The sequence below is a fragment of the uncultured Stenotrophomonas sp. genome (assembly GCF_963519925.1).
Taxonomy (GTDB): domain Bacteria; phylum Pseudomonadota; class Gammaproteobacteria; order Xanthomonadales; family Xanthomonadaceae; genus Stenotrophomonas; species Stenotrophomonas maltophilia_AE.
Window position 1 is genome coordinate 1 of sequence record NZ_CAUQPH010000014.1, and the last position, 53,128, is coordinate 53,128.

The 53,128-nt window shown below is 65.6% G+C and carries 49 protein-coding genes, 1 tRNA gene and 1 pseudogene; 18 read left to right on the forward strand and 33 right to left on the reverse strand.

The genetic code is table 11. The annotated features are described in order from the left end of the window. Nucleotides 1-52 precede the first annotated feature (52 nt). From RWO33_RS04670 to RWO33_RS04700, 7 genes are all read right to left on the reverse strand, one after another. Entirely contained in the window at nucleotides 53-259 is a 207-nt protein-coding gene (locus RWO33_RS04670) for a PspC domain-containing protein (protein ID WP_068852656.1), read from the reverse strand. A 31-nt stretch (nucleotides 260-290) separates the two neighbouring features. Further along, entirely contained in the window at nucleotides 291-1,388 is a 1,098-nt protein-coding gene (gene phaC, locus RWO33_RS04675) for a class III poly(R)-hydroxyalkanoic acid synthase subunit PhaC (RefSeq protein ID WP_314102602.1), read from the reverse strand. Continuing rightward, the gene (gene phaE / locus RWO33_RS04680; RefSeq protein WP_314102604.1) at nucleotides 1,385-2,377 is read right to left on the reverse strand and encodes a class III poly(R)-hydroxyalkanoic acid synthase subunit PhaE; all 993 of its coding nucleotides are present in this window, start codon (nucleotides 2,375-2,377) and stop codon (nucleotides 1,385-1,387) included. Before phaE ends, phaC begins: the two co-directional genes overlap by 4 nt. A 52-nt stretch (nucleotides 2,378-2,429) precedes the next feature. After that, nucleotides 2,430-3,044 carry a CDP-alcohol phosphatidyltransferase family protein gene (locus tag RWO33_RS04685; RefSeq protein ID WP_314102606.1) on the reverse strand — a complete coding sequence of 205 codons (615 nt, stop codon included), beginning with the start codon at nucleotides 3,042-3,044 and terminating at the stop codon, nucleotides 2,430-2,432. 222 nt (nucleotides 3,045-3,266) lie between these two features. Next, the gene (locus RWO33_RS04690) at nucleotides 3,267-3,755 is read right to left on the reverse strand and encodes an 8-oxo-dGTP diphosphatase (protein WP_145481746.1); all 489 of its coding nucleotides are present in this window, start codon (nucleotides 3,753-3,755) and stop codon (nucleotides 3,267-3,269) included. Between the two features lie 3 nt (nucleotides 3,756-3,758). After that, complete coding sequence (locus RWO33_RS04695; RefSeq protein WP_314102609.1) at nucleotides 3,759-4,271, reverse strand: DUF1249 domain-containing protein; 513 nt, start codon at nucleotides 4,269-4,271, stop codon at nucleotides 3,759-3,761. A gap of 87 nt (nucleotides 4,272-4,358) precedes the next feature. After that, nucleotides 4,359-5,180 carry a pyruvate, water dikinase regulatory protein gene (locus tag RWO33_RS04700; RefSeq protein ID WP_145481744.1) on the reverse strand — a complete coding sequence of 274 codons (822 nt, stop codon included), beginning with the start codon at nucleotides 5,178-5,180 and terminating at the stop codon, nucleotides 4,359-4,361. 143 nt (nucleotides 5,181-5,323) lie between these two features. Here RWO33_RS04700 and ppsA point away from each other — a divergent pair, with 143 nt between their 5' ends. Beyond that, the gene (ppsA, locus tag RWO33_RS04705) at nucleotides 5,324-7,702 is read left to right on the forward strand and encodes a phosphoenolpyruvate synthase (protein ID WP_314102611.1); all 2,379 of its coding nucleotides are present in this window, start codon (nucleotides 5,324-5,326) and stop codon (nucleotides 7,700-7,702) included. Between the two features lie 192 nt (nucleotides 7,703-7,894). On the opposite strand, the gene RWO33_RS04710 is transcribed toward ppsA, so the two are convergent. The 9 genes from RWO33_RS04710 to RWO33_RS04750 all read right to left on the reverse strand — a co-directional run bounded on the left by RWO33_RS04710 (nucleotide 7,895) and on the right by RWO33_RS04750 (nucleotide 17,408). Beyond that, nucleotides 7,895-9,007, reverse strand: coding sequence for an alkene reductase (locus RWO33_RS04710; RefSeq protein WP_314102612.1), 1,113 nt, complete (start codon nucleotides 9,005-9,007; stop codon nucleotides 7,895-7,897). 195 nt (nucleotides 9,008-9,202) lie between these two features. Further along, complete coding sequence (locus RWO33_RS04715; RefSeq protein ID WP_145481741.1) at nucleotides 9,203-10,072, reverse strand: EcsC family protein; 870 nt, start codon at nucleotides 10,070-10,072, stop codon at nucleotides 9,203-9,205. Nucleotides 10,073-10,164: 92 nt separating this feature from the next. After that, nucleotides 10,165-10,737: an oligoribonuclease gene (gene orn / locus RWO33_RS04720; RefSeq protein WP_145481740.1), complete on the reverse strand. Its 573-nt coding sequence runs from the start codon at nucleotides 10,735-10,737 to the stop codon at nucleotides 10,165-10,167. A gap of 54 nt (nucleotides 10,738-10,791) precedes the next feature. Further along, the gene (tadA, locus tag RWO33_RS04725) at nucleotides 10,792-11,316 is read right to left on the reverse strand and encodes a tRNA adenosine(34) deaminase TadA (protein ID WP_314102614.1); all 525 of its coding nucleotides are present in this window, start codon (nucleotides 11,314-11,316) and stop codon (nucleotides 10,792-10,794) included. Continuing rightward, a complete protein-coding gene (gene mntR / locus RWO33_RS04730; protein ID WP_314102616.1) occupies nucleotides 11,309-11,767 on the reverse strand; it encodes a manganese-binding transcriptional regulator MntR in 459 nt (152 codons plus the stop codon). The genes tadA and mntR overlap by 8 nt, the downstream gene beginning before the upstream one ends. Nucleotides 11,768-11,795: 28 nt before the next feature. Continuing rightward, nucleotides 11,796-12,911, reverse strand: coding sequence for a hybrid sensor histidine kinase/response regulator (locus tag RWO33_RS04735; protein ID WP_314102618.1), 1,116 nt, complete (start codon nucleotides 12,909-12,911; stop codon nucleotides 11,796-11,798). Next, nucleotides 12,908-13,492, reverse strand: coding sequence for a chemotaxis protein CheB (locus RWO33_RS04740; protein WP_314102620.1), 585 nt, complete (start codon nucleotides 13,490-13,492; stop codon nucleotides 12,908-12,910). The genes RWO33_RS04735 and RWO33_RS04740 overlap by 4 nt, the downstream gene beginning before the upstream one ends. Then, entirely contained in the window at nucleotides 13,492-14,340 is an 849-nt protein-coding gene (locus RWO33_RS04745; RefSeq protein WP_314102622.1) for a CheR family methyltransferase, read from the reverse strand. Before RWO33_RS04745 ends, RWO33_RS04740 begins: the two co-directional genes overlap by 1 nt. Further along, complete coding sequence (locus RWO33_RS04750; protein WP_314102624.1) at nucleotides 14,313-17,408, reverse strand: response regulator; 3,096 nt, start codon at nucleotides 17,406-17,408, stop codon at nucleotides 14,313-14,315. The genes RWO33_RS04745 and RWO33_RS04750 overlap by 28 nt, the downstream gene beginning before the upstream one ends. Nucleotides 17,409-17,567: 159 nt before the next feature. On the opposite strand from RWO33_RS04750, the gene RWO33_RS04755 reads away from it, so the two are divergent. The 6 genes from RWO33_RS04755 to RWO33_RS04780 all read left to right on the forward strand — a co-directional run bounded on the left by RWO33_RS04755 (nucleotide 17,568) and on the right by RWO33_RS04780 (nucleotide 23,424). Further along, the gene (locus RWO33_RS04755; RefSeq protein WP_314102626.1) at nucleotides 17,568-18,725 is read left to right on the forward strand and encodes an ATP-binding protein; all 1,158 of its coding nucleotides are present in this window, start codon (nucleotides 17,568-17,570) and stop codon (nucleotides 18,723-18,725) included. After that, nucleotides 18,718-19,086 carry a response regulator gene (locus RWO33_RS04760; RefSeq protein WP_145481732.1) on the forward strand — a complete coding sequence of 123 codons (369 nt, stop codon included), beginning with the start codon at nucleotides 18,718-18,720 and terminating at the stop codon, nucleotides 19,084-19,086. The genes RWO33_RS04755 and RWO33_RS04760 overlap by 8 nt, the downstream gene beginning before the upstream one ends. Before the next feature lie 121 nt (nucleotides 19,087-19,207). After that, entirely contained in the window at nucleotides 19,208-20,998 is a 1,791-nt protein-coding gene (locus RWO33_RS04765) for a sensor domain-containing phosphodiesterase (protein ID WP_314102629.1), read from the forward strand. Between the two features lie 191 nt (nucleotides 20,999-21,189). Beyond that, on the forward strand, nucleotides 21,190-21,804 hold the full coding sequence (locus tag RWO33_RS04770; protein WP_314102631.1) for a hypothetical protein: 615 nt from the start codon (nucleotides 21,190-21,192) through the stop codon (nucleotides 21,802-21,804). Next, nucleotides 21,801-23,126 carry an XVIPCD domain-containing protein gene (locus RWO33_RS04775; protein WP_314102633.1) on the forward strand — a complete coding sequence of 442 codons (1,326 nt, stop codon included), beginning with the start codon at nucleotides 21,801-21,803 and terminating at the stop codon, nucleotides 23,124-23,126. Before RWO33_RS04770 ends, RWO33_RS04775 begins: the two co-directional genes overlap by 4 nt. A 61-nt stretch (nucleotides 23,127-23,187) precedes the next feature. Beyond that, nucleotides 23,188-23,424, forward strand: coding sequence for a DUF1653 domain-containing protein (locus tag RWO33_RS04780; RefSeq protein WP_314102635.1), 237 nt, complete (start codon nucleotides 23,188-23,190; stop codon nucleotides 23,422-23,424). A 13-nt stretch (nucleotides 23,425-23,437) separates the two neighbouring features. Here RWO33_RS04780 and RWO33_RS04785 read toward each other — a convergent pair whose 3' ends face one another. Next, a complete protein-coding gene (locus tag RWO33_RS04785; protein ID WP_314102637.1) occupies nucleotides 23,438-24,229 on the reverse strand; it encodes a hypothetical protein in 792 nt (263 codons plus the stop codon). A gap of 261 nt (nucleotides 24,230-24,490) precedes the next feature. On the opposite strand from RWO33_RS04785, the gene RWO33_RS04790 reads away from it, so the two are divergent. The 3 genes from RWO33_RS04790 to RWO33_RS04800 all read left to right on the forward strand — a co-directional run bounded on the left by RWO33_RS04790 (nucleotide 24,491) and on the right by RWO33_RS04800 (nucleotide 27,136). Beyond that, a complete protein-coding gene (locus tag RWO33_RS04790) occupies nucleotides 24,491-24,961 on the forward strand; it encodes a DUF4189 domain-containing protein (RefSeq protein WP_145481724.1) in 471 nt (156 codons plus the stop codon). Further along, complete coding sequence (locus RWO33_RS04795) at nucleotides 24,945-26,042, forward strand: DUF4189 domain-containing protein (protein ID WP_314102639.1); 1,098 nt, start codon at nucleotides 24,945-24,947, stop codon at nucleotides 26,040-26,042. Before RWO33_RS04790 ends, RWO33_RS04795 begins: the two co-directional genes overlap by 17 nt. Nucleotides 26,043-26,716: 674 nt before the next feature. Continuing rightward, complete coding sequence (locus tag RWO33_RS04800) at nucleotides 26,717-27,136, forward strand: hypothetical protein (RefSeq protein ID WP_314102641.1); 420 nt, start codon at nucleotides 26,717-26,719, stop codon at nucleotides 27,134-27,136. Between the two features lie 626 nt (nucleotides 27,137-27,762). On the opposite strand, the gene RWO33_RS04805 is transcribed toward RWO33_RS04800, so the two are convergent. The 12 genes from RWO33_RS04805 to RWO33_RS04860 all read right to left on the reverse strand — a co-directional run bounded on the left by RWO33_RS04805 (nucleotide 27,763) and on the right by RWO33_RS04860 (nucleotide 40,736). Then, entirely contained in the window at nucleotides 27,763-28,920 is a 1,158-nt protein-coding gene (locus RWO33_RS04805; protein WP_314102643.1) for a type IV secretion system protein, read from the reverse strand. Between the two features lie 68 nt (nucleotides 28,921-28,988). Continuing rightward, a complete protein-coding gene (locus RWO33_RS04810; RefSeq protein ID WP_314102645.1) occupies nucleotides 28,989-29,768 on the reverse strand; it encodes a hypothetical protein in 780 nt (259 codons plus the stop codon). A 44-nt stretch (nucleotides 29,769-29,812) separates the two neighbouring features. Then, nucleotides 29,813-32,257 carry a VirB4 family type IV secretion/conjugal transfer ATPase gene (locus RWO33_RS04815; RefSeq protein WP_314102647.1) on the reverse strand — a complete coding sequence of 815 codons (2,445 nt, stop codon included), beginning with the start codon at nucleotides 32,255-32,257 and terminating at the stop codon, nucleotides 29,813-29,815. A gap of 62 nt (nucleotides 32,258-32,319) precedes the next feature. Then, nucleotides 32,320-32,628 (reverse strand): VirB3 family type IV secretion system protein, encoded by a 309-nt coding sequence (locus RWO33_RS04820; protein WP_314102649.1) that lies wholly within the window; start codon nucleotides 32,626-32,628, stop codon nucleotides 32,320-32,322. Further along, nucleotides 32,621-33,019, reverse strand: coding sequence for a TrbC/VirB2 family protein (locus tag RWO33_RS04825; protein WP_314102651.1), 399 nt, complete (start codon nucleotides 33,017-33,019; stop codon nucleotides 32,621-32,623). Before RWO33_RS04825 ends, RWO33_RS04820 begins: the two co-directional genes overlap by 8 nt. A 72-nt stretch (nucleotides 33,020-33,091) precedes the next feature. Then, nucleotides 33,092-34,003 carry a lytic transglycosylase domain-containing protein gene (locus RWO33_RS04830; protein WP_145481717.1) on the reverse strand — a complete coding sequence of 304 codons (912 nt, stop codon included), beginning with the start codon at nucleotides 34,001-34,003 and terminating at the stop codon, nucleotides 33,092-33,094. Between the two features lies 1 nt (nucleotide 34,004). After that, the gene (gene virB11, locus RWO33_RS04835) at nucleotides 34,005-35,048 is read right to left on the reverse strand and encodes a P-type DNA transfer ATPase VirB11 (RefSeq protein ID WP_314102653.1); all 1,044 of its coding nucleotides are present in this window, start codon (nucleotides 35,046-35,048) and stop codon (nucleotides 34,005-34,007) included. Nucleotides 35,049-35,063: 15 nt separating this feature from the next. Next, nucleotides 35,064-36,302 carry a TrbI/VirB10 family protein gene (locus RWO33_RS04840; RefSeq protein WP_314102654.1) on the reverse strand — a complete coding sequence of 413 codons (1,239 nt, stop codon included), beginning with the start codon at nucleotides 36,300-36,302 and terminating at the stop codon, nucleotides 35,064-35,066. Further along, nucleotides 36,299-37,078, reverse strand: coding sequence for a TrbG/VirB9 family P-type conjugative transfer protein (locus tag RWO33_RS04845; protein WP_314102655.1), 780 nt, complete (start codon nucleotides 37,076-37,078; stop codon nucleotides 36,299-36,301). The genes RWO33_RS04840 and RWO33_RS04845 overlap by 4 nt, the downstream gene beginning before the upstream one ends. Then, nucleotides 37,075-38,136: a VirB8/TrbF family protein gene (locus RWO33_RS04850; RefSeq protein ID WP_314102657.1), complete on the reverse strand. Its 1,062-nt coding sequence runs from the start codon at nucleotides 38,134-38,136 to the stop codon at nucleotides 37,075-37,077. Before RWO33_RS04850 ends, RWO33_RS04845 begins: the two co-directional genes overlap by 4 nt. A 70-nt stretch (nucleotides 38,137-38,206) precedes the next feature. Then, the gene (locus tag RWO33_RS04855) at nucleotides 38,207-38,659 is read right to left on the reverse strand and encodes a hypothetical protein (RefSeq protein WP_314102659.1); all 453 of its coding nucleotides are present in this window, start codon (nucleotides 38,657-38,659) and stop codon (nucleotides 38,207-38,209) included. A 403-nt stretch (nucleotides 38,660-39,062) separates the two neighbouring features. Next, nucleotides 39,063-40,736 carry a type IV secretory system conjugative DNA transfer family protein gene (locus tag RWO33_RS04860; RefSeq protein WP_314102661.1) on the reverse strand — a complete coding sequence of 558 codons (1,674 nt, stop codon included), beginning with the start codon at nucleotides 40,734-40,736 and terminating at the stop codon, nucleotides 39,063-39,065. Nucleotides 40,737-41,339: 603 nt separating this feature from the next. On the opposite strand from RWO33_RS04860, the gene RWO33_RS04865 reads away from it, so the two are divergent. Both RWO33_RS04865 and RWO33_RS04870 read left to right on the forward strand, forming a co-directional pair. Beyond that, complete coding sequence (locus tag RWO33_RS04865) at nucleotides 41,340-42,560, forward strand: MFS transporter (protein ID WP_314102663.1); 1,221 nt, start codon at nucleotides 41,340-41,342, stop codon at nucleotides 42,558-42,560. Between the two features lie 135 nt (nucleotides 42,561-42,695). Next, on the forward strand, nucleotides 42,696-45,386 hold the full coding sequence (locus RWO33_RS04870; RefSeq protein WP_314102664.1) for a UvrD-helicase domain-containing protein: 2,691 nt from the start codon (nucleotides 42,696-42,698) through the stop codon (nucleotides 45,384-45,386). Between the two features lie 33 nt (nucleotides 45,387-45,419). Here RWO33_RS04870 and RWO33_RS04875 read toward each other — a convergent pair whose 3' ends face one another. Continuing rightward, on the reverse strand, nucleotides 45,420-46,328 hold the full coding sequence (locus RWO33_RS04875; RefSeq protein ID WP_314102666.1) for an NAD(P)/FAD-dependent oxidoreductase: 909 nt from the start codon (nucleotides 46,326-46,328) through the stop codon (nucleotides 45,420-45,422). A 220-nt stretch (nucleotides 46,329-46,548) separates the two neighbouring features. On the opposite strand from RWO33_RS04875, the gene RWO33_RS04880 reads away from it, so the two are divergent. The 4 genes from RWO33_RS04880 to RWO33_RS04895 all read left to right on the forward strand — a co-directional run bounded on the left by RWO33_RS04880 (nucleotide 46,549) and on the right by RWO33_RS04895 (nucleotide 48,991). Continuing rightward, nucleotides 46,549-46,719, forward strand: coding sequence for a CsbD family protein (locus RWO33_RS04880; protein ID WP_145481708.1), 171 nt, complete (start codon nucleotides 46,549-46,551; stop codon nucleotides 46,717-46,719). A gap of 174 nt (nucleotides 46,720-46,893) precedes the next feature. Continuing rightward, complete coding sequence (locus RWO33_RS04885; protein ID WP_314102668.1) at nucleotides 46,894-48,066, forward strand: OmpA family protein; 1,173 nt, start codon at nucleotides 46,894-46,896, stop codon at nucleotides 48,064-48,066. A gap of 38 nt (nucleotides 48,067-48,104) precedes the next feature. Next, nucleotides 48,105-48,491 carry a DUF6180 family protein gene (locus tag RWO33_RS04890; protein WP_314102670.1) on the forward strand — a complete coding sequence of 129 codons (387 nt, stop codon included), beginning with the start codon at nucleotides 48,105-48,107 and terminating at the stop codon, nucleotides 48,489-48,491. A gap of 14 nt (nucleotides 48,492-48,505) precedes the next feature. Next, the gene (locus RWO33_RS04895; protein ID WP_314102672.1) at nucleotides 48,506-48,991 is read left to right on the forward strand and encodes a lysozyme inhibitor LprI family protein; all 486 of its coding nucleotides are present in this window, start codon (nucleotides 48,506-48,508) and stop codon (nucleotides 48,989-48,991) included. Nucleotides 48,992-49,258: 267 nt separating this feature from the next. On the opposite strand, the gene RWO33_RS04900 is transcribed toward RWO33_RS04895, so the two are convergent. Both RWO33_RS04900 and RWO33_RS04905 read right to left on the reverse strand, forming a co-directional pair. Continuing rightward, nucleotides 49,259-49,348 (reverse strand) — tRNA-Ser (locus tag RWO33_RS04900). Nucleotides 49,349-49,427: 79 nt separating this feature from the next. After that, nucleotides 49,428-50,420, reverse strand: coding sequence for a LysR family transcriptional regulator (locus RWO33_RS04905; protein ID WP_068854691.1), 993 nt, complete (start codon nucleotides 50,418-50,420; stop codon nucleotides 49,428-49,430). A 124-nt stretch (nucleotides 50,421-50,544) separates the two neighbouring features. On the opposite strand from RWO33_RS04905, the gene RWO33_RS04910 reads away from it, so the two are divergent. Beyond that, entirely contained in the window at nucleotides 50,545-51,132 is a 588-nt protein-coding gene (locus RWO33_RS04910) for an NAD(P)H-dependent oxidoreductase (RefSeq protein ID WP_314102675.1), read from the forward strand. 305 nt (nucleotides 51,133-51,437) lie between these two features. On the opposite strand, the gene serS is transcribed toward RWO33_RS04910, so the two are convergent. Further along, nucleotides 51,438-52,718: a serine--tRNA ligase gene (serS, locus tag RWO33_RS04915; RefSeq protein ID WP_314102678.1), complete on the reverse strand. Its 1,281-nt coding sequence runs from the start codon at nucleotides 52,716-52,718 to the stop codon at nucleotides 51,438-51,440. 115 nt (nucleotides 52,719-52,833) lie between these two features. Between serS and RWO33_RS04920 the strand changes: the two are divergent. Then, nucleotides 52,834-53,128 (forward strand): annotated as a pseudogene (locus RWO33_RS04920) (energy transducer TonB); the annotation flags it as partial.

Below are 53,128 nucleotides of genomic sequence, written 5' to 3' on the forward strand. Positions count from 1 at the left end.
GTCCACAGCGCGCCCAGCGCCTGCAGCGCGCGCAGTGCCGGTCGCGGCAGGCTCAATCGGCCTCGTTGGGGATCAGCAGCCACAGCACCAGGTACACCAGGATGCCCGGAAACGCCGCCGAGGCCAGCGAGACCAGCACGAACAGGACCCGCAGCAACGTCGGGCTCCAGCCGAAACGGTGGGCGATGCCGCCCATCACCCCGGCGATCATGCGGTCGTTGAGGGATCGCGACAGCGTGCGTGGGGCGGTGGTGTTCATGCGGGTGATCTCCTGCGGTTTTTGCGACAGGCTAGCGCACCGGCTGTGTAGCCGGTGCGTTGGCGTCGCGTCCGGCCAGCCAGCTGGAAATGGTGCCCGGCACTTCCCGCTGGGCGCGGCCGGAGACGTAGATGCCGATATGCCCGCCGCGGAAGCTGCTTTCAGTGTAGTCACGGCTGCCGAGCCGGCCTGCCATGGCGCGCGAGGCGTCCGGCGGCACCAGGTGGTCCTGCTCGGCGTAGATGTTCAGCACCGGCAGGGTGACCTGGCGCAGGTCCACCTGTTCCTCGCCGATGCGCACGCCGTCGTGCATCAGTCCATTGCCCTGGTAGAACTGCTTGATGAAGTCGCGGAAGGCTTCGCCGGCCAGGTCGGGCGAATCGAAGATCCACTTTTCCATGCGCAGGAAATCCTGCAGCGCGGCCTTGTCGTCGAGGATGTCCAGCAGCCCGACGTATTTCTGGATGTTGAGCCGGAACGGCTTGAGCATCAGGTAGCTGGCATTCATCAGGTCGGCCGGGATGTTGCCCAGCGTGTCGACCAGCAGATCCACGTCGACCTGCCGCGCCCAGTGCGAGAGCATGTTGTCCGGGGTGTGGAAGTCGACCGGGGTGACCATGGTGATCAGGTTGGCCAGCTTGTGCTGGCGCAGGGCCGCATAGCAGAGCGCGAAGACGCCGCCCTGGCAGATGCCGAGCATGTTGATCGGCGCGCCGTCATTGGCGGCCAGCAGGTGGTCCACCGCGCCGTCCACGAACCGCAGCAGGTAGTCCTCCAGGGTCTGGTACCGCTCGGAGCGGTCGGGGTAGCCCCAGTCCAGCACGTAGACGTCGTGGCCCAGCGCCAGCAGGCGCTGCACCAGCGAACGGTCGGCCTGCAGGTCGACCATGTAGGGCCGGTTGACCAGCGCGTAGACGATCAGCAGCGGGGTGCGCTGGACCGGCGCCTGCTCGCCGATGAAGCGGTACAGGGCGACCTTGCCGTCGCGCCACACTTCCTCGCGTTGGGTCGCGCCGTAGTCCACGTCCTCTACCGAGGGCAGCAGCTTCAACCCGTCCATCAGCTTGCGCTGCATCGACAGGGTTTCCTGCAGCAGGTCTTCGGCATTGAAGCCCAGCGGTCCCTTCATGGCGCCGCCTTGCCTGCGCGCGGCTTGGCTTCAGCCTTCCCCGCCGGCTTCTTCGCCACCTTCTTCGTGGCCTTTTTCGCCGGCCTGGCGGCCGCCGGTGCCGGCGCGGCGGCAGCGGCCATGCGTCGCACCAGCCGCTCCAGTTCGGTGATGCGCCGGTGCGCGGCATCCATTTCGGTGCGGGTCGGCAGGCCGACCGCCTCGCACAGCCGCTCGACCTCCTGCTGCGCGCCCGCGCGCAGGCGCATCTGCGCATTGCCCAGCGCCGCATACACCTGCTGGAAGGCCTCGGACAGCGCGACCTTGGCGTAGGCATCCTCGGCCGCTTCGATCCACAGGTCGAACAACGCGCGCGCACTGGTCAGCTGGTTGCCCGGCGCTTCGTGTTCGGCCAGGCGCTGCTCGAACAGGGCGAAGGCGTCGTCCAGCGCCTGCTTGATCTGGTCCACGTAGTCGCCCGCGTGTCCCTGGAATTCCTGCTGGGCGCGCAGCAGCGCCTGCCAGCGCGCCTGGTGTTCGCGGCCGGGGCCGAACGCCGGGCTCTGCAGCCATGGGCCCAGGTCCTGCTGCAGGCGCTCCAGCAGGGCCAGCAGGTCCGGCCCCCCGGGCTGGGTGTGGCCACGCGCGCCCTGCAGCATCCACTTCAGCAGGCCGTCGCCCTGCCCTTCAACCGCTTCGCGCCAGGCCTGGGCGATGTCAGCACTGCTGGCGTCCTGGCCGGCAAAGCGCGCGGCCACCTGCTGCATGGTGCCGTACCAGCCGCCGGCCTGTTCGCGGAAGCGGTGCACGGCGTCCGCGGACTGGCGGTTGCCCGGGCTGGACATCAGCTGCGCCCAGCCTTCGATGGTCTGCTGCCAGCTGCCCGGCGCGGCGGCGTCGCCGGCCCCCGGAGCGGCCGCGTGCCGCAATGCATCGCCCCAGGCGCTGAAGTACTGCCGCGCCAGCGTCTCGAAGTCGCCGGCGTCATGGCCGCTGCCGGCCGTGCTCACAGCAGCGCTCCACGGCGACGGGACAGGCGCGACGGCATGCTCGGGCTCCGGCTCACGGCTTGGGGATGCGCAGGGTCTTGCTGATCATCAGCGACCCGGACAGGGCGAACAGCAGCACCAGCGGGTGCAGCTGCCACGGCCCGAGCTGCCAGCGACCCAGCCACAGCTCGTGACCGATTGCACCCGTGCTCGCGGCAACCGCCAGCACCACCACCATCGCCAGGCTGGTCGGGATCGGCGTGCCCTCGAAGTACGGCACCTTGTCGCCCTCGCCGGCCAGCGCCTCGGCGGTGACGTTGTAGCGCGCCAGGCGGCTCACCCCGCAGCAGACGAAATAGCTCAGCACCAGCCAGTCCCAGCCGCCCTGCATGCCGCAGGCATAGGCCAGCGCGGCCGGGGCGACGCCGAAGGAGATCACGTCCGAAAGCGAGTCCAGCTCGCGGCCCAGGGTCGAACTGGACTTGCGCCAGCGCGCGATGCGCCCATCCAGCGCGTCGAAGATGAAGGCCAGCGGGATCAGCGCCATGCCGAACAGAAGGTAGCTGCGCTCGCCGTCCTGCAGGAAGCGCATCGCCGCGAACACCGCACCGGTACCGCAGAAAGCATTGGCCAGGGTGAACCAGTCGGCCAGCTGGAACTCGCGCAGCATCGTGAAGTGACGTTTCATGGAAGCTCGATTGGCGGCAATACCGAAAGAGTACCGCGAGCAGGCCAAACCGCGACAGCCTTCACGGTCCCGACGGCCTTCGCATGGCGCTCACGCGACCGCGACGTGCGGTGAATTTTTCGCCACCCATCTTGACAGCCATGGGGACTGGTCGATGCCGGGGCTTATCCACAAACTTACGCACCGGTCATCCACACCCCCTGTGGATAACGCGGGGGTTCCCTACAGACGGGTGAAGGACCAGCCCTGCATGGCGCCGTCCCGGTACGGCATCACGCCGTGGAACGGGCGCGGGTCGGCGTCGAACACCATCGGCAGGAACTGGCGGTCGCCCTCCCACAGCGGCAGGGTCTCGAGCTTGTCCACGTCCACCCATTCGAGGGTGCCCTCGGGGTTCGAGGCAAACGGCGTTCCGGTGAAGTCGTCGATGACGAACACGAACCCGAACCAGTCCTCGCCTGCCTTGCCGAACCCCGGCCAGCTGATCGTGCCGCGCATGCGCATGCGGCCGCATTCGATGCCGGCTTCTTCCAGGATCTCGCGGCGCATGCCGGCGGCCACGTCTTCGTCGCGCTCGACCTTGCCCCCCAGGCCGTTGTACTTGCCCAGGTGCTGGTCGCCGGGGCGGGCGTTGCGGTGGATCATCAGGGCCTGGCGGCCATCGGGCGACAGCACGTAGCCCAGCGTGGCTACGATCGGGGTATAGGGCATGGGTCAGCTGGCAAGTTGGGTGCGGCGGGTATCGGAAGGTGCCGGTGCGGCGTCCTGGTCGCGGCGCAGGGTGGCCACGCCGTGGCCGCGCTCGGCCAGGTATTCCAGCCATTTGCCCAGGAAGGTGTTCATGCGCATGCGATGGCTGATCAGCTCGGCCGGCGGCGGGTACATGCCCACCACGTCCTGCCAGCGGCGCCCCACGTAGCAATGGGTGGTCTCGGCCTGGCGGGCGTCGCGGTACAGGCGCACGTAGGCGGACGGGTCGGGCTGGCCGGTGACCGGGTCGGCGAAATCGTAGGTCAGGCGCAGCTCGACCGTGTACCGGTGGCACTCGATCACGTCCAGGCGCACGTCCAGGCCATCGCCCACCGAGGACACGTAACTGCCGGGGGCCAGCTCGGCCGGTCCGAACAGCCGCACCAGATGGCGGTAGTTCTCGGCGTACAGGCCCATCAGCCAGCTGAGGCGGCTGAGCCGGGGGATGCGTTCGATGCGGGGCGATGCCTGGGCCATGAATCCGATCCTACACGTTGGTAGCACCAACGTGGGGACGCACCCCGCGCGCCGGTAGGTCACGACCGTTGGTCGTGATCCCTTCCGTTAATACAGTTCGCGGCGCAGCCCCAGCGTGGTCAGCACCTTGCTCGAGATCTCCTCGATCGAGGTATGGGTGGTGCTCAGGGTGGGAATGCGCTCCATCCGGAACATGGTCTCGGCGGCGGCGACCTCGCGGCGGCAGGTGTCCAGGTTGGCGTACCGCGAGTTCGGGCGGCGCTCCTGGCGGATCTGCTGCAGGCGGTCCGGATCGATGGTCAGGCCGAACAGCTTGCTGCGGTACGGCCGCAGCCGTGCCGGCAGGCGGTCCTGCTCCAGGTCCTCTTCGGTCAACGGATAGTTGGCGGCGCGCACCCCGTAATGCAGGGCCAGGTAGATGCAGGTCGGGGTCTTGCCGGCCCGCGACACCGCCACCAGGATCACGTCGGCGTCGTCATAGTTGATGGCGATCCCGTCGTCGTGGGTCAGCGCGAAGTTCATCGCGTTGATGCGCCTGTGGTAGGTCTCGAAATCGACCATGCCGTGGGCCTGGCCGACCCGGGAATGGCGGTTGACCGCCAGTTCGCGCTCCAGCGGTTCGATGAAGGGGGCGAACACGTCGAGCATCAGCCCGCCGCTTTCGGCCAGGATCATGCTCAGCCGGCTGTCCACGCAGGAACTGACCACGATCGGCCGGACTTGGTAGCGCTCCCCGGCCGCCCGGATCCGTTCGCAGGCTTCGCGGGCCTTTTCCGGATCGTCGATGAACGACATGCGGTCGGTAATGAAGCTGAATCCGGAGAACTGGGTCAGCAGGCTATGTCCAATGGTTTCAGCGGTGATACCGGTTCCATCGGATACGTAGAACACCGGACGGATCGTCGACATACGGCTTTTAACCCCTCTGAAGCTTAAAAATGCCGTCGATACAAGCTTGTGCCGATGGCGGTATGCCCGGCATCATATCGGCTTCTTCCTACGGACGTGGCCATTAAGCCCGCCTCGGGCGATGGCCAAACGGAGCATCGCGCTTGAACGAGAATATCCTGTGGTTGCACGAACTGCGCCTGGCCGACCTGGCCCGCGTAGGCGGCAAGAATTCGTCGCTGGGCGAAATGATCGGCAATCTTGCCGGGCTGGGGGTGTCCGTTCCCGGCGGTTACGCAACCACCGCTGAAGCCTTCAAGGACTTCATCGCGCACAACGATCTGTCCAAGCGCATCTTCGACAAGCTGGCCACGCTGGACGTGGAAGATGTCGCCGCGCTCACTGCGGCGGGCAAGGAGATCCGGGGCTGGGTGATCGACGCTCCGCTGCAGCCGCAGCTGGACCAGGACATCCGCAGCGCCTACAAGCAGCTGTGCGACGAGAACGGCGGTGGCGACGTGGCCGTGGCGGTGCGCTCTTCGGCTACCGCCGAAGACCTGCCCGATGCCTCGTTCGCCGGCCAGCAGGAGACCTTCCTCAACGTGACCGGTGCCGACGATGTCGTGCACAAGGTCAAGGAAGTGTTCGCCTCGCTCTACAACGACCGTGCCATCGCCTACCGCGTGCACCACGGTTTCAAGCACGAAGACGTGTTCCTGTCCTCGGGCGTGCAGCTGATGGTGCGTTCGGGCGTGGGTTCGTCCGGCGTGCTGTTCACCCTGGACACCGAGTCGGGCTTCCGTGACGTGGTGTTCGTGACCTCCAGCTTCGGCCTCGGCGAGATGGTCGTGCAGGGCGCGGTCAACCCGGACGAGTTCTACGTCTACAAACCCACGCTCAACGCCGGCAAGCCGGCCATCCTGCGCCGTTCGCTGGGCAGCAAGGCGATCCGCATGGTGTATTCGGACGTGCCCGGCGAGCGTGTGCGCATCGAAGACACCCCGGTCGAGATCCGCAACACGTTCTCGATCAGCGATGAAGACGTGCAGGAGCTGTCGAAGCAGGCGCTGATCATCGAAAAGCATTACGGCCGCCCGATGGACATCGAGTGGGCCAAGGACGGGGTGAGCGGCAAGCTGTTCATCGTGCAGGCGCGTCCGGAGACGGTGAAGTCGCGCGGCCATGCCACGCAGATCGAGCGCTTCGCGCTGAACCAGAAGGACGGCAAGGTGCTGGCCGAAGGCCGCGCGGTGGGCGCCAAGATCGGTGCGGGCGTCGCCCGCGTGGTCAAGTCGCTGGACGACATGGCGCGCGTGCAGCCGGGCGACGTGCTGATCGCCGACATGACCGACCCCGATTGGGAGCCGGTGATGAAGCGGGCTTCGGCCATCGTCACCAATCGCGGTGGCCGTACCTGTCACGCGGCGATCATCGCGCGTGAGCTGGGCGTGCCGGCGGTGGTCGGTTCGGGCAATGCGACGCAGGTGCTGCAGGACGGCCAGGAAGTGACGGTCAGCTGCGCCGAGGGCGACACCGGCTTCATCTACGAGGGCAAGCTGGACTTCGAGCGCACCACCACGGACCTGGGCAACATGCCGCCGGCGCCCCTGAAGATCATGATGAACGTGGCCAACCCGGAACGTGCCTTCGACTTCGGCCAGCTGCCGAACGCGGGCATCGGCCTGGCCCGCCTGGAGATGATCATTGCCAGCCACATCGGCATCCATCCGAACGCGCTGCTGGAGTACGACCGCCAGGATGCGGCGACGAAGAAGAAGATCGACGAGAAGATCGCCGGTTACGCTGATCCGGTCAGCTTCTACGTGAACCGCCTGGCCGAAGGCATCGCCACGCTGACCGCGTCGGTGGCGCCGAACCCGGTGATCGTGCGCCTGTCGGACTTCAAGTCCAACGAGTACGCCAACCTGATCGGCGGCAGCAATTACGAGCCGCACGAAGAGAACCCGATGATCGGCTTCCGCGGCGCGAGCCGTTATGTCGATCCGAGTTTCTCGGCGGCGTTCGCGCTGGAATGCAAGGCCGTGCTGCGCGTGCGAAACGAAATGGGCCTGGACAACCTGTGGGTGATGATTCCGTTCGTGCGCACGCTGGAAGAAGGCCGCAAGGTCGTCGAGGTGCTGGAACAGAATGGCCTGAAGCAGGGCGAAAACGGGCTGAAGATCATCATGATGTGCGAGGTGCCGTCCAACGCGCTGCTCGCCGATGAGTTCCTGGATATCTTCGATGGCTTCTCGATCGGTTCCAACGACCTGACCCAGCTGACGCTGGGCCTGGACCGCGATTCGTCGATCGTGGCGCACCTGTTCGACGAGCGGAACCCGGCGGTGAAGAAGCTGCTGTCGATGGCGATCAAGGCGGCACGTGCCAAGGGCAAGTACGTCGGCATCTGTGGGCAGGGCCCGTCGGATCATCCGGACCTGGCCGAATGGCTGATGCAGGAAGGCATCGAGTCGGTGTCGCTGAATCCCGATACGGTGGTGGATACCTGGCTGCGGCTGGCCAAGCTCAAGGCCAAGGGCTGATAACGAAAAACCCCGCGTCGGCGGGGTTTTTTTTGTGTCGGACACCCCGGTTACCTGCACGTAGAGCCACGCCCTGCGTGGCTGCTCTCCGTTCCGGCACGGCGAAGCGTCTCCGTTCGGGCACACCGCAAAGCCACGCAGGGCGTGGCTCTACGCTTCGATCTGCTCCGCGAAGCCACGCAGGGCGTGGCTCTACGCTTCGATTGCCTGGGCGCTTGGGTAGTCGGTAAATCCGGCGTCGGCGCCGCCAAAGAAGGTGGCCTTGTCCGGGGCGTTCAATGCCAGGCCCTGCTGCAGGCGGGTCGGCAGGTCCGGGTTGGCGATGAACGGTCGGCCGAAACCGATCAGGTCGGCCCAGCCCCTGGCCAGCGCTTCTTCGGCGCGCTCCACGGTGTACTTGCCGGCGTAGATCAGGGTGCCGCGGTAGATCATGCGCAGCGCTTCCTTGAACGCCACCGGCATCACCGGGGCGTCTTCCCAGTCGGCTTCGGCGATGTGCAGGTAGGCCACGCCGATGCTGTCGAGGAGGTGTGCGGCGGCGAGGTAGGTGGCCTGCGGGGTGTCGTCCACGGCGCCCTGCAGGGTGGTCAGCGGGGCCAGGCGCACGCCGACGCGGTCGGCGCCCACTTCTGCGGCAACGGCTTCGGCGACTTCGCGCAGGAAGCGCAGGCGGTTCTGCAGCGACCCGCCGTAGGCGTCGGTGCGCTGGTTGGACCCGGAGTCGATGAACTGGTTGATCAGGTAGCCATTGGCCCCATGCAGTTCCACGCCGTCGAAACCGGCATCGAGGGCGCGTCGCGCCGCCAGGGCGTAGTCGCGCACGATCTGCGGGATCTCGGCAACCTCAAGTGCCCGGGGCATGGAGTGCTGGACCATCTCGCCCACCCCACCCTGCGGCCCGGTGCCGGCCACGTCGACGAACACCTTGACCCCGTCGGCCTGCAGCGCCGAGGCCGACACCGGCGCGGCGCCGTCGGGCTGCAGGGCAACGTGCGAGACCCGGCCCACGTGCCACAGCTGGGCGAAGATGCGGCCGCCTGCTGCGTGCACGGCGTCGGTGACACCGCGCCAGCCGGCGACCTGGGCGTCATCGTGGATGCCCGGGGTCCAGGCGTACCCCTGCCCCTGCGGGCTGATCTGGGTGCCTTCGCTGACGATCAGCCCGGCCGAGGCGCGCTGGGCGTAGTACGCGGCCATCATCGGGGTGGCGACGTTGCCGCTGGCGGCCCGGGAACGGGTCATCGGCGGCATGACGATGCGGTTGGGCAGCGTCAGCGCGCCCAGCCGGTATGGGGTGAACAGCATGGGGGAGATCCTTGGTAAACGACTGTGCCAAGGATGGGGACGGCCGGACGTGGCAAAAAGCGCCATGGCGGCAAAACTGTTGTGCCGTGGGTGCAATGATCAGATGCCGGGGACGCCCCCACCCCCCCGACGTAGAGCCACGCCCTGCGTGGCTGAGGCAGTTCCCGATCCAATGCAGCCACGCAGGGCGTGGCTCTACGCGCGACTGCCTGCGAGCTGGTTGTACGCCGCACGCACCGTTTCGTACCCGTACTGCTTTTCCAGCCGGCGCACGATGAAATGGCCACGCGCCATGTCCTGGTAGTAGTCGGTGAACATGGTGTTGAGGGTCGCGCCGGCGACCGCACCGATCACCGGCACGGCCTGCGCGGCGAACTTTTCGGTGACCACGACGCCGAAGCGTGCGGCGACCTTCTCCACGATCTTGGCCAGCCACTTGCCGGCCTCCTTCGGGGTCAGCCCGATCATCACGCCACCACCGCCCACCGCCGCGCCGGCCAGTTCGGCCGACAGGTGGCGCATGACCTCGGCAGTGAAGCCGCGGGTGATGTAGTAGCCGGTCTCGCTGGCATCGTCCTGGCCGGAATTGCCGCCCAGCGCGAACACTTCCAGGCAGGCGTGGCGGGTGCCCATCTCGCTCAGGTCGAAGCCTTCGCTGCGCGCCACGTCGGCGACCGAGCGCATCATGATGGTGGTGGACACCGGCAGTTCCAGGAACAGCGCGGTGAAGCCGAAGGCGCCGCCCAGCGCGCCGGTGGCCGCCGCAGCCGCCTTGTGCCAGCGCGTCGAAGCGGCCTTGCCGGGCGTGTTGTCCATGCTCCACAGCGCGGCCTGGGCCGATTTGAACAGCGCCGCCTCGACCGCGCCATGGATGCGCCGCGACACCACTCCCGGCAGCTTCCTGACCGCGAACTCCAGCGGCGAGCCGATCAGGTTGGCCATCTTGGCGGTCAGCGTCGGCGATTCGAGCAGCGCGACCGCACGCTCGAGGTCGGCCCAGTCCTTCGACGCGGGCGCGATCTTCGCTTCCAGCGGCGGCGGGAGGATACGGACGATATGGCTCATCAACCGATCATACCCCCGCCAACGCACCGCAACCTACCGGTAGCGCCGGCCGTTGGCCGGCCCTCATGAACGTCGTGCGCATGCGAGGACCTTCAGGCCCCCGGAAGCCCCGACAACGCCCCCATGAACTGCCGATAGTGGCGCAGCTCGGCGATCGAGTCGTGCACGTCGCTCAGCGCGGTGTGGCTGGAGGTCTTGCCCACCCCCGCGGCCACCGACGGCGCCCAGCGCCGCGCAAGTTCCTTGACCGTCGACACGTCAAGGTTGCGGTAATGGAAATACTTTTCAAGCCGCGGCATCTCGCGGTGCAGGAAGCGGCGGTCCTGGCAGATCGAGTTGCCGCACATCGGCGAGGCGCCGGCCTTGATCCACTGCGCCAGGAAATTCACGGTCTGCGCCTCGGCCTGGGCCAGGGTGACCTGGCTGTCGACCACGCGCTGCCACAACCCCGAACGGCGGTGCTGGTTGCGGTTCCATTCGTCCATCGCCTCCAGCCGCTCCAGCGGCTGGTGGATCGCCAGCTCCGGGCCTTCAGCCAGCACGTTCAACTGCGCGTCGGTGACCACGGTGGCGATCTCGATGATCGCGTCGTTGTCGGTATCCAGACCGGTCATTTCCAGGTCGATCCAGATCAGTCGTTCGCCTTCCGCGCCGATATCCGCCATGTGTCCACGCCTTGTCTACGAGGAGGCCATGATATCGCGTAGTTGCGGCCGGCGTTACGGCAGCAGCAGCGGCGGCTTGCCGCGCTTGGCGCGGAAATAGTTGGTCAGGCGGGTACTCGCATCCATGGCCAGCACGCCGCCATGCACGTCCACGCGGTGGTTGTGGCGCGGATCGCCGAGCAGGTCGAACACGCTGCCACAGGCGCCGGTCTTGGGGTCGCTGGCGGCATAGACCAGCCGCTCCACCCGCGCATGCACCACCGCCATCGCGCACATCGCGCACGGCTCCAGGGTCACGTACAGGGTGCTGCCGAGCAGGCGATGATTGCCGAGCGCCCTGCCCGCGCGCCGCATCGCCACGATCTCGGCATGGGCGCTCGGGTCGTGGTCGGCGATGTTGAGGTTCCAGCCTTCGCCCAGCACGTTGCCATCGGCAGCCACCAGCACCGCGCCGACCGGGATCTCGTTGAATTCGCGTTCCGCACGTTCGGCCAGCTGCAGCGCGTGCCGCATCCAGTATTCGTCCTGGTCGTGCACCGGCACGCCCAGCGGCGGCGGCGCGGGCAGGCGCTCAACCATGGCCGTCGGCCCTGCGCAGGAAGGCTTCGAACGCGGCCAGGGTGGCTTCGCTCACGTGATGCTCGATGCCTTCGGCGTCGCGCCGCGCCGAATCCGGGTCAACGCCCAACGCCAGCAGGAACCGCTCCACGGTCTGGTGGCGGGCGCGCATCTGGACCGCCAGCGCTTCGCCGGCCGGGGTCAGGAACACGCCGCGGTACGGGCGCTGGATCGCCCAGCCCTCCTTAACCAGGCGCTTGAGCGCCTTGGCCACGGTCGGCTGCGCAACGCCCAGCCGGGTGGCGATATCGACCTGCCGGGCCTCGCGGCCGTCCGCGATCAGGTCGGCGATGAGTTCCACGTAGTCTTCAACCAGTTCCGAGCGTCGCGCCTCACGCACCTGCACGAAGCCCTCGACGTGCACCTGGGCATCGATGAGTGGACTGGGCGTCTTGCGGGCGGGAGGCGACATGCCCCCAGTTTACCGCAGGCGCGGCCGCTCACTCCCCGCGACGCAACAGCCCGGTCTCGAACACCACTTCCCCGTCCAGGTTGCGCGCGGCCAGGTTGCCGCCGTGCGCGCGGGCGAACTCATGGGCAATGAACAACCCCAGGCCCAGCCCGCGGCTGTCATGGAAGCTGGCCTTGAACGGTTCGAACAGGCGCGGCAGCAGCGCCTCGGGAATCTGCCCCGCATTGCGCACCTGAAGCCGCAGGGAATCGCCGGGGAGCCCGCGCACCAGCACCTGCACCGGCGCGTTACCACCGTGCAGGACCGCGTTGCCGACCAGGTTGGAGAGCAGCTGGGCCAGCCGGTCCGGATCGCCCTGCAGGCAGGTCTCGCCCTCCACCTGCAGCTCGATGCGCGCCTGCGGGTAAGCACGGCCCATCTCGCTGACCACCGCCGCTGCTACTTCAGCCAGGTCACAGTCCACCTGCTGGATCCGCAACCCGCCGCTGCGGATGCGCGAGAAGTCCAGCAGCTGTTCCACCATCCGCGCCATGCGCACGGCGCTGTTTTCCAGGTGCACCAGGGTCTGCTGCACCGACGGGTCCGCAGGCAGGTCCAGCGCCAGCTTGTCCGCACACAACAGGATTGCCGACAGCGGCGTGCGCAGGTCGTGCGTGAGCACCGCCATCATCGTTTCGTTGAGCTTGAGCGCGTGCTCCAGCGCCTGGTTGCGCGCCTTCAGCAGCTGCTTCTGCTGGTAGAGCTCGATGAACACATTGACCTTGCTCATGATCACCTGCGGCTCGATCGGCTTGTGCAGGAAATCCACCGCACCGCTTTCGTAGCCCTTGAACGCGCGCACCGGGTCGTTCGGCGAGGCGGTCAGGAAGATGATCGGCACGTCGCGGCTGCGCTGCGAACCGCGCATCAGCTCGGCCAGCGAGAAGCCGTCGATCTCCGGCATGTGCACGTCCAGCAGCGCCAGCGCCACCTCGTGCTCGAGCAGCAGTTCCAGCGCTTCAGCGCCCGACGCCGCACACAGGATGTCCAGCCCGTCGCGGCGCAGCAGCGCTTCCATCGCCACCAGGTTCTGCGGCACGTCGTCGACGATCAGCAGGTTCACCCGTTCGGTGGAGGCCGAGGTGGTGGGCGCAATCAGGTTCATCGTGCAAGGCCTTTCATACGCGAACAAAGGGAAACAAGGGTCAATACCGCATCGGCGCCGGCGTGGGCCAGCGCCGCTGCCGGCATGATCGGGGAGAAGGCATCGTCCGGGCTCTGGATCCAGGCCTGGCCACCGGCCTCGCGCACCCGCGCCACGCCGGCGCTGCCATCGTTGCTGGCGCCGGTGAGCAGGATCGCCAGCACGCCGCTGCCGAACACCTCGGCCGCGCTTTCGAACAGCGGGTCGATCGCCGGCCGCGAGAACAGCACTGGCGGGTCGATCGACAACGCCACGCTGTCACGACCTTCGACCAGCAGATGGTAGTCCGGCGGCGCGAAGGTGACCGTGCCCGGCTCCAGCGGCTGCTTGTCTTCGGCCTCGCGCACCGGCAGCGCGCAGCCGCCGTCGAGCAGGCTGGCGATGCCGCTGGGGCGGTCGCGCGGCAGGTGCAGGACTACCAGCACCGGCATCGGCAACCCAGCCGGCAATGCGGCCAGCAGCTGCTGCAGCGCGCTCACGCCGCCGGCGGAAGCACCCACCACGATCAGTTCGATTCCGGAATGCGCGGACGCTGCGTTCATCAGGCCAGCTTCCGGTACAGGCGCTGCTCGCGCGCGCAGGCTTCGAATGCATCGGCATGGGCGCCGAACTGCAGCGACTCCTTGCTGCCCAGGCCGAGGAAGCCGCGGTGCACCAGCGCCTCGTGGAACAGGCCGATGGCGCGATCCTGCAGGGCGCGCTGGAAATAGATCAGCACGTTGCGGCACGACACCAGGTGGACCTCGGAGAACACCGTGTCGGTGGCCAGGCTGTGGTCGGCGAACACGATGTTGCGCTTGAGCCTGCGGTCGAACACCACGTTGCCGTAACCGCTGCTGTAGTAGTCCGACAACGAACTACTCCCGCCAGCCGCCAGGTAGTTGCGGCTGAACTGGGCCAGGCGCTCGATCGGGAAGGCGCCCGCTTCAGCCGCTTGCAGCGCTTCGGGGTTGATGTCGGTGGCATAGATGATGGCGCGGTCGAGCAGGCCTTCCTCGTGCAGCAGGATCGCCAGCGACCACACCTCTTCGCCGGTGCTGCAGCCGGCGATCCACAGCTTGATCGACGGGTACGTCCGCAGCACCGGGATGGCGTGTTCGCGCAGCATGCGGAAGTACGCCGGGTCGCGGAACATCTCCGACACCTGCACGGTGAAGTACTGCATGGCCAGCGCGAAGGTTTCCGGCTCGTGCAGCAGCCGGTGCTGCAGGGCGCCCATGCTGTCGCACTCGAACCGCGCCATCGCATGGCGCATGCGCCGCCGCAGCGAGGCCAGCGCGTAGTCGCGGAAATCGTAGTGGTAGCGCTGGTACACCGCCTCCAGCAGCAGGCGCAGCTCCAGGTCGAACAGCTCGGCCTCGTTCATCGGCGCGAGCACCACACGCGGCACAGCGAGACCAGCTTGTCCACGTCGATCGGCTTGGCGATGTAGTCGTTGGCGCCGGCCTGCAGGCAGTGCTCGCGGTCGTCGGGCATGGCCTTGGCGGTCAGCGCGATGATCGGCAGGTCACGCCAGCGGTTGTCGCTGCGGATCTCGCGCATCGCGGTCAGCCCGTCCATCTCCGGCATCATGATGTCCATCAGCACCAGGTCGATGTCCGGGCCCAGCCGATCCAGCGCCTCGCGGCCGTTACGGGCAATCTCCAGCTTCACCCCCAGCGGTTCGAGCACGCTGGACAGGGCAAAGATGTTGCGCACGTCGTCCTCGGCCAGCAGCACGGTGCGCCCGTCCAGCACCGCATCGCGGCGGCGTGCTTCGCGCAGCAGGCGCTGCTGGTCGCTCGGCAGCGACGCTTCCACGCTGTGCAGGAACAGGGTGACCTCATCCAGCAGGCGCTCGGGCGAGCGCGCGCCCTTGATGATGATGCTCTTGGAATAGCGGCGCAGGCGCTGCTCTTCGTCGCGGGTCAGCGCACGCCCGGTGTAGACGATCACCGGCGGGAAGCCCAGCGCTTCGTTGCCGGCCATGTGTTCGAGCAGGTCGTAGCCGGTGCCGTCGGGCAGCGCCAGGTCGGTCACCATGCAGTCGAAGGTGGAATTGGCCAGCTCGGCGATCGCCTCGGCCAGGGTGCCGACCGCGGTGATCTCCAGCTGGTCGCGCCCCAGCAGCAGCTGCAGGTTGGAGCGCAGCGCGCTGTCGTCCTCGACGATCAGCAGGCGGCGCACGTCACGCTCGCTGGTGGCTTCCAGCTGCTGGATCGCCTCGACCAGGCGCTCGCGCGTGGCCGGCTTGATCACGTAGCCGATCGCGCCCAGCTCCAGTGCCACCTGCGAACGTTCCAGGCCGGACACCACGTGCACCGGAATGTGGCGCGTGGCCGGGTCGCGCTTCAGACGTTCCAGCACGCTCAGCCCGGACACATCGGGCAGGCCGATGTCGAGCAGGATGCCGTTCGGCCGCAGCTCCGACGCCAGCGCCAGCGCTTCCTCCGCGCTCTGCGCGACCACGCAGTCGAAGTCCAGCTCATGCGCCATCCCCACCAATGCCTCGGCGAAGGTGACGTCGTCCTCGACCACCAGGATCATCCGCCCTGCCCGGCTGCGGCGACCGCGGTCGTCGGCAACGCGCGGCGCCTGCGCGGCCGGTGCGTCGTGGGACGAGCCGAACAGCGGCGCCGGCACCGACGGCTTTGCCACCGTTGCCGGGCGCACGTCCGGCGCGCTGGCCAGTGGCGCGGCGCTGGCGCTGGCCGCCAGCGGCAGCTCCAGGGTGAAGCAGCTGCCACGGCCGGGTTCGCTGGTCACGGCGATATCGCCGCCCATCCGCGAAGCGAGGTCGCGCGAGATCGACAGTCCCAGCCCGGTGCCGCCATAGCGGCGACGCGTACTGCCATCGGCCTGGCGGAAGGCCTCGAAGATCACCTCGGTCTGGGCCTGGGCAATGCCGATGCCGGTATCGCTCACCGCGAACTGGATGCGTCCGTTGCCGCTGCCGCGCACCACCAGCGAGACGCTGCCGTGCTCGGTGAACTTGACCGCATTGGCCAGCAGGTTCTTCAGTATCTGCTGCAGGCGCTGCCCGTCGGCCACCAGCTGCGTGGGCGCATCGGGCTCGGCGCGGATGTCCAGCGCCAGCCCCTTCTGCGCCGCCAGCGGTTCGAAGGTCTCCTTCAACCGCTGCAGCACGCTGGACACCGCCAGGTTCTCTTCGGCCAGCTCGACATGGCCGGCCTCGATCCGCGACAGGTCCAGGATGTCGTTGATCAGCGCCAGCAGGTCGTTATTGGACGAGTGGATGGCCTGCGCGTACTTGACCTGTTCGGCGGTGAGCGTGCCGTCCTTGTTGTCGGCCAGCAGCTTGGCCAGGATCAGCGCGCTGTTGAGCGGCGTGCGCAGCTCATGCGACATGTTGGCCAGGAATTCGGATTTGTAGCGAGAGCTCGCTTCGAGCTCGCGGCTGTTCTGCACCAGCTGGCCCTGCGCCACCAGCAGCGCCTGCTGCCGCGCTTCCAGCTCGTGGGTGCGCTCTTCCAGCTGGACGTTGGTCTGTTCCAGCTCGGCCTGCTGCTGTTCCAGGTTGGCCTGCGAATGCAGCAGGCTGCGGCTCTGCTCTTCCAGTTCCTCGTTGGCCACCCGCAGCTCTTCCTGCTGGGTCTGCAGTTCTTCGCTCTGGCGCTGGGTTTCTTCCAGCAGCTCTACCAGCTGCGCGCGCAGCAGCGCCGTGCGCAGCGCCATGCCGACCGGTTCGGCGCACACGCGCAGCAGGTCCAGCTCCAGCGAACGTGCCGGGGAGACCCCGGCACGCCCCAGTTCGACCATGCCCACGACCACGCCGTCGGCGGTGATCGGTCCCAGCAGCCGCTGGTGCACGCGGGCGCGGCCCAGCGCGGTCTCGATCTCCAGCGAACTTTCGTCTTCTTCCAACCGGCGCGGCTGGCCCTCCCGCAGCACCTCGCCCCACTGTCCCGCCTTCACCGGCAGCGACTCGGGAAGCCCGGTCGGCAGCGCCGCCCCGCCCACCAGCACCAGGCGCTCGCCGTGCAGGCGGTACAGCGCGCCCACGTCCGCATTCAGGCGGGCGCACAACGAGCGCATGGCCGCATCGGCCAGCGTGCGCGGCTCCGGATCGCCACGCAGGCTGACGGTCACATCGTTCTCGCCTTCCTGCAGCCACAGCGCGTCGGCGGCGGTGCGGCGGGCCTGGATCGCCTTGACCACGGTCAGCGCCATCAGCACGAACGCCACGCCGCCAATACTGCGGTTGACGAAGGAGAACGACGAATTGTTACTGGCCGGCGCAAGGTTGTAGCCCACTACCAGCAACACGCAGGAGCCCAGCGCCACCAGCACCGGCGCTTCCAGCCGACGCTGGAACAGGGTGATCGCCACCGCCATGAAATAGGTCAGCCACACCGCATACCCCAGCGGCACCACCAGTTCCAGGCCGATGGTCAGGCCCATCAGGCCGGCGGACGCCAGCCAGATCCAGCGGTCGCGAGCAGTCGGCGCAGCATTCATCCAGGCGGTTCCAACGCAAAAAAGGGGTTCGATGGTAACCGAACAGTGAATGCGTGCGTTATCCGCCAGTTGGCGACGTATCCAGCCACGTTCTTGACACTATCTTCACACCATCACTCCTAGGGTTCAGCCCCTTACAGGGGGAGTAGAGCCGTCGCCGTGGTCCAGGCAATCACCGACATCGCACCACATGCTGATGATCGCCTGCAGTTGCAGTTGTTGATCGATCACGTCTCCGACCATGCCATCTACATGCTCGACGCGCAGGGCTGCATCCGCAGCTGGAACCGCGGCTGCGAGCGGGTCAAGGGCTACACCGCCGAGGAAGCACTGGGCCAGCATGTCGGCCTGTTCTACGGCAGCGACGACCGCGGCCGCGACGTGCCCCGGCAGACCCTCGCCCAGGCCGAAGCCCAGGGCCGGTTCGTCGGCGAAGGCTGGCGCGTGCGCCGCAGCGGCGAGCGCTTCCGCGCCAGCGAGGTGATCGAAGCCGTTCGTCAGGACGGCGCCCTGCTCGGCTTCGTCAAGGTCACCCAGGACATCACCGAGCGCTACCAGGCCCAGCGCCTCCTGCAGGACGCACAGCGCGCACGCGAGCAGCTCCAGCAGTTCGAAGGCGTGGGTCGCCTCACCCGTGGCCTGGCGCACGAGTTCAACAACCTGCTGACCACCATCGGCACCGCGCTGGACCTGATTGCCCTGGGACCGGCGGCCGACGCGCGGACCCGTGAATTGGCCGAGCTGGCCCAGGCCGCCGCCGATCGTGGCTCGCTGCTGACCCGCCAGTTGCTGGCCTTCTCCGCCGACCAGACCCTGATCCGCGAGCCGTTGCAGGTTGCCCGCCTGCTCGAGGACGAGCTGCACTCGCTGCAGCGTGCCTGCCCCGCCAACATTCTGCTGCGTACGGAAGTGCCTTTCGACCTACCTCGGATCAGCACCGATGGCGTACAGTTGCATACCGCCGTGCTGAACCTGCTGCTGAACAGCTGCGAGGCGATGCCATCGGGCGGGACCATCACGCTCAGCGCCCAGGTCGAAGAACGCCTCGCCCCGGACCTGGCCACGCCAACCCAGCGCCGTTATGTGGCCATCACCGTCACCGACGCCGGCAGTGGCATGCCACCCGACGTGGCCGAGCGCGCCAGCGAGCCGTTCTTCACCACCAAGGAAGTGGGCAAGGGCAGCGGACTGGGCCTCAGCCAGGTGTTCGGCTTCGTGTCCCAGTGCGACGGCTTCGTCGATGTCCAGACCGCCCCCGGACGCGGCACCACGGTTCGTTTGTTGTTACCTGCCCTTGAGGAACCCACACATGTCTGATCCCCTCCGCGTGTTGATGGTCGAAGACCAGGCCGAGCTGCGCGAGATGATCGGCACGGCCCTGCGCGACTTCGGCATCGATGTCCACACTGCCAACGACGGCCCGGATGCATTGAGGGTGATTGATGAAACCGGCGATTTCCATGTCGTGTTCAGTGACATCAACATGCCCAACAACATGACCGGGCTGGAATTGAGCGAGCACGTGGCCGAACTGCTGCCCCATGCGCGGATGATCCTGTCTTCCGGGTACGCACGCTCCCAGCTTCCCAACCTGCCGGACAACGTGACCTTCATACCGAAGCCGTACCGTCTCCGTCAGCTCGTGGACCTGCTGCGCGGTACCACAACGGCGAGCTGACCCGCACGGGCAAGCCGTCTGCACGGGCGTGAACGCTTCATCCCTGAACGGAACACTTCACACCGGCTCTGCAACGGCGGCAGGATAGTACCTGTGTATTCCGTATGACAGGACGCACCGGATGCTCGACCGCAGCCAGGATCTTGAACGTGTCGCGCTGATCGAAGCGCTCAATGTGATGGATCCAGCCTTGGGCCGTTCGCTGGACCCGATCACCGAGCTGGCAGCGTTCACCTTCGGCACGCCGATCGCGCTGATATCGATCGTGGATGCCGACACCCAGCAGTTCATTTCGCGGGTCGGGCTGGCGCTGGAACGTACCGACCGCCACCATTCGATCTGCTCCTGCGCGCTGCAGTCCGCCGGCATCCTGCAGATCAGCGACCTGCGCAACGACCCGCGCTTCCGTGACAACCCGATTGTTTCAGGCCCCGAGCGCATGCGCTTCTATGCGGGGGCGCCGCTGGTGACCCGCAACGGCATCGCACTGGGCACGTTGTGCCTGATGGACCGCGAACCGAGGCTGCTGTCCAGCGACGAGCAGCGCCAGATGCAGACCCTGGCGCGGATCGTGATGAACCAGATGGAGCTGACCATGTCGGTGGGGCGCCGCGAGCCGATCAGCGGCCTGCCCAACCGCCAGCAGTTCCAGGCCGACCTCAGCGTGCTCAGCCGCCGCGATGGCGCCGCCCACTATACCGGCGTGCTGCTGGATGTATTCGACCTGCAGAGCGCCAACGATGCGGGCCAGGCACTGGGCCTGAAGCCTGTTGAATCCCTGCTTCGGCAAGCCGCGTTGCGCGTGCAGGAGGTCCTGCGCGACGACGTGCAGATCTACCACGTCGCCTCGACCCGGTTTGCCTTCGTACTGCGCGACCACGCGCGCGACCAGGCCGAGACCTTGATGGGTCGGCTGCGCGAGCGCATGCGGCGCCCCCTGATGGTCGGCAGCATTCCGATGTCACCGCAGTTCCACGCCGGCCTGTGCGACTTCCATGCCGACCCCGATGAGGCCAGCGACCTGCTGCGCAAGTGCATGGTGGCGCTGAACCACGCGCTGCACACCGACGCGTGCCTGTGCTGGTACTCGGCCGACCGCGATGCACACCTGCGCCGTCGCTACCGGCTGGCATCGGACGCGGCCCGCGGCTTGGCGCAGGACCAGTTCAGCCTGGTCTACCAGCCACGTTACGATCTGGACAGCGGCGAGCCGGTGTCGGCCGAAGCGCTGCTGCGCTGGACCCACCCGATGCTGGGGCCGGTCACCCCGGGCGAGTTCATTCCCGTTCTGGAATGCACCGCGCTGATGCCCGCGCTGAGCCAATGGGTCATCGAACACGCCTTCGCCCAAGCGGCGCGCTGGCAGCAGGCGCTGCCGGACTTCGCGCTGTCGCTCAACCTGTCCCCGCGCGACTTCGACAACGAGCACCTGTGGACCGGCATGGCCGAGCGGCTGCGCATGCACGGCTTGGTACCGACGCAGATCGAAGTGGAAATCACCGAGGGCCAATGGCTGCACAGCCACCCGGCCGCCCTGCCGCAACTGCGTGCGATGGCAGCCGCCGGGGTGCGCGTGGCCATCGATGATTTCGGCAGCGGCTACAGCAACTTCGGCTACCTGAGCGAAGTACCGATCAGCCACATCAAGGTCGACCAGAGCCTGGTCACCGGGCTGGCGCGCTCGCGCACCGCGCGCTTGAAAGTGGAGGCGATCATCCGGCTGGCGCACCAACTGGGCTATCGCACGGTCGCCGAAGGCGTCGAGCATGAGGCGGAACTGTCGCTGCTGCGCCTGTGGAACTGCGACGAGGCGCAGGGTTACTACCTGGCGCGCCCGATGAGCGCGGAGGCGGTGACCCAGCTGGTTCTGGCGCACCGCGCCGGGCCACCGGACGATGTGGAAGGCGCGTAGTCCCCTGCCAGATCCGTGACCGCCGACCCGCCGCGGCAGCGATGCCACTGCTAGGATGATGGCGCTGCGAACACCCTGCTCAAGGCGACGTTCGCGCGACCATGCCTGGCTGGAGTGCCGCATTGAATCGACTGACCCTCTTCTGTCTTTCCGCCGTACTGATGACGGCCTGCAATCGTTCGGAGCCTGCCATGAGCCGCGATCTGTCGACCGCTGAAGCCGATGTCGCCGCCGGCGGCCGTGGGCTGGCCGCCCTCAACCCCGCACCGGTGAAGGCGTATCAAGTCACCCTGCGCATCCACGGTGCCCCGGGCACCTTCCAGCACGTCCGTGGAAGTGCCCAGTACGACGTCATCAATGAAGAACAGTGCGGGCATATCGAACCGGCCACCGGAACGCCCTCGCGCATCACCAGCCAGGAGCCGCTGGAGCTGACCCGGATCTCCGACGAAGAGTACCAGGGCACCCTCTACCTGGACCGGATGCAGGACCAGGACTACTACGGGCGCGGCCTCTGCCGCTGGGAATTCACTGGGGCCAGCGCCCTGCTCAAGGCCACCGGCGCGCACGAAGAGACGCGCTTCCTGACGTTCATGGATGCGCCGGAGCTGGTAGCCGGGAAGACGTATACGCGGTATTACCCTCAGCACGATTATCCCCGCGCAGGACCCGTCAAGGGACGTCCGGAGCTGCCTTGGCGAGATGACTACCCCTCCCGAGGCCGAGAGGATCTGAACGAGTTCGTTCCGGAGCTTCAAGATGCCCTTTTCTCAATAAGCATGACGGCGGTTGAGATCAAGTCGTGACCATAACCAGTCAAGACTATGCAGCGCTGGCTGACGACGCCTATCAGGATCGAGCGGTAGGCCGGAGGGAGCCCGGCCAAGAGGAGAAGGTTTACCTCAACGGCCAGCAGTACAAGGTGCTCGAGCACGTTGATGATCGTCGAACCGGCTACCAGGGAACGGTGTATCAACGGGTCAATACACAAGAGATCATCGTTTCGCACCGGGGTACAGAGGAGCTCATCAAGGATGGCGCTGTCACCGACGCCAGCATGGTTCTGGCACGAAGCAATCCTCAGACATTGCAAGCATTGGCTCTTTCGGGCCGTGCCGTAGCAGATGCGGAACGACTGGGAATTGAAACGGGCCGAGCACCTGAGGTCACTGTCACAGGCCATTCGCTGGGCGGTTCACTCGCGCAGATCACCGCCCACCATTACGGGCTGAAGGGCGAAACCTTCAACGCCTATGGCGCGGTCAGCCTCTCCGGGAGCCGCATTCCGCAAGGCGGGCACAGCGTGATCAATCACGTGATGGCCGCCGATGCAGTCAGCGCGGCCTCGCCGCATTTTGGCGAAGTGCGGGTGTATGCCAGGCAGCACGAGATCGACACGTTGTCCCAGGCGCACTACAGCAACAGCGCGCTCAACGTCCTGATCCCGGATTACCCCATCACCGCCGCAGCCGCGTCTGTGGATTCCCACAAGATGGGCCAGTTCATCGGCGATGAATCCGTCCTGCTGATGGGCGGCGCCCAGCAGCTGGCCGCCGCCAACGCAAGGATGATCCAGGAGTACCGCAGCGATATCGACGGCCTGCGCACGGGCGCTACCGTCATCTCGCGCGGCGTTCCCGGCGGCGTGATCGATGCCTACGACAAACTGCGGGGCCCGCTTGAGCCGGGCGAACCAGCCCGTCGCCATACCGGCCAGGGCAACCCTGACCGCGAAGACGCGCGCATGGATCAACCGGGCCACAGCGGCCACTCGCTGTTCAAGGACGCCCAGCGCGGCGTGCACGCGCAGGACGCCCGGGTGGGCCGGACCCCGGACCACGCCAGCGACCAGCTGGCCGGCAGCCTGGCCACCCGGATGCATGCCGCCGGCGGCAATCGCATAGATGCCGTCCTGATGAGCGAAGACGCAGCACGTACGTTCGCGGTGCAGGGCCGGGTCGACGACCCTGCCCACCTGCGCGTCGCTGTCGAGACGGTCCCGGCGATGAACACGCCACTGGACCAGAGCAGTCGTGCGTTGCAGGCAGCTGCCGAAGCCCGGCAGGCCGAGCAGCAGGACCGACAACTCACCCAGGTCCAGTGCCCGGCACGCAGCATGATGGTCTGACAGATCCGGTAGGCCGGTCTCGTCGTAAAATGGTGTCACACCTGCCAAACGATGGTTTCCCATGGCCGATCTGACGCCCCTGCCCCGGCTTACACCCGGCCTGTATCGCCACTTCAAAGGCGGCAACTACCAGGTGCTGGATGTTGTCCGGCACAGTGAAACGCTTGAACCCATGGTGCTGTACCGCCCCTTGGATGAGGATCTGGGGATGTGGGTACGGCCGTACGAGATGTTCTGCGCCCAGGTCGAAGCTGACGGGCTTCTGCGCCCGCGTTTTGCCCTGGTTACCGCTGATTGAGCGCCATCGGCGCTCATTTGGTTTTCAGCGCCAGCTCCAGAAGCGTCGTCTGCATGATGTCGGACACCGCATCCGCGGTGGGGTCGCCCTGCAGCGCGGCCCGGGCGATGGTGTTCTGTCGCGACTGCATGACCGCGATGTAGGCATCGTACGCCTGCATGCGCGTGGACCACTGCTGCGCCATCAAGCTGAGTTGGGTAGACAACCTCTCTGTATCGCTCTGGGTCGCCTGCACGCCGCCACTGGTGTTGTTGCTCTCCACCCGGGCCTGGAAGATGTCCTGCATTGCAGATTCGGCATCACTGATCGTGCGCTCCAAGAACGTCACGGTTTCGTTGAACTTGCGGTTCTGCATCATCTGGATGTTCACGCAGATCTGCCGCTGCTGGGCTTCCCTTTCCTCCCTTTGTTCCCGTCGCGCGAATCGCAAGGCCGGCACTGACCGCTGCATCTCAAGACCTGCGGCACGCCTGCCGCAGGCTTCCACGACCAGATAGTCTGGCGGGACAGCCTCCAGTGCCGCCCCCGCGGGCAGGCCAATACTGAAGCGCAGCGGGTCGAAGATCGCGCGCACATCGTTGATCTGTGCCTGCACTTCCTTCCAGCGCTCTGCTTCCTTGGCGTACTGGATGGTGTCGTCCAGCCAGGCGCGGAGATCGCCGATGATCGCGGTGATGTCGATGACCGGGGCGCCGGCATTGGCGGTGGGTGCTGCAAGTAGTGCGGCGATCAGCAGGCGGGCTGCGATGCGCCCTCCGCGCGAGGAGGTGGAAAGCTTTCCGCCTGTTTCCTTCAGGGATTGCATTGCGCGCTCCAGATCCGTCGTGGTTGGGAGGACACCATGTGCTGCGCGCGGTTTGGTGGGAATTTGATTGTTTGACTCGAAACCGGTGTTTTGGTTGATGGGTGCTACTGGCGCTTGCGGATGATTTGCCACGCAGGGCGTGGCACTACGCCACGGGCTGGGATGTAGGAAATTCCCTATACGCTGTCGCGGTTTCCGCCGCTATTGTGGGAGGATGATCCTCACGCCCGCGCCTGCGTGGCACACCATCCGGGAAGACACATGAAACGTAGGTTGCTTGACCCCATGCGGGTACGCGGAATACTGGCTTTCGCGCTGATGATGGCCGGCGTGGCAGGTGCACAGGATGCCCCCGCCGGCTTGCCGCCGCCGGGTACGATGAGCGCGCAGATGCCGGAAGGCGTCGAGATGTTCTTCAGCATGGCGGTCAGCGACGCCGACCAGCAGGTCAGCCAGAACATGGGCATGAGCGCGGCGGAGGCACGCATCCGTTCGCTCCAGGAATGCAACGGCAAGCACAAGGGCTGCGTCGAGCTGGTGACCTTCCCGCTGCGCAACCACTGCATGGGCATCGCCGTGGACAAGAAGGCCAAGCCGAACGTCCGCGCCCTGTTCGTCAACGTGGCGGAGAGTACCAAGACCAAGCCCGGCGAACTCGCGGCGAAGTCGCTGGAACAGTGCAAGGCGGGTGGTGGCGCAAAGTGCGAGTCGCAGAATGACTACTGCTTCTAACCTCGTCACCACGCTGCTGGCAACCGGCCTGCTGCTGGCGGCACCGGCCATGGCGCAGAACAGCGCCCAGGCCGAGCAGCAGCGACATGCGCAGGCCGTGCACAACTACGAAGGCTGGATGCGCAACCAGGCGGCGGGGGCCTACGTGAACCAGGCAGAGGCTGCAGCAGCCGCGCAGATCGCCGCCAACTTCCGCGCCGCCGAGAAGGCCAAGATCCGCAAGGATGCCATCCGTGACTGGTGGGGCGTGGTCGTGGTCAGCACCGACGACGGTTCCTGGAACGTCGTGCTCAACGAGCAGGACAAGGGCGAGGCCATGCTGGACGCCATGCGCCAGTGCAAAGGAACCTGTTCACCGGTGCTCACGTTCGCCAACGCGTGCATGGCGCCGGCCTACAGCCAGCAGGGCGGCATGTTCTGGGGCCAGGGTGAGAGCCGCGAGGCGGCGGGTGCCGCGGCGACGACCGCCTGCAGCGCGGCCGGGGGCGTACAGTGCCAGAGCCCGGCGCAGGAAGCCTTCTGCTCAGGCTGGAAGTACGCCTACCGTGCTGTCGACCGCTTCCTGCACCGCGCCGACCTGACCGCGCGTGGAGACGTGGCCACGGCAAAACTGATCCCGTTCCCCGGCGCACAGGAATATCTAGCCAAACCGCCCGCCAGGCGAGGCACCTCCACCGCGATGAAGGCAGTGAACACCGACATGCCAGCGGACCCCAACCGCTCCTACGCCGGGGTGATGACGGAGCGGCGCGCCGAAGGCATGACGCGCATGGCCCAACCCTGGACCGCCATTGCCACCGGCACCGGTGCGAACGCGTATGCGGTGCATTGGGGACTGAACCAGCAGGACGCCAGCGATACCGCCCTGAGCAAATGCGGCGGCGGCGACTGCAAGGTATTGGTAGCCGTTCCGCACGGCGAGTGCGCGGCCGCCATCCGCCTGCGCGGCGCGGACGGCCGCAGCATCAGCTTCGGTGGTCGCGGCAAGACCAAGGACGTGGCCGAAGAAGCAGCATTGACCGACTGCATCGGCGCCGGCGCCAAGGTCTGCCCGATCGTATTCAGCGAATGCATGAAGTGACGCGGTAAGCGTCACTGCGGGCGGTCAGTAGCCCGCCGTCAGAAGGACTTGAACTCGGACATACTGCAAGCCGTGTACGTCACCGTGCAGTCATTGCCCCGACCACCCGCACGACACTCCGACAGCGCCACTTCCTTTGCCTTATCGATTGTAGCCCCGCCCGCTATCGAGGACGTCAGTCCGGCAGGAATTCTGCCCCCGACCGGAACTGGGTCGGCCAGTGCGACACATTGATTGTGATACGCCATTCGCAATTCGCACCGAATTCCACCTTCCTTTCTACATTGCTCGGTCGCCAACTGCACAGCGGCACGCTTGGATTTCTGGGAAACCGAGGCACCAGTCGCCACAGGAATGTTTGGCCGGGGAGCCTGGTCTTCGACCAATGCACCCCACCTCGTCTCCCATTTTCCAGATGGCTTAGGAGCAACCGGCGCTCCCGAAGCCCCTCGCCCTGGTATCGGCGCGCAGCCTTGAGCGCCCTGCCCCCCGATTGGGTACATGCCCGGAGGACAGTTTCCCTCCGCCATTACCGACAAGGGGACAAGAAGAGCCAGCGCTGTGATCAACCGCTTTTTCATTGGAAATCTCCCAGATCCAGAAAGCTCCGAACAGATGCAACGTTATCGATCAGCATTTCCGAACTTTCCAGCCCCAACTGCAGCCGCATCTTGGTGACCGGCGGCCTGCGAAACAATGCGCGGAACAGTGCTCTGCATCTGCTGATTAGCCACTGGATTCCTGTTGTCTACCGTCTACTGCGGCACATAAGATCCTGGCGGCTGGCCCTGCGGGCCGCGCTGCGCGGCAGGGCTGCCGCCTATCTGGGAATATGCCATGAAGCTGCCGAGGGTGCCCTGGAAGAAGAACGCCGCCATTGGGGGCGCGGTCAGAATCAGGGTGGTGAGGATTTGGTAGCCGTTCCGCATGGCGAGTGCGCAGCCGCCATCCGCCTGCGCGGCGCGGACGGCCGCAGCATCAGCTTCAGTGGTCGCGGCAAGACCAAGGACGTGGCCGAAGAAGCAGCATTGACCGACTGCATCGGCGCCGGCGCCAAGGTCTGCCCGATCGTCTTCAGCGAATGCATGAAGTGACGCGCTAAGCGTCACTGCGGGCGGTCAAAAGCCCGCCGTCAGAAGGACTTGAACTCGGACATACTGCAAGCCGAGTAGGCAAGCGAGCATTGATCTGCACCACCTGTGGAGCAGCGCCGAATCGCTTCAGTCTTGGCTTGGCTCAGCGTCTCGGCTCTGTAGATCACGGACTTTCCGCCCTTACCGCCCCGACCGCGTGACTTTGGATCAGCAATGGCGACGCATTGGTTGTTATAGGTGAGAACAACCCGACAGGATTGGCCACCCAACTTTTCGCACTGCTGGAGTGCCGCTGACTGGGCTTCACGCTTTGATTGCTGCGACTCGGAGGCGCCGGTTGCGCCCGCGACACCTCGCTCATTGGCACTCACATCCTCGGCGATGGCACCCCACCTCGTCTCCCACTTTCCGGTGGGACGCGCGGCAGACGAAGATGCGCCAGGACTGCCCCCTGAGATGGGAGCGCACCCTTGGACACCTTGCCCACCTATAGGGTACTGGCCCGGCGGGCAGCCGCCCTCTGCAAAGGCCGCCAAAGGCATCAAGCAAACAAGGAAAACGAGCAATAGCCTCACGTCGACCCCTTCATTTTAATAGCTGTACACGGTCGTTCATCATCGTCACGGTCAAGCCGTGGGGGCGTTCCCATACTTTCCCGAGGTGTTGCCATTTCCAACGCTTTGACTCTGCGTACTCATCACCACGCGACCCTCGTTGAACTGCTGACCGCTGTTACCTGCGTCGCCCTGCGACGAGTTATGAGTCTGCTGCGGCACATAAGAGCCCGGCGGTTGTCCCTGCGGGCCCGGCTGCGCTGCAGGGCTGCCGCCTATCTGGGAATATGCCATGAAGCTGCCCAGGGTGCCTTGGAAGAAGAACGCGGCCATTGGGGGCGCAGTCAGAATCAGGGTGGTGAGGATCAGGCCCATGCCGCCCTGCTGCATGGCCTGGCTGGTGAGGCCATCGCTGGACGCGCCGTCGAGCAGGAACCGGTCGAACGCGGCGCGTGCCCAGAACGCGACGGACACGCGGATCACCATGTCCAGTGCGATCGACACCATTGCCGCCAGCACCGCCATCGAGAACATGGTGCCCAAGCCGTACAGCAGCCATTTCTGGAACAGCGCCTTGGTCTGGTCGAACAGCAGGCAGAGGATGAACAACGGTCCGAAGCCCACGAACAGCGCCAGCGCGATCTGGTAAAGCAGCAGCATCGAACCGGCAACTACCGCGGGCCCGCCCGTGCCCATGCCGATGAACAGCTGCGCCTGGGTCTTTTCACTGCTGATGCTGGGGTCGTCGATGACCTTGATCGCATCCACGCTCGACAACGCCACCTGCATCCAGCCCAGTGCTTCGTCGATCTGCTCCTCCGGCGACTTGTCCTTGCCGGTTACCACCGCCGAGATCACGCCCTTGACGTCGTCGACCAGGAAGTCCTGGATGTTGGTGCCGAAGATCGCCATGCTGGTCGCCACGCTCACGATCAGCGCGGCACGTGCCATGTTGGTCACCAGCGCCATCATCGAGTCGCGGCTCTGTCCGGTGACGATGCGATACCCCTGGATCAACACCCACAGGGTCATCAGCACCAGGGCGATGCCACCGACCCAGGTCATCATGTGGTTCAACAGGTCCAGGCCGAACTTGTTGATCCGGTCGGACAGGTAATCCAGGATCAGGCGGAAGAAGACGAAGTCGCCGACCGAGATACGCGACGCGTACCCAAGCAGGTCCTGCAGGCCTCCCGGGAGGTCAAAGTGTCCGATCGATGCGAGCTTCATTTCCATGGTCCTTTGGGATTCCTACCTGCGACGCGGCCGGGGCCAACGGCCCCTGCCACCCGCTCCTTTCAATCGACGCTGAGAGCGCCCTTCAGCACGGCGGTCTGCACGATGTCACCGAGCAGCTTGTTCTTGGGGTTACCCTTCAGCGCCGTCCGCGCGAGGGCATTCTGGTTCGCTTCCATCGTGGTGATGTAGGCGTCGTACGACTGCATACGGGTCGCCCACTGCTGCGCCATCGTATTGAGCTGGTTGCTCAACCGGGCGCTGTCGCTGTCCGCCGACTGCACGCCGCCAACTTTGCTGGTGGCCTTGCGCGCAAGGAAGTTCTCCAGCATCGCCTCCTGCGCCTGCTTGATGGTCTTGTCGAGGAAATCCACCGAGTCGTTGAACTTGCGGTTCTGCATCATGCGGATGTTCACGCAGATCTGCTGCTGCTGCGACTTGATGTCGCCCGACTCGATGCCCGCCAGGCTCATCGCCGTGCGCAGGTTGAACCCCATGGCTTCCTGCCCGCAGGTTTCGGCCACCAGGTACTTGGGATCCACCTTCTTCAGCGGCTCGCCCATGGGCAGGTCGATGACGAAGTTCACCGCCGCCATGATGGCGCGGACATCGTCGATCTGCTGCTTGATCTCGTTCCAGCGCAGGGCTTCCTTGCCATACTCGATGGTGTCATCGATCCAGCCCTTCAGGTCCTGGAAGATCGCGGTGACGTCGATCACCGGGTACCCGCCGGCCTGGGCGCTGGGCGCCCCCACGAGCAGCGAACCTGCCAGGATTGCGGCGGCGATGCGCCGATGCCGGGGTCGTTTGGCCATGCGGCCAGCGTTGAGAGGGGTCTTCATCGCAGTCTCCAATATCGTGTGGGCCATCGGGCCGTCGCCTTGCGTCATGCCGCGTCCGGGCTGGCCGCCGTCGGCTTGCCCGATCCCTTGCGTTGCTTGTAGAACTCTTCCAGCCACTGCTCCGGGGTGAGCTCGCTGACCGGAACCCTCGCCCGTATCGCTGCGGTCTGCAGCACCTTGTGCATCACGTCGATGTTGTCGGTGGACGCCGAAATCACCGACAGGATGTTGTCCATCCCGCGCAGGTTGAGCTGGCACACGCTGGAGGCATGCCCCTGCTTGACCAGGAAGCAGCGCGAGCGCTCGTCCAGGGCGGTGACCACGCGGAACTCCGCCTCGGTCAGCTTCAAGCCGTCCATGTAGTCGGTCTTGCTGGCGTTGGGGTTCGGTAGCAGGATCAGCGTCGCGGTCTGCTCGATCAGCGCCGCGGAGATGTCGCTCTTCAGCGCATCCTCCGGACTCTGGGTCGCGAAGATGCCCAGGCCATTCTGCTTACGGATGGTCTTCTGCTTGTTCTTGGCGAATTCCTTCAGACCGCCCTCGCCGTCCAGGATCTTCCAGAACTCGTCCATCACATAGATCAGCGGACGACCGTCGATCAGCGATTCCAGGCGGTGCAGCAGGTAGTTGATCACCGGCACGCGTACTTCGGGGTTGTCGATGATGTCGGTGTAGTCGAAGCCGATGATGTTGGCCTTGCTCAGGTCCACCGTATCGACCGGGTTGTCGAACACCCAGCCCAGCGAGTTGCCCTGCGTCCAGCGGCGCATCCGCGCGTAAAGGCCATCGTCGCCCATGTTGGGCAGGCTCTTCTGGAAATTGGTCATGTTGCGCAGGTGCATCGGCGTGTCCAGCATGCTCTCCACTGCGCGGTAGATGTCCTCTTCCTCGCGGGCGCTGTAGTCCTTCTTGCCGGCCAGTACCTTGATCAGGTCGGCCAGGAACTGGACGTTGGACTCGCTGTTCTCGCACTGGAAGGGGTTGAAGCCGGTCGCCGCCCCGTTCTCCAGTGCCAGGTAGTTGCCGCCGCAGGCGCGGACGAAGATCTCCGCGCCACGATCCTTGTCGAAGAAGAAGATGGTGGGCGACGGATCGTACTTCTGCACCTGGCTGAGCAGGAAGTTGATCAGCGCGGTCTTGCCGGTACCGGACTTGCCGATGACCATCGTATTGGCGATGGCCTTCTCACCCAGGGAGTTCTCCGACGGATGGGTGGCGTGGAAGTTGAAGTAATACGGCTGGCCGTTGGTGGTCTGCAGGGTGGTGACGCACTCGCCCCACGGATTGTTGTTCTGCTTGCCGGTGGCGAAGTTGTGCAGCGGCGACAGGCCGAGGAAGTTCAGCGAACTCAGGTTGGCCAACCGGGTGCGGTAGCGCCAGTTGCCCGGCAGCTGCGCATAGAACGACGAGGTCACGGCGAGGTCTTCCTTGACCGACACGAAGCCGGCGTTGGACAACTCGGCGCGGGTGGTGGCGACGTTCTGGGACAGCTTGGCCTGGCTGTCGGCGTACACCGCCAGCGTGTAGTGGTATTCGCCGAGCACGAAATTGCCCGACGACAGCTGGTCCATGGCCTGGTCCAGCTCGATGATCTGGCTGACTGCCTTGTCGCCGGACGAGATCATCATGCCCTTGGTCCGGTCCAGGACCTTGAGCGCATCCTGCCGCCCCATCGGGCTGAAGGAATGGGTGACCACGTATTCGAAGTCCAGGTACTTCAGCCCGTTGAGGATGCCCGGGTAAGTGCCTTCGGCGAATTCCTTGATGTTGAGGATGGCGCCGAAGTGGTTCACGCCATTTGGGGTGGCGATCACGAAGTCGCCGGTCTTTGCCGAGAACAGGTGCTTGCTGACCGGCAGGTAGTCCTTGACCGGCGCGGGCAGTACCGGAACCGGCTCGTCGATGCGGTTGATCAGGTAGCCGAAGAACTCCAGCGTTTCGGAGAACACGATACCGTTCTTCGCTTCATACATGCCCAGCCGGTACGGTGCGTAGTCGCGGATCACCGCTTCGACGTTGTTGGCCAGCTCCAGCAGTTTTTCGACCGCCTGGTTCTGTTCCGCCTGCAGCTTGGTCACATTGGCGGACCGCTCCACGAACCGCTTCCCCGCCACCACCGGGCGATAGATCATGGTCAGGTACAGCTCGTTCTGCATGATGCGCTGCGAAGACAGCATGCCCATGTACTGGTCGGAGACGTCCTGGTTGAACTTCTGCCGGAATGAACTCCGGCCCTTGAGGGTGCGGCGGCGGCGGATGTCATGGGCCCAGAACGCCACGTTGACGAAGTCCGGCGCGCGCAGGGTCTGCAGCAGGCGGTTGAAGGTGTTGTGCTTGTGCTCGAGCTCCCAGTCTTCGCGGCCGACGAAGGGCAACCCTTCCAGGTGCCAGGTCAGCAGGTAGTCGCCGCCGGTGGTCTTCACGACGTTGGCGGCCACGTGCGACGACAGCGGGATGAACTCGGCAATGGACGTGTCTGGGCTGAACATGCTGCGCCTTCGTATGGGGTTCCGGAAGGTCCGCGCAGCTGCCTGCGCGGACCCGGTGGCACTCAATCCCTGGGTGCCGGTTTGCTGCGGTAATGGTTGGGGGTGAAAACCCACATGCCATCGTTGGCCTGGATATTGCGCGCCTTCAGTTTGAACTGGAGGCGCAGGCCCATGAGCCTGAAGATCATCTCGTCGCGCTTGGCCATCTGCCGCATCACGAAAATGGCCACCGGGATGCTCGCCAGGTACCAGAAGTTCGTGTAGACGCTGAGCAGGAACAGCCCACCGACGACGAAGAAGAACGGCACGTAGGGAACGCCCAGGAACATCGCCGGGCGCGTACAGCCGCGGAAGACGACGTTCTTATGCACCGTAGTAGGTCGCGGCCTGTTCCAGCAGGAAGGCGGCCGGCTTGGCGCAGGACGAATTGCCGGAGCTGTCGCCCAGCAGCATGCTCGCGATCTGGCCGGCCGCGCCGATCAGCAGGCCACCGATCAGGATCGGGGCGACATCGCCAATGCGCTTGTGCGCGAAGGCGATCTGGTAACCGGCGAAGATGACCGCGATGGTCACCACGGCGATCGAGGCGATGCTGAGCAGGCCATTGATGCTGTCGAAGAAGCCGCAGACCTTGACGTCGGTCCCGCCGAATTCCTGTGCGAATGCCTGAGGGGCGGCCAGTGCGCCAACGAAGGCGACGGCCATCAGGAGGGTCTTCAGCGTGCGCTGCGCGGTGACGAGGTCGGGGGTGGATCGCTTCATGGTGGATATCCTTGTTGATGGGCTTGCATTGTTGAATTGGCCAATCGGGGGCCTGGCCACGCCATGCCTTCGTCAGAACACGAAGGCCGCATCCCCTGCGGGAATCGGTTGTACCGGCGGCGGCGCCACCGGTGCGGAATACGTTGCGGGTTCCACCGGCAGCGCTGCCGGTGCATTGCGTTCGCTCCAGGGCCTCAGCCGGACCGGGGCTTCCGCCCCGCCGGGCGCGGCCGCTACCGGTGGCGCAGGCAGCGGCTGGGGCGGCGGCATGGCGTTGTCGACCGCACCCAGTACCACGCGCGACAGCGCCTGGTCCGCCAGGTTGACCAGGCTGCCGCGCGCCATGGCCGAGGTCGAGGGATAGACCACGTAGGCACGGGCCGGATCTTCGGGAACCCCGGGGGCCATCTGCGAGGGCGCGGTCTGGGCCACGATGCGGCCCTGCATCCCGACCGCTGTCTGCGGGTGGTGCTCCACCTTCACCGTGCGCCGCGTGCCGCGGTCGATCACGTTGATGGGCGCCACGCTGCCGTTGGCCGCCACGCGCTGGCCCTTCTGGATCGAGTCGTAGATCTTCTGCACGTAGCCGTGCCGGAAGCCGGTGGTGAAGTTGCCCGAGTAGTAGCAGCTGAACGACTTGCCCCAGTCGCCGCCGGAGCGCTGGTAGCACTCGGCCAGGATGCGCGAGCCGGCGACCAGGTTGTCGCACTGGCGGAACGCCTTTTCGTACGAATCCAGCCCGTACTTGGGCAGGTTGTAACGGTTGACCTGGGCCAGCCCCACGGAGAAGTTGTAGCCCTTCTCTTCCAACATGCGAACGGTGGCGAGCGCCTCATCCAGCTGCTTCGGCTGGCGCGCGAGCGCCCCGCCGACCACGCCGATGGCGTAGGGGTTGCGCGACGACTCCACGTTGATCACGTGCTGCATGACGTCCATGGGCACGGCCATTTCCGGGCACGCAAGCATTTCCAGTCCTGGCAACATGTCAGCCCTCCTGTCCCTGGGTACGCCCGGGGTTGAAATCGATCCCGGTGATGTAGCGCGCGCCGGCGTGCGCCTTGATGTGCACCACGATGTCGATGGTCATCATCAGCAGCCGTTTGATGACCGCGAACTCCAGCCCCGACCCTTCCGCCGACGCCTTCACCATCAGCGCCAGCTGGTCCCAGGTCTGCTCGGGGCTGCCGGCGTGGCAGCTCGTGATCGAGCCCGGGTGGCCGGAGGCGCAGTTGCGGATGAAGTAGAACGCCTCATCGCCACGCAGCTCGGCCAGGATGATCCGCTCCGGCTTCATGCGTAGGCAGGCTTCCATGCAGGTCTTGGCGGTGACGTTGCTGGTGCTCTGCCCGCCCTTGGAGTACAGCAGGTGCACGACGTTGGGCTGGGTGATGAACAGCTCGCGCGCGTCTTCGATGGTAACCAGCCGCTCGTCGTCCGGAATATGGTTGACCAGCGCCTTCATGAAGGTGGTCTTGCCGCTGCCGGTGGCGCCGGACACCACGATGTTCTTGCGGTACTTCACCGCGCGCCGGAAGAACTCGGCGTAGTCGCGCGAGCTGCGCAGTTCCAGCAGTTCCCGGTCCTGCTCGCTCAGGCTGCCGTCCTGCTCCAGGATCTGGTTGAAGAAGCCATCTTCCTGGTACTGCCCGAGCGTCTTGGTGTGCTTGGACGGCAGGCGGATGGTGATCGACACCTTGCCCGCATCGCAGGCCGGCGGAATCACGAACTGGGCGCGCTGCCCCGTCGGGAAGGTCAGCGACACCACCGGGTCGGCATCGGTGATGCGCTGGCCGGTGTTGCTTTCATTCACCACGGCGGTGCAGAACTGGCGGGCACGCTCGAAGGTGAGCCCGGGAACTTCCACCCGCTGCCAACCTGCCCGGGTCTCCAGGTACAACTCGCCCGGACGGTTGATGCAGATCTCCGTCACTTCGGGCGAGCGCATGTACTCGGCGATGCCCAGCACTTCGTACTGATAGTGCAGAAAATCGCTTGAGACCAGGGCAAGAGGGGCCACTTCGGCATCCATGATCAGGTCAGTCCGTCAACGGCGTCCAAGCACATCGGTGAAGTCGACATCCTTGGCGACATAGACGTTGATGCGCGTGCCCTGGTTGATGGTCACGGTCGGCGGGCGACGCTGGCTCAGCGCTTCGCCGGCCAGCCGCTCCATCTGGCGTGCGGTGGCACTCTCGTAGGGCGACTGCACGGCCAGGCCGCTGCCGGTAATGGTGGTGGTTTCCGGGCCGTTTTCGGCGGCGGCGTACTTGAAGGCATCAGCGATCAGGCTGATCATCAGCGCGGACGCGATCCGGCTGCCCCAGTGCGCGCTGTACTGGCCGGGCATGCCCGCGCCGCCCAGGCCGTCGATGCCCGGGCTGGACATGGCCACGTCGATACCGTTGGGCGTGGTGATGCGGTCCCAGATCACCTCCACGCGCTCGCCGACCGGGCCACCGCCGTAGGAACCGTAGATCTTCGACCCCTTCGGCAACAGCAGGGTGCGGCCGTTGATGGAGTACACCGGCTCGGTCAGCAGGCACGAGGTGTAGCCCGCGAAGTCGGTGATGATGCGGGTTTCCAGGATGCAGCGCAGGTAGGTGCCGCGCACCAGCAGCGCATCCGGCGAGCGGATGAAGGCCGCGCTGGACACGTCGTCGACGTCCGGTCCGCGCCGCACGCGCTGCGGGCCAGCGGGCGGGGTGCCATTCTGGGCCTGGATCGCCGCGAGCATCGCCTTGGTGTAATCGTCGCTCGCGCTCTGCGCGCGTTCGACCTCGCTCACCGTGCCGTTGCCGGCGCCGATGCGGCGGTCGAGCAGCGTCGGGCCGCGATCAAGGTCACGCTCGGGCAGGTCGCTGGCAAAGCCGCGACGACTGCTGCGCGACAGTTCCTCCTCCGGCAGCGGCGGCAGCATCGGAATCGGCTCGGCGGCTTCGGCCGGCGGCAGCGGTGCGCTGGGCGCCAGCCGCGGCAGCTCCGGCGCGGCCGCACGCGTGGTTTCTGGCGCGCGCCGGACCGGCTCGTCGGTGCTGGCCTTGCGGAACAGGAGGAAACCCATCGCGATCAGCAGGACCACGATGCCGCCCAGGAAGGCCAGCGCCTTGCGGTTCAGCCGCTGCTCTTCGGCAGACCGCAGCTGCGGCGCGCCGGCGTCCAGGTCCGGGGTCGCCGTGGCGTGTGCATTGCCGAAATAGGGGTTGGACGGATCCGCGCCATGGCGTTCATCGCGGGGGTCGTTCGGGTCGTTCGGGCCGTTGCCGGGAGTGGTGTGCTGGCTCATTTCTTGACGTTCCTTCGCAGGCCCACCACGTTGTCACCGTGACGGACGACCAGATACGGGTAGGTCCCATGGACGATCAGGGTGTTGCCCTCCACCGTCGTATTGACCACGTACTCCTCGCCGTACTCTTCATCGCGGCCGAACACGGCCGGGAAGATGCCGGTCTTGAATTCGGGCGAGCTGGGCAGCTTGACGTAGGTGAAGCGGCTGTCGTCGTACACGTTGACCGGGATCAACCAGCCCATCTTCTTGGCGCGCCGGGTGGAATACGAATAGTCGAAGTTGTACTGGCGGTCCTTGGCCAGTTCGGTGCTCAGCAGCGGCTTGGCCTCCTCCTCGACCGCTTCCTGGGCGATGCCGAACTCGGTATCGCTCGGGTAGGTGAAGGCGATCTTGTACTGCACGCCGGCGCGACGCGCCTGCTCGAGCTCACGCCAGTCGGTCGCCACCACCTTCAACTCGAAGATGTAGGAGTGGGTCTCGGTGCGCACCATCATGTTGGTGTCCACGTCGACGTTCTTCGGCTTGAGATAGAACACGTTTTCACGGCGCGTGAGTTCCCAGCCGGTACTGAAACCGGTGCTGTAGTCCAGGATCTTCTCGTTCGGACTCAGCTCGATCTGGGTGGTCAGGCCCAGGCCGGTACGCACCGGGTAGATGCGGTCCTGCTCGTACTGGTAATGGTCCACGGCCTGCGCCGACACGGCGGTGGAAAACATCATGGACAGCATCGACGCGACCGCCAATACGCTCCCCTTTACCTTGCGACTACTCATCGGTTGCTCGCTCCATCAGCACGTCCGGTGGAAATTCCCTGTGCCGGCGTCGGTGCCGGCGGTCCCTGCATCTGCTGCCCCTGCACCGGGTGCGGCCCCGGCACTGCCTGCTGCGACGGGTAGGTCTGCGCGGGCGCGGGCGCCTGCCCCGGATACCCCGGCGCCTGACCCGGCTGCGCCTGCGGATAGCCTGGCGGCGCAGCCACCGGCTGGCCAGTGACCGGGTCGATCGCGGCAGCGGCGGCGGCGGCTTGGCTGGCCTCCCAGGCGGCCTGCTGCGACTGTTCGGCCTGCTGCTGGAGTGCCGCGTCATCCGGACCCGGCACGCCGCGCGCGTAGTCGTTGTCCACCCGGTACTCGAAGACTTCCATGCCGAGCGGATTGAGGATGCGTTCCTGTTCGTTCAACGCCAGGTTGTTGTCATAGCGGAAGCGCAGGGTCACCAGCTGGTTGTCCAGGTAATTGGTACTGGCCTTGACCTTGTCGTAGATGCTGCGCTGGATGCGCACCGACGCCCCGCGGAAGCCGCCATTCGGCTGCGCTTCCAGCGGCGTGATGCTCAGGATCTTGATCCGGATCGCCCGGTCCTTTCCGTACAGCGTGATCGGGCTCTGCGGATTGTTGTTGGCGTAGCGCGCACGGATGGCATCGCTGACCGGCCTGCTCGACATGACGTGCACCAGCTGCCAGTCGCGCAGGCCCATCACCGCGAAGTCGTAGGACTCGCGCGCCATGACGTACTGAGCCACGTTGCTGCGGTTGATCGCATCGCTGGCGGTGATGGCCTGGCCTTCGAAGCTCCCGGTCAACCGTGCCACCGTGGCCGTACCGGTGTAGGCGTCGGCCATGACCAGGAACGGCACCTTCTCCTTCAACGGCAGCATGTAGTAATAGCCACCGGCCAGTGCCAGCGACATCACCAGCGACGAGCCGGCCACCCACCAGGCGCGGCGCTCGCTGCGGCGCGCGAGATCGGCGACGGTCAACTCATAGCTGACGGCCTTGGCAATGGCCTGATCGACCTTGGGGCTGGTGCCTGCGTCCTTCTTTCGAAACATGGAATTCTTCCGTACTGCTCGAACATCCTGGAAACGTCACCCTTGCGGGCATGCGCTGCGTGGAACGGTGTCAGCTTCCGCCGGCGGCGTCGGCGCCGGCTGCCGCAGCAGTGGACGCTGCCGCATGCTGCACGACGATCTGATTGCCGACGATGGACACCAGCACGCCCTGCCCCGCGTACGCGGCGCTGACGTCGACCACCGCCTGCTGCGGATTGGTGGTGCCGATCGTGGAGACCGCGCCATACAGCGTGTAGTCGGAGCTGAGACGGTAGTCCAGCGTCATCCCCGAGTCCTTCGCCCACCGCTCAAGCATGGTCTTCAGCGTGCCGTCCATCGGCGAGGCCTGATACACGTAGCTGGTGTAGAGCGGGATTTCCATCGTGGTGCTGGCGAAGCGGTTCACCGGCTTCCAGCGCCCCCCGAAATCCGGGGCGGGCTTGGTGGCGCAACCTGCGAGCATCAGCATCGCGGCTGCGGCGGCAACGCTGATGGACCCCTTGGACAGTAACGCTTGCTTCATACGGAACTTCCCTATGGCGTACGGAATAGCGGCTTGATCTGAAAAAACGGAAATACGAGGCCGCATCGCGGCCTGCAAGGGCGCGACGAGGGTGCATCGGATGTAAGGTCAAACACTTTTCGCGCGTGAAACCGGGACCCCGCCCGCCTGGTGTGCAATCGCCCCGAACGCCTGTCCGGTCCCTGCGCCGCACGACCAACCCGCGAAAAGCCATCCATGAATTTCTATTGCGTCAGTACACCTGGAACAGCACTGCTGATAACGATGTTTTCATGACGCATGGAACGTCCATCACAAATACGATGCCACACCTTCGCGTCAATTCAACGTCAAATGCGACAAATTTTTAACCTTCACCGCAAAATTTATTGACGTGCGTCACAGGCGTTCAGCTATGCAGCGCTCAAAGCGCCAGCATGGGAACGTCGGTCTTCGGCAGCAGGCGTGATGTGAAGTAACGGTCCTTGTAATACTTGATCTTGTCGCACTTCACCGGGTGCGGAATTCCTTCGTAGAGGAACACCTCGTGGTCGTTGCCCATGGCCTTCAGCTCCTGCGGCAACATCAGTGCGCGGCGCTCCTCGGTGAAGGTATGGGTCTTCTCACGCGCGTGGGTGACGTTTTTCCTGCGCACGGTGGTGTAGCCCAGCATCTCCGAATAGTCGTTGGCGTCCTGCTGCTCGCGCGGCGCATACAGGATCTGCAGCGCATGGTTGGTGATGATGGTGCGCGACACGTCCCTGCCGTAGGTGGCGTCGAGCTGCGCCATGCTCTGGATGATCGGCAGCAGGCGCACGTTGTAACCGGCCATGTAGGACACCGCCGAAGCGATGATGTCGACCTTCCCGATCGCGGTGAATTCGTCCATCAACAGCAGGCACTGGTACTTCAGGTCCGGATTGGACTTGGGTAGTTCCTTGGTGTTGAGGTTGATGATCTGGCTGAAGAACAGGTTGATGATCAGGCGGCTCTCGGCCAGCTTGTTGGGCTGGATGCCGATGTAGATGGTCATCTTCTTCCGGCGCAGGTCGGTGAGCAGGAAGTCGTTGTCGCTGGTGGCCTTGTCCAGCACCGGGTTGATCCAGGCGTTCAACGGCTCCTTGAAGGTGCCCATGATCGACGCGAAGGTCTCATCGGCCTGCGACAGCAGGTTGGCGAACGCGGCACGGGCGTTGCCGCTGAGGAAGGTCTTTTCCGAGAGGGATTTCAGGTATTTCCGCAGATCGCTGCCGTCGCCGGTGGACAGCCGGAACACCCCGCCGAGGGTTGGCGCACCGTTGGTAGCGGGGAAGCCCTGGCGACGTTCATCGTCGCGGTTCTCGAACAGATACAGGGTGAACGCCATGAACGCGTTGCGCGCCTGGCTGATCCAGAATTTCTGGTCGTCCGCGCCATCCGGATACAGCATGGCCGCGATGCTCATCAGCTCCGAGACACGGAATGCCGGGTCATCGGACACGTAACTGAGTGGATTCCAGCGGTGGCTGCGGCGGTCTTCGGCAAACGGGTTGAACAGGAACACCTCGTGCCCTTGGCTGGCGCGCCAGCCACTGGTGAGGTCGAAGTTCTCCTGCTTGATGTCCAGCACCACCACCGATTCGCCGTACTCCAGCAGGTTGGGAATGACCACGCCGACACCCTTGCCCGAACGCGTGGGTGCGGCGAGGATCACGAATTGCTGGCCACTCAGGCGCACCAGCTTGCCGCCAAAGCTGCCGACCACGATGCCGTTGTCGGACTTCTTGAACAGGCCATGCTTGGCCAGATCGGCGGCGCCGGCGAAGCGCGCGTCCCCATGCAGCGACTTCTTCTTCGGCTTGACCAGGAAGAACAGCGCGACCAGCCACGCCAGCGCCGGCAGCCCGAAGCCGAGCACGCCGGCGACCTTGATCCGGGTCAGGTACGGCGCGACCGCAGGCTGGTCCATGGCTTGGACGTACTGCTGATAGATGTTCCACTTGAACAGGCTGGTATCCAGGCCGAGCAGCACCAGCGTCAGGTATCCAGACAGGCAGTAGCCGACAAGCGCGGTCAAGAGCACTGCAACAGCAACGACGACAATCTTCTGCGTGGACAAACGTGATCCTCCATGACGCGCTTTCAAAGCGCTTCTAGCGTGTCCCGCACCTGCCCCGTCACCGGACACGCTGTTCGTTCTGCACCTCATGACACGTCGGAAACGTTCGGAGCACACTTCCGGACCACTGTCATTGACGCGCATCCTAATGCACGTTTGCAGCGCTGCCAATCAGAAAAAACCGATAATACGCCTGTAAATACGGGTGTATTCGCGTCAATGATGCGCACAGCGGGACAATGGAACAAGATCGTGTCCAACGCAGACGCCTACGCACGCAAGACGACGCTGCATTCTTCACATCGCGCTGCTTGACGATGCTTTAGATGCGCGCGTGCGGGACAAATCCAATGATCAAAAGTGTGCACTTCATCACTTTAATTAAGGAATGTGCAGAGCGATTTCACGCGCATGAAACATGACCGCTTGAGGGAGTGCAGCGGCTCACACTTTTCCACGCGTGAAGGCCACGTGAAAATTTCTCGGCCGCCGCACCGCGCCGCGCCCCTCGATCCACAGCATTCCAATAGCGCCCCCTGCCCCAGGCGGGCGCATGCTGCGCTGCAGCAGTACAATAGCGGGCCACGTTTCCGCACCCTGCCCATGAGCCCCACCCACCTTCCCCTGGCCGCGCGGCTGACTCCTCGCCAGCGCACGCTGATCATCCTTGCCCTGTCGCTGGGCGGCTTTGCCATTGGCACCAGTGAATTCGCCAGCATGGGCCTGATGCTGGAGATCAGCCGTGGGCTCTCGATCAGCGAAACCCAGGTCGGCCACCTGATCAGCGCCTATGCGGTCGGCGTGGTGGTCGGCGCACCCGTGCTGGCCTTTGCCGGCGCCGGTTACGCACGCCGCACCCTGCTGCTGGCGCTGATGGGCTTCTATGCCGTTGGCAACCTGGCCAGCGCGCTGGCGCCGGACTACGCGACCATGCTGGTCGCCCGTTTCGTGGCGGGGCTGCCGCATGGCGCCTACTTCGGCGTGGCCATGCTGGTGGCGGCCGCCATCAGCCCGCCGGCCCAGCGCGGCGCGGCGGTATCCAAGGTGCTGCTGGGCCTGTCGATCGCCATCCTGGTCGGCAATCCGCTCACCACCTGGCTTGGCCAGCAGCTGAGCTGGCGCACGGCCTTCGCCCTGGTCAGCGTGCTGGCCATCGCCACCGTGGCGATGATCGCGCGCTTCCTGCTGCCGGATCCGGACGAGGTGCGCACCTCACCGATGCGCGAGCTGCGCGCGTTCAACAAGCCGCAGGTCTGGCTGGCGCTGGCGATCGGCTCGGTCGGCTTTGCCGGCATGTTCTGTGTGTTCACCTATCTGGCACCGACGCTGGTGCAGGTGACCGGGCTGGCCGAATCGTGGATGCCGGTCGCGGTGGGCATCTTCGGCATCGGCGCGATCATCGGCAACGTCGCGGGCGGCTGGCTGGTGGATCGGTTCCAGTTCCGCGCTGCCGCCATCGTGCTGGTCTGGTCGATCCTCGTATTGGTGGCCTACCCGTTGGCAGCGCATTCGGTGTGGACGATCTTCCCGATGATCATCGCCGTGGGCACGATGGGCGCATTGGCCGCAGTACTGCAGACCCGCCTGATGGACGTGGCCGGGGAAGCGCAGACGCTGGCGGCGGCCTCCAACCACGCTGCCTTCAACACCGCCAACGCCCTCGGCCCATGGTTCGGCGGCATGGCTATCGGCGCCGGCTTCAGCCCGGCGGTGACCGGCTACGTCGGCGCGGCCACGGCCGTCGGCGGCCTGCTGCTATGGGGCGTGGCGGTGCTGGTGGAGCGGCAGTCGCGCAGCGCCGCCGCGGTAGCCTGCGAACGCTGAGCGGACGCGCGCCTGCTGCAATGAACGAACCCCGCTGCGGCGGGGTTTTTTTTCGCGGTTTTTCCTATCATGGCGCTCCCCGCTTCGCCGGTCCGGCTCCGCGCCGACGACCGCCCGCTTTTCCTGGATGTACTGATGACGCAGCACTGGTCCCCTTCGCCCTGGGGGCGCCGCCTCGCACGCTCGCCGGACTGGCAGCTGCGCCGGGTCGGCGACCGCTTCGAGCTGACAGCGGACACGCAGGTCTACTCGCTGGATGTCGCCGCGACCACGGCCTGGCGCGTCCAACGCGGACCGGTATGGGCCACGCTGTGCATCGCCACCGAGGACGGCGACCTGCAACTGGGCGGCCTGCCGACGGCGCAGGCCAAGGAGCTGCAGCAGTTGTGGCAGGCCGGCGTCGATACGCGGCAGCAGGACCAGCGGCTGGGCGATGCGAATGCCGCGCTCGCCGATATCCGCCAGTGGTTGGACGAGGTCGATGGGGTACTTGGGCGCGCCGATGCGGACCGACGCTGGCTCACCTTCGAGCAGCAGCATGCGCTGCTGGCGTGCCGGCCGCTACCGGCCCTGGGCGAGGATGGGTTGTGGGCGATCTTCGACGACCCTGCGCTGCGCCCGTACCTGCAGGGCGCGCCGGCCGCGATCGAGGACGATCTGCTGCGCTGGTCGGGGGACTGGACTGCACACTGGGCGTCACGCAACGAGGCCCAGCTGGCCGATGCGCACAGTGCGGCCGCCGGCCTGCTGGCGCAGGTGGAACGCCAGCCGCTGAGCGCGGAACAGGCGCGGGCGGTGCTGTGCTTCGACAGCCGGATGCTGGTGGTGGCCGCCGCGGGTTCCGGCAAGACCTCGACCATGGTGGCCAAGGCCGCTTACGCGGTGCAATGCGGGCTGATGGCGCCGGACCAGATCGTGATGCTGGCATTCAACAAGGAAGCCGCCAGCGAACTGCAGCAACGTACCGATGCCGCCTTCGAGCGCCTGGGGCTGGCGGTTGGCGAGGTCACCGCCTGCACCTTCCATGCGCTGGGTCGGCAGATCATCGGCAGCGTCACCGGGCGCATGCCCGAGGTGCCCGCCTGGGCGGTGGATGCCACGAAGGGCTTCGATCACCTGGCCGACATCATCGACCGCCTCAAGGACCGCTCGCTGCACTTCCGCACGCAGTGGGACATGTTCCGGCTGGTGTTCGCACGCGACCTGCCGCCGCAGGGGCACGTCGCCCCGGCCGATGGCTGGGACAGCGACGGCACCCGCTACATGCGCACCCTGCGCGGTGAGCGGGTGGACAGCATCGAAACGTGCGTGATCGCCGACTGGCTGTTCTACAACGGGGTGGACTACACCTACGACGCGCTGCCGAAGCTGGATACGGTCACGGACCGCTGGCAACCAGGTTCGGCGGCGTTCTTCTACCCCGGTACGTCGCTGTATCACGTGCACGGCGATGGGGAAGGCCGCGACGCGGCAGGCCTGCGTACCACCGGCGCGCAGCTGCGCAGTGGTGCGCTGTTCGACACATTGGCCGAGGCGCTGGGCGCACAGGGAAGGTCGCTGGACCCGAATCCGGATCGCGAGTTGCCCGCCGAAGGCGCCCGGCCGATGCCGGACAGCGACATGATCGGCCTGCTGCGCACCTTCATCAGCCACGCCAAAAGCAATGGCCTGGACGGACCCGGGCTGGCCGAGCGCCTGCGCCGCCTGCCCGAAGACCGCTTCAAACACCGCTACCGGTTGTTCCTGGAACTGGCCACGCCGATCCTGCACGCCTGGGATGATGCGCTGGCTGCAGCGGGCGGCATCGATTTCGAGGACATGCTCAACCAGGCTGCTGCTTACCTCGAACAGGGCCGCTACCAGGCGCCGTACCTGATGGTCATGGCCGACGAGTTCCAGGACGCCTCGCGCGCCCGCGCGCGGCTGTGCCGGGCCCTGGTGCAGGCGCCGGGACGCCACCTGTTCGCGGTGGGCGACGACTGGCAGTCGATCAACCGGTTCGCCGGCGCGGACGTGAGCGTCATGACCGGGTTCGCCGACACCTTCGGGCCGTCGCAGGTGCTGCACCTGTCGCAGACCTTCCGCTGCCCGCAGGCGCTGTGCGATGCCTCCAGCCACTTCATCGCAAAGAATCCGGCACAGATCGCCAAGCAGGTGCGCTCGACCGCGCCCGCGCAGGGTCCGGCGCTGCAGGCGTTCCAGGTAGCCTCGCGCGAGCGGCTGCAGGATGCGATCTACCAGTACCTGCAACGGCTGCAAGAGCAACTGCGAAGCGGGGCCATCGCACCCGGACGCAATGGGCGGCTCTCCGTGTTCATCCTGGGCCGCTACAACGCCGAGCGCAGCTACCTGCCCGCGCATTGGGCGCAACGGTTCGGCGCGCAGCTGGAGCTGGGTTTCCTTACCGCGCACCGCGCCAAGGGGGCCGAGGCCGATATCGTGATCCTGCCGGCGATGCTGGAGCGCAGCTTCCCCAGCGCCCGTGCCGACGACCCGGTGCTGGGACTGGCCATGCCGCACGCCGACAGCTTCCCGCTGGGCGAAGAGCGCCGCCTGTTCTACGTGGCCCTGACCCGCGCGCGACGCTCGGTGGCGATGTTCACCGTGCAGGGCAAGCGCTCGCCGTTCCTCGACGAGCTGGTGCACGACGGCGCCGTGGAGATCACCACGAGCAGCGGCGAGCCGATCCATGAGCAGGCCTGCCCGGTCTGCGACGGCGGGGTGATCGTGCAGCGTACCGGGCCCTACGGGGAGTTCGCATCTTGTTCGAGCTACCCGCGCTGCCAGTACAAGCCGCGGCAGACGGCGGCGGCATTACCCCGGTAGAGCCACGCCTTGCGTGGCTGGCGCATCAATCAATCAATCCAGCAGGCCCAACAACGATCGGTGCACCGCGACGCCAACCAACGCCCCCTCGCCCACCGCCAGCGCGATGCTGCCGGCCATGCGCCCGGCGTCGCCGCAGGTGAACACCCCGGGCACCGTGGTCTGCTTGGCGGAATCGGCGGTGATGCAACCTGCGTCCATCAGCTCGCAGCCGAGCTGCTGGGCCAGATCACAGGACAAGGTGGAGGTCGGCAGCAGGAACAGCGCATCGAGCACCACGCGTCGGTCGTCGGCCAGCACTACTGTGGCCGTGTCTTCGACACGCTGGACGCGAGTCGATTCGATCACCACACCGCATGCATCCAGTCGCTCGCGCTTTTCCGGCTCGATGCTGGCCGGATCCGGGCAGAACAGGGTGATCTTTCCCCAGTCGCACAGCAGCAACGCCTGCCCTACGCCACCATCCTTGGCACAGCCGAGCACGCCGATGTTGCCTTCGTACAACTCATAGCCGTGGCAGTATGGGCAGTGATACACGCTGCGCCCCCATCGTTCCGTCAGGCCGTCGATGGGAGGCAATGCATCCGTCACGCCATAGGCCAGCACCAGCCGATCGGCAGCGATCGTGCGGCCGTCGTCGCAGTCCACCTCGAAGGAGACACCCTCCTCCACCACGCGAGCCCGGGACGCCCGGCCCTCAATCCAGGTCACGGTCGGATAGCTGAGCAGTTCGGTGCGCGCCTGTGCGGCGATTTCCGCAGGATGCATGCCTTCCCGGCCAATGAAGCCGTGAGCTTCAAGGGAATTCCGGTTTCGCGGCAGGCCGCTGTCGATCACCAGCACGCTGCGCCGGGCCCGTACCAGCTGCAGCGCAGCGGACATGCCGGCATAGCTGCCGCCCACGATGATGACGTCGAAATGGTCGTGCGCTGTGCGGCTCATGCGCGTTTGAAACCTTGGCAGGGGGATTTCGCCAGCATACGGTCGTGTCGTGAAGCAGTACTCACGTGGTCGAGGCCCGGTTCAAGCGGCCCTGTTGCACCGTGTACATGAACGGACGGAAAGCGTGCGTTCCGCGTGAGGCAGTAGTTCACCACTTCGCCACTGCCGCCCACGCAGGATGGTTTCACCCACAACGGGTTCAACCACGAGGTATTTGGACATGGACAAGAATCGTACTGAAGGCGCGAAGAACCAGGTCAAGGGCACCGTGAAGGAAGTTGCTGGCAAAGTGACCGGCGACAAGTCGCAGGAGCTGGAAGGCAAGGTGCAGAAGGAAGTAGGCAAGGTTCAGAGCGATGTTGGCAAGGCCAAGGACAACGCGCGTCATTGATTCCGCGCCAGCTGCTCCCGGGCAATGGCTCGGGAGCGGTGGCTTCACGTCGGCGAAATGCTTCATGGATATGATTCGCAGCCAGTCACCGACGCGGGCCTGCCTGATCCATGATTGCACCGAAGCGTGTGTTGCCCTTTCCGGCCGCCCCTCTCCTTCTGGTGCTGCTGGCTGGTGCTGCTGGCAGGGTGCTTCCGGGAACCTGATACAAGCGCCTCGAAGATCGTCGAAGGCGGAGCAACCACGGCATCGGGTGAGTCCCGGGCGGCTGGCACCCCGACTGATGAGACCAGCAGCGACGTTCCTGCGTTTCCCATCGTGCCCAACATCGTCGTGCCCGAGATCATCGGTGTCACGCCAGCGCAGCGCGCTCTTGAATCTTCAATGCAATCGATCCTCGACCCGGTGCGTGGCGTGACAGTGTCGCCTGCGCGCTGCAGCAGTGAGGGCGCGCTGATCAGCGACGGCGGCATCACCCGTGTCGATGAGCACGGCCAGCTGATGCGCAACGGCGAGGAAGGGTTGTTCGTCATCAACGCCGATGGCGGCGGCACCGCGAACTTCGAGGGTGGGCTGGTCCGCGTCAATGCGGATGGCAGTGGCACCATCAATGGCAGTGCCGGCGGCAGCGGCGATGGCGAAGAGGCGATCATCCGCGTGGAGGCCGATGGCTCCGGTACTTATAACGGCCCGGCCGGTCTGATCCGTCTGGACGGAAAAGGCGCCGGCACATGGAACGGCGACAGCGGCCTGATCACCAACAATGGCGACGGCAGCGGCACCTGGAACGGTCCCGACGGGCTGCTGCGGATCAACGCGGATGGGTCGGGCACCTGGAACGGCGATGCTGGCCTGATCACCAATCATGGCGACGGCACCGGCACCATCGGGCCTCCGGCGCGCCCGGTCAAAATGCCACCGATGCCTCGCCTGCAGCCTGCCGGCAGGTTCCCTTCACTGAAGAAGTTCGCGCCGCCCGGCGCGCCCTGCGGTTACCTGATCACGCTCAACGACCGCGTGTTGTTCGACTTCGACAAGTCGGACATCCGCCCTGACGCTGCGCGGCTGCTGGATACCCTTTCTGATGCGCTGAAACAGGTCGAGGCCAAGGGAATGGAGATTCGAGGCCATACTGATTCGAAGGGTGACGACGCCTACAACCAGGCATTGTCCGAGCGCAGGGCTGCGGCCGTGGTGAATGCGCTTCGTCAACGCGGCGCGGCACAGGATGCTGCGGCAAAGGGCTATGGCGAAAGCGAGCCGGTCGCACCCAACATGTTTGAGGAAAAAGACAATCCCGCCGGGCGACAGATGAATCGGCGGGTTGAGATATTCGTACGGGCGTGAGCTGACGCCCGGTTAGGATGATCGCCAAGGAGTGACCCATGAGAGCAGGATTCATCACCGCCATCGCCATCGTCGCTTCCGTGGCAGGTGCGCCGACCGCTTCAGGCCAGGACTTCAGCCTGGGCTATGACGTCGACCGCTTCCCCGCCAAGACACTGAGCCTGCCTGCGTGCCGCGCGGCCGTGTCGCGTGGCGCCGCTGCGGTGGGATACACCACGCGGGTGGACCAGGACCAGAAGACGCTGGTCCTGCATGTGTCGGCGCCGCCAGGGGATGGGCGCTCGCTGGTTTCGTATTGCATCAGCGCCGGCGATCAGACCGTGTTCGTGATCCAGGCGTTTGATTACACGCGTCCGAACAGCCCGGAAGTGGACAAGATCAAGGCGCGGGTTGCGGCGGAGGTTAGAAAGGCTGCCGGAAGGTAGCACCTTGAACAAGAATGATTATTCCTGACATCGCACGGACGGCAGTCTTCACCATGAGAAAAAACACCAGAATTTTCGCCATCAGCCTCGTACTTGTCATGTATGGATCAGCCGCGCAGGCGTATGAAAGCACCGCTCAGGTCATCAAGCGTCAAGCGCCCCCAGGCATCAGCAATGCCTTCTATGGCTGCGTCGAAAAAGCGGAATCAGACGACATCGCTCTTGCTGCATGTCAATCTGTGGAAAAGGAACGACAAGACGCGCGATTGAGCGCTGCTTACCAATCGCTGCTCAGCAAGCAGCATGGTACGGCCAAGGAAGATCTGAACAGCGCCAACCGCGCCTGGCTCGATTTCCACAGCACCAGCAACGCCTTTGAGGCGTCACTCTATGGAAGCGAAGGAGTGAGCAGCTTTCAAGTCATGCAGAGACAACTTTTCCGCCTCTGCGAACGCGCCAATGTTTTGGAAGAGTATTTATCGATCGCGAACGATCAATAGACGCAAGTTGTCCAACGGCATTCAAAGTGACAACACTGCACGTACATGCGGCCAACCCACATCGTTGGTCCCAACGGTTCACTTGATCAGCCGGCAATGGAGCACGGCTTGAAAAGCTACAGGGACACGCTGGACCGGGGTCTTTCGAGCGGTGGCGGACGGGCTCACGTGATGTGGGATACGCATGCCGGGTTTCTCTGCATGCTTCCCGCCTCCCCATTGGCTCAATTCACGATTTCAATTTCAAATCAGTGATTTAGCGGTCGGTGGCGGAGAGAGTGGGATTCGAACCCACGGAAGGAATGACCCTTCGCCGGTTTTCAAGACCGGTGCCTTAAACCGCTCGGCCATCTCTCCGGATGTCCCGCGCCGGCCGGGGCCGGGCGCGTATTCTCGCATGGTCGGCCGGGTTTGCCCAAGGCCGACCCCGACAGCCTCAGCCAGCGTCCACCGCCAGCGCACCCAGGGCGCTCGCCCGGATCTTTTCCTTGGCCCGCTCGCACGCCCCACCGCAGTCCAGGCGCGAAGCTTCCAGCTGCGGCGGCAGGTGCTCGGCCAGGAAGTCGATGAACACCCGCACTGCCGGCAGCAGGCCGCGGCGGGAGGCGAATACGGCGTGGCAGATGCCCTGCGGCAGCGACCATTCCGGCAGCACCACTTCCAGCTCGCCGCTGCGCACGGCATCGGCACAGACGGTCTCGGGCAGCATGGTGATGCCGAAGCCGTCCTTGACCATGCTCTGCAGCAGCGGGAAGTCGAAACCGGCCACGCGCGGCTGCAGGTCGACACGGCGCACCGCACCTTCCGGCCCGTGCAGCTCCCAGCGCTGCCGGGCTTCGTCTTCGCTGATGCTGAGGGTGACGTGGTTGGCCAGTTCGTCCGGGTCCTTCGGGCGCCCGGCACGATCCAGGTATTTCGGGCTCGCAACCAGCAGTTCCTGCACCTGGCCGAAGCTGCGCATCACCAGGCTGCCGTCGTCGTCCAGTCGCGAGCGCACGCGCAGGGCCACGTCATAGCCTTCATTGATGATGTCGACCCGGCGGTTGCTGATGTTCAGCTGCAGACGCACTTTCGGGTACTGGGCCAGGAATTTCGGCAGCAGCTTGGGCAGCTGCATCTGCGCCAGCGAAACCGGCACGCTGGCACGGACCAGGCCGCGCGGCTCGGCGCTGAGCCGGTCCACCACTTCGCGCGCGGCCTGCGCCTCGGCAAGCATGGTCTGCGCGTGGCGGTGCACGCTGGTGCCGACGTCGGTCACCGCGAAACGGCGCGTGGAGCGCTGCAGCAGGCGCACTCCCAGGTCGGTTTCCAGCTGGCTGATGCGCCGGCTGAGGCGGGATTTGGGGATGCCCAGGGCGCGCTCGGCCGCAGCAAAGCCGCCGTGATCCACCACCATGGCAAAGTAGTAAAGGTCGTTGAGGTCGTGCATACCGAAGTTCCAGATATAGAACAATACGTGGTATTCAACCACCTTTATCCCAGCGACGCAACAACCTAACCTGCTCTCCGTCGGCGGCGCCTTGACCGCCCTTCCCCGGATACAGGTGATTGCCATGAAGCTTCTTCACATCGATGCCAGCGTGCTGGGCGACAACTCGGTTTCCCGCCAGCTGTCTGCGGCAGTGGTCGCACGATTCAATGAGACCGTCGAGAACCTCGACGTAACCTACCGCGATCTCGATCGTAACCCCATTCCCCATTTGAGTAGTGGTTCGCTGGCGCAGGCCGATGCGGCCGAGGCGACCGACGCCGAGGCGGTGATGCAGCAGTTCCTCGCCGCTGATGTGATCGTGATCGGCGCGCCGATGTACAACTTCAGCATCCCTTCGACGCTGAAGGCATGGATCGACCGCATTGCAGTGGCCGGGCGCACCTTCAAGTACACCGAGAACGGCCCGGTGGGCCTGGCCGGAGGCAAGCGGGTGATCATCGCCAGCTCGCGTGGCGGCATCTACACCGATTCGCCGGCCGACTTCCAGGAGCCGTTCCTGCGCCAGGTGTTCGCCTTCATGGGCATCGACAACGTGGAGTTCGTGCGCGCCGAAGGCATTGCCTACTCGCCGACGCACCGTGAAGAGGCCATTGCCGCGGCGCTGGCCAGCCTGCCGGCCGCCGAGTTCGAAGAACTGGCTGAAGTCTGAGTGTTCCAGGGCAGGCGTTGAGTCCTCGTCGGACGACCTGCCCGGGCCGGGCTTCCCCTCCCCATTCCGGCCCACCCCTGCGGCCCCGCATTTGCGGGGCCGTTTTTTTTTTGGGTATCGGCGCGGCGGGCTTGGTGCCTGCTGCGGGGGTGATGTTGATTGGGGTTCATGCCACCAAAGAACGTTGCCATTGTTATCGGCGGTCGATTGGGATGCGACCCTACCGGGGTTGGTCGCGGTGCGTCAACCCGGTGTGGCCGGGTTGGTTTGATTCCAAAAAAAACCCGCCTTTCGGCGGGTTTTCTTTATGCGATCTTTTCCAGGCCGCCCATGTAGGGCTTGAGCGCATCCGGTACGGTGATGCTGCCGTCGGCGTTCTGGTAGTTCTCCATCACTGCGATCATCGCGCGGCCCACGGCCACGCCGGAGCCGTTGAGGGTGTGCACCAGTTCCGGCTTGCCGGTTTCCGGGTTGCGCCAGCGGGCCTGCATGCGTCGGGCCTGGAAGTCGCCGCAGTTGGAGCAGGACGAAATTTCGCGGTAGGTGTCCTGCGAGGGCAGCCACACCTCCAGGTCGTAGGTCTTGATCGCCGAGAAGCCCATGTCGCCGGTGCACAGCAGCACCTTGCGGTACGGCAGGCCCAGCTTTTCCAGCACCACTTCGGCGCAGCGGGTCATGCGCTGGTGTTCGGCGTCGCTGTCGGCCGGCGCGCACACGGTAACCAGCTCGACCTTCTCGAACTGGTGCTGGCGGATCATGCCGCGCACGTCACGGCCGCCGCTGCCGGCTTCGGCGCGGAAGCACAGCGAGTGGGCGGTCATGCTCAGCGGCAGGCGCTCGGCGTCGACGATCTCGTCGCGGACGATGTTGGTCAGCGAGACTTCCGAGGTAGGGATCAGGTAACGGGTGGAATCGCCGACCGCGGTCTTGAACAGGTCGTCCTCGAACTTCGGCAGCTGGCTGGTGCCCCGCAGCGATTCCGGGTTGACCAGCACCGGCACGTTGGTTTCTTCGTAGCCATGCTCGCCGGTGTGCAGGTCGAGCATGAACTGGGCCAGGGCGCGATGCAGGCGCGCCACCGGGCCGCGCAGCACGGTGAAGCGCGAACCGGAGAGCTTGGCGCCGGCTTCGCCGTCCAGACCCTGGTTGCGGGCACCCAGCTCGACATGGTCGAGCACCGGGAAATCGAAACTGCGCGGGGTGCCCCAGCGCTTCTGTTCGACGTTATCCGTTTCGTCCTTGCCGAACGGCACATCGTCGGCCGGTACGTTGGGGATGCCCATGGCGATGGCTTCGATCTTCTCGCGAAGCTCGTCCAGCGCCACTTCCGAGGCCTTCAGCTCATCGGCGAACGCGGCCACTTCGGCCATGATCGCCGACACGTCTTCGCCCTTGGCCTTGGCCTGGCCGATGGCCTTGGAGCGGCTGTTGCGCAGGCTCTGCAGCTCCTGGGTGCGGATCTGGATGCGCTTGCGGTCGGCTTCCAGCGACTCCAGCCCGGAGACGTCCAGCTCGAAACCGCGCGTGGTACGCAGGCGTTCGGCGAGTTCGGCGGGCTGTTGGCGAAGCAGGGCTGGATCAAGCATGGCGTCAGAGGGCTGTTTGTGGGTCTGGAGGGGGATTATCGCCTGTAATCGGCTTTTCTGCCGCGCGGTTCATTCCCGGCGTGGCAGAATCGAGGGGTTCACCATGGTATGGCTCATGTCCGCTTCCCGTTCCTCGTCTGGCAAGAACATCACCTTCCAGCTGCCCCGCCGCAGCCTCCTGATCGCCGGGATCGCCTTCGGCGTGGGCGTGCTGCTGTTCCTGGTGGTGTGGCTGAGCACCCGCAACAACGACTTCTACAAGGCCGGGCCGGCGCAGACCCCGCAGCAGGTCGCCGAGGTCGAGCCCCTGCCTGAACCCCTGCCCGCCGCCGCCGGTTCCAGCGACATGCCCGATGCCCGCCCGCTGCCGGTGGACGAGCAGCCGCAGCTGGTGGAGACCGCCCCGCCAC

What these genes read in the sequence shown, in the direction of transcription:
- RWO33_RS04765 (WP_314102629.1), top strand. Translation starts at nt 19,208, where the DNA reads ATGCTCGACCGCAGCCAGGATCTTGAACGTGTCGCGCTGATCGAAGCG.
- RWO33_RS04810 (WP_314102645.1), bottom strand. Translation starts at nt 29,768, where the DNA reads ATGAAGACCCCTCTCAACGCTGGCCGCATGGCCAAACGACCCCGGCAT.
- RWO33_RS04910 (WP_314102675.1), top strand. Translation starts at nt 50,545, where the DNA reads ATGAAGCTTCTTCACATCGATGCCAGCGTGCTGGGCGACAACTCGGTT.
- RWO33_RS04690 (WP_145481746.1), bottom strand. Translation starts at nt 3,755, where the DNA reads ATGCCCTATACCCCGATCGTAGCCACGCTGGGCTACGTGCTGTCGCCC.
- RWO33_RS04715 (WP_145481741.1), bottom strand. Translation starts at nt 10,072, where the DNA reads ATGAGCCATATCGTCCGTATCCTCCCGCCGCCGCTGGAAGCGAAGATC.
- RWO33_RS04840 (WP_314102654.1), bottom strand. Translation starts at nt 36,302, where the DNA reads ATGAGCCAGCACACCACTCCCGGCAACGGCCCGAACGACCCGAACGAC.
- RWO33_RS04770 (WP_314102631.1), top strand. Translation starts at nt 21,190, where the DNA reads ATGAGCCGCGATCTGTCGACCGCTGAAGCCGATGTCGCCGCCGGCGGC.
- RWO33_RS04760 (WP_145481732.1), top strand. Translation starts at nt 18,718, where the DNA reads ATGTCTGATCCCCTCCGCGTGTTGATGGTCGAAGACCAGGCCGAGCTG.
- mntR (WP_314102616.1), bottom strand. Translation starts at nt 11,767, where the DNA reads ATGTCGCCTCCCGCCCGCAAGACGCCCAGTCCACTCATCGATGCCCAG.
- RWO33_RS04785 (WP_314102637.1), bottom strand. Translation starts at nt 24,229, where the DNA reads ATGCAATCCCTGAAGGAAACAGGCGGAAAGCTTTCCACCTCCTCGCGC.
- orn (WP_145481740.1), bottom strand. Translation starts at nt 10,737, where the DNA reads ATGGCGGATATCGGCGCGGAAGGCGAACGACTGATCTGGATCGACCTG.
- RWO33_RS04750 (WP_314102624.1), bottom strand. Translation starts at nt 17,408, where the DNA reads ATGAATGCTGCGCCGACTGCTCGCGACCGCTGGATCTGGCTGGCGTCC.
- RWO33_RS04740 (WP_314102620.1), bottom strand. Translation starts at nt 13,492, where the DNA reads ATGAACGCAGCGTCCGCGCATTCCGGAATCGAACTGATCGTGGTGGGT.
- serS (WP_314102678.1), bottom strand. Translation starts at nt 52,718, where the DNA reads ATGCTTGATCCAGCCCTGCTTCGCCAACAGCCCGCCGAACTCGCCGAA.
- RWO33_RS04865 (WP_314102663.1), top strand. Translation starts at nt 41,340, where the DNA reads ATGAGCCCCACCCACCTTCCCCTGGCCGCGCGGCTGACTCCTCGCCAG.
- RWO33_RS04855 (WP_314102659.1), bottom strand. Translation starts at nt 38,659, where the DNA reads ATGAAGCAAGCGTTACTGTCCAAGGGGTCCATCAGCGTTGCCGCCGCA.
- tadA (WP_314102614.1), bottom strand. Translation starts at nt 11,316, where the DNA reads ATGGTTGAGCGCCTGCCCGCGCCGCCGCCGCTGGGCGTGCCGGTGCAC.
- RWO33_RS04830 (WP_145481717.1), bottom strand. Translation starts at nt 34,003, where the DNA reads ATGTTGCCAGGACTGGAAATGCTTGCGTGCCCGGAAATGGCCGTGCCC.
- RWO33_RS04815 (WP_314102647.1), bottom strand. Translation starts at nt 32,257, where the DNA reads ATGTTCAGCCCAGACACGTCCATTGCCGAGTTCATCCCGCTGTCGTCG.
- RWO33_RS04780 (WP_314102635.1), top strand. Translation starts at nt 23,188, where the DNA reads ATGGCCGATCTGACGCCCCTGCCCCGGCTTACACCCGGCCTGTATCGC.
- RWO33_RS04670 (WP_068852656.1), bottom strand. Translation starts at nt 259, where the DNA reads ATGAACACCACCGCCCCACGCACGCTGTCGCGATCCCTCAACGACCGC.
- RWO33_RS04905 (WP_068854691.1), bottom strand. Translation starts at nt 50,420, where the DNA reads ATGCACGACCTCAACGACCTTTACTACTTTGCCATGGTGGTGGATCAC.
- RWO33_RS04735 (WP_314102618.1), bottom strand. Translation starts at nt 12,911, where the DNA reads ATGAACCTGATTGCGCCCACCACCTCGGCCTCCACCGAACGGGTGAAC.
- RWO33_RS04700 (WP_145481744.1), bottom strand. Translation starts at nt 5,180, where the DNA reads ATGTCGACGATCCGTCCGGTGTTCTACGTATCCGATGGAACCGGTATC.
- RWO33_RS04890 (WP_314102670.1), top strand. Translation starts at nt 48,105, where the DNA reads ATGAGAGCAGGATTCATCACCGCCATCGCCATCGTCGCTTCCGTGGCA.
- RWO33_RS04880 (WP_145481708.1), top strand. Translation starts at nt 46,549, where the DNA reads ATGGACAAGAATCGTACTGAAGGCGCGAAGAACCAGGTCAAGGGCACC.
- RWO33_RS04790 (WP_145481724.1), top strand. Translation starts at nt 24,491, where the DNA reads ATGAAACGTAGGTTGCTTGACCCCATGCGGGTACGCGGAATACTGGCT.
- RWO33_RS04710 (WP_314102612.1), bottom strand. Translation starts at nt 9,007, where the DNA reads ATGCTGTTCACCCCATACCGGCTGGGCGCGCTGACGCTGCCCAACCGC.
- RWO33_RS04825 (WP_314102651.1), bottom strand. Translation starts at nt 33,019, where the DNA reads ATGAAGCGATCCACCCCCGACCTCGTCACCGCGCAGCGCACGCTGAAG.
- RWO33_RS04685 (WP_314102606.1), bottom strand. Translation starts at nt 3,044, where the DNA reads ATGAAACGTCACTTCACGATGCTGCGCGAGTTCCAGCTGGCCGACTGG.
- phaC (WP_314102602.1), bottom strand. Translation starts at nt 1,388, where the DNA reads ATGAAGGGACCGCTGGGCTTCAATGCCGAAGACCTGCTGCAGGAAACC.
- RWO33_RS04845 (WP_314102655.1), bottom strand. Translation starts at nt 37,078, where the DNA reads ATGAGTAGTCGCAAGGTAAAGGGGAGCGTATTGGCGGTCGCGTCGATG.
- RWO33_RS04795 (WP_314102639.1), top strand. Translation starts at nt 24,945, where the DNA reads ATGACTACTGCTTCTAACCTCGTCACCACGCTGCTGGCAACCGGCCTG.
- RWO33_RS04870 (WP_314102664.1), top strand. Translation starts at nt 42,696, where the DNA reads ATGACGCAGCACTGGTCCCCTTCGCCCTGGGGGCGCCGCCTCGCACGC.
- RWO33_RS04875 (WP_314102666.1), bottom strand. Translation starts at nt 46,328, where the DNA reads ATGAGCCGCACAGCGCACGACCATTTCGACGTCATCATCGTGGGCGGC.
- RWO33_RS04805 (WP_314102643.1), bottom strand. Translation starts at nt 28,920, where the DNA reads ATGAAGCTCGCATCGATCGGACACTTTGACCTCCCGGGAGGCCTGCAG.
- RWO33_RS04695 (WP_314102609.1), bottom strand. Translation starts at nt 4,271, where the DNA reads ATGGCCCAGGCATCGCCCCGCATCGAACGCATCCCCCGGCTCAGCCGC.
- virB11 (WP_314102653.1), bottom strand. Translation starts at nt 35,048, where the DNA reads ATGGATGCCGAAGTGGCCCCTCTTGCCCTGGTCTCAAGCGATTTTCTG.
- RWO33_RS04895 (WP_314102672.1), top strand. Translation starts at nt 48,506, where the DNA reads ATGATTATTCCTGACATCGCACGGACGGCAGTCTTCACCATGAGAAAA.
- RWO33_RS04850 (WP_314102657.1), bottom strand. Translation starts at nt 38,136, where the DNA reads ATGTTTCGAAAGAAGGACGCAGGCACCAGCCCCAAGGTCGATCAGGCC.